The organism is Burkholderia sp. 22088 (assembly GCF_052045915.1).
In the GTDB taxonomy this organism is placed as follows: domain Bacteria; phylum Pseudomonadota; class Gammaproteobacteria; order Burkholderiales; family Burkholderiaceae; genus Burkholderia; species Burkholderia cepacia.
In genome coordinates this window covers 56,378-113,439 of the sequence record NZ_JBQEPY010000012.1, presented here as the reverse complement: position 1 = coordinate 113,439, position 57,062 = coordinate 56,378, and the positions used below count along the sequence as shown (strand labels likewise).

General features: G+C 67.2%; 55 protein-coding genes and 1 riboswitch (2 of these 56 running past the window's edge). Of the genes, 35 read left to right on the top strand and 20 right to left on the bottom strand.

Annotation, left to right across the window (positions count from 1 at the left end):
• Positions 1-11 carry the 5' portion of a hypothetical protein gene (locus ACTJLD_RS23265; protein ID WP_059667700.1) on the bottom strand. It extends 397 nt beyond the left edge of the window, so only the first 11 of its 408 coding nucleotides appear in the window; its start codon is at positions 9-11; the stop codon falls past the left edge of the window.
• Positions 12-668: 657 nt separating this feature from the next.
• Here ACTJLD_RS23265 and ACTJLD_RS23260 point away from each other — a divergent pair.
• Entirely contained in the window at positions 669-1,451 is a 783-nt protein-coding gene (locus ACTJLD_RS23260) for an FkbM family methyltransferase (RefSeq protein ID WP_301827153.1), read from the top strand.
• Positions 1,452-1,482: 31 nt separating this feature from the next.
• On the opposite strand, the gene ACTJLD_RS23255 is transcribed toward ACTJLD_RS23260, so the two are convergent.
• The 10 genes from ACTJLD_RS23255 to ACTJLD_RS23210 form a co-directional block, all read right to left on the bottom strand.
• Positions 1,483-2,187, bottom strand: a complete 705-nt coding sequence (locus ACTJLD_RS23255) for a phytanoyl-CoA dioxygenase family protein (protein WP_440659754.1) — start codon at positions 2,185-2,187, stop codon at positions 1,483-1,485.
• Positions 2,184-3,155 (bottom strand): hypothetical protein, encoded by a 972-nt coding sequence (locus tag ACTJLD_RS23250; protein WP_440659753.1) that lies wholly within the window; start codon positions 3,153-3,155, stop codon positions 2,184-2,186. The genes ACTJLD_RS23255 and ACTJLD_RS23250 overlap by 4 nt, the downstream gene beginning before the upstream one ends.
• An 8-nt stretch (positions 3,156-3,163) precedes the next feature.
• Complete coding sequence (locus ACTJLD_RS23245; RefSeq protein WP_060084467.1) at positions 3,164-3,823, bottom strand: acetyltransferase; 660 nt, start codon at positions 3,821-3,823, stop codon at positions 3,164-3,166.
• Positions 3,823-4,458, bottom strand: coding sequence for a class I SAM-dependent methyltransferase (locus ACTJLD_RS23240; RefSeq protein WP_059667694.1), 636 nt, complete (start codon positions 4,456-4,458; stop codon positions 3,823-3,825). Before ACTJLD_RS23240 ends, ACTJLD_RS23245 begins: the two co-directional genes overlap by 1 nt.
• Entirely contained in the window at positions 4,455-5,165 is a 711-nt protein-coding gene (locus ACTJLD_RS23235; RefSeq protein WP_060084468.1) for a WbqC family protein, read from the bottom strand. Before ACTJLD_RS23235 ends, ACTJLD_RS23240 begins: the two co-directional genes overlap by 4 nt.
• Positions 5,155-6,321, bottom strand: coding sequence for a DegT/DnrJ/EryC1/StrS family aminotransferase (locus ACTJLD_RS23230; protein ID WP_408580772.1), 1,167 nt, complete (start codon positions 6,319-6,321; stop codon positions 5,155-5,157). The genes ACTJLD_RS23235 and ACTJLD_RS23230 overlap by 11 nt, the downstream gene beginning before the upstream one ends.
• Positions 6,322-6,467: 146 nt before the next feature.
• Positions 6,468-8,855, bottom strand: coding sequence for an O-linked N-acetylglucosamine transferase family protein (locus ACTJLD_RS23225; RefSeq protein WP_200059723.1), 2,388 nt, complete (start codon positions 8,853-8,855; stop codon positions 6,468-6,470).
• Positions 8,856-9,107: 252 nt separating this feature from the next.
• Positions 9,108-9,407, bottom strand: a complete 300-nt coding sequence (locus tag ACTJLD_RS23220) for a flagellar protein FliT (RefSeq protein WP_027788658.1) — start codon at positions 9,405-9,407, stop codon at positions 9,108-9,110.
• A 25-nt stretch (positions 9,408-9,432) separates the two neighbouring features.
• A complete protein-coding gene (fliD, locus tag ACTJLD_RS23215; protein WP_176099653.1) occupies positions 9,433-10,941 on the bottom strand; it encodes a flagellar filament capping protein FliD in 1,509 nt (502 codons plus the stop codon).
• A gap of 132 nt (positions 10,942-11,073) precedes the next feature.
• Positions 11,074-12,228: a flagellin gene (locus ACTJLD_RS23210; RefSeq protein WP_176099688.1), complete on the bottom strand. Its 1,155-nt coding sequence runs from the start codon at positions 12,226-12,228 to the stop codon at positions 11,074-11,076.
• 520 nt (positions 12,229-12,748) lie between these two features.
• Between ACTJLD_RS23210 and rpsU the strand changes: the two genes are divergently transcribed.
• Complete coding sequence (gene rpsU, locus ACTJLD_RS23205; protein WP_006401410.1) at positions 12,749-12,961, top strand: 30S ribosomal protein S21; 213 nt, start codon at positions 12,749-12,751, stop codon at positions 12,959-12,961.
• 137 nt (positions 12,962-13,098) lie between these two features.
• On the opposite strand, the gene ACTJLD_RS23200 is transcribed toward rpsU, so the two are convergent.
• Entirely contained in the window at positions 13,099-15,222 is a 2,124-nt protein-coding gene (locus ACTJLD_RS23200) for a TonB-dependent siderophore receptor (protein WP_440659781.1), read from the bottom strand.
• 227 nt (positions 15,223-15,449) lie between these two features.
• Between ACTJLD_RS23200 and ACTJLD_RS23195 the strand changes: the two genes are divergently transcribed.
• Positions 15,450-16,685, top strand: a complete 1,236-nt coding sequence (locus ACTJLD_RS23195) for a PepSY-associated TM helix domain-containing protein (RefSeq protein ID WP_440659752.1) — start codon at positions 15,450-15,452, stop codon at positions 16,683-16,685.
• A 127-nt stretch (positions 16,686-16,812) separates the two neighbouring features.
• Here ACTJLD_RS23195 and ACTJLD_RS23190 read toward each other — a convergent pair whose 3' ends face one another.
• Positions 16,813-17,415 (bottom strand): DNA-3-methyladenine glycosylase I, encoded by a 603-nt coding sequence (locus ACTJLD_RS23190; RefSeq protein ID WP_440659751.1) that lies wholly within the window; start codon positions 17,413-17,415, stop codon positions 16,813-16,815.
• 142 nt (positions 17,416-17,557) lie between these two features.
• On the opposite strand from ACTJLD_RS23190, the gene ACTJLD_RS23185 reads away from it, so the two are divergent.
• Positions 17,558-18,439: a BadF/BadG/BcrA/BcrD ATPase family protein gene (locus ACTJLD_RS23185; protein WP_048025306.1), complete on the top strand. Its 882-nt coding sequence runs from the start codon at positions 17,558-17,560 to the stop codon at positions 18,437-18,439.
• Between the two features lie 143 nt (positions 18,440-18,582).
• Entirely contained in the window at positions 18,583-19,407 is an 825-nt protein-coding gene (locus ACTJLD_RS23180) for a Cof-type HAD-IIB family hydrolase (RefSeq protein ID WP_048025307.1), read from the top strand.
• A 118-nt stretch (positions 19,408-19,525) separates the two neighbouring features.
• Here ACTJLD_RS23180 and aqpZ read toward each other — a convergent pair whose 3' ends face one another.
• A complete protein-coding gene (gene aqpZ, locus ACTJLD_RS23175; protein WP_021162848.1) occupies positions 19,526-20,266 on the bottom strand; it encodes an aquaporin Z in 741 nt (246 codons plus the stop codon).
• Positions 20,267-20,570: 304 nt separating this feature from the next.
• Between aqpZ and ACTJLD_RS23170 the strand changes: the two genes are divergently transcribed.
• Entirely contained in the window at positions 20,571-20,867 is a 297-nt protein-coding gene (locus ACTJLD_RS23170) for an H-NS histone family protein (protein ID WP_021162849.1), read from the top strand.
• Positions 20,868-20,980: 113 nt separating this feature from the next.
• Here ACTJLD_RS23170 and ACTJLD_RS23165 read toward each other — a convergent pair whose 3' ends face one another.
• Entirely contained in the window at positions 20,981-22,045 is a 1,065-nt protein-coding gene (locus ACTJLD_RS23165) for a glycosyltransferase family 4 protein (RefSeq protein WP_059528163.1), read from the bottom strand.
• Between the two features lie 315 nt (positions 22,046-22,360).
• Entirely contained in the window at positions 22,361-22,684 is a 324-nt protein-coding gene (locus ACTJLD_RS23160; protein WP_196488317.1) for a hypothetical protein, read from the bottom strand.
• A 24-nt stretch (positions 22,685-22,708) separates the two neighbouring features.
• Here ACTJLD_RS23160 and flhD point away from each other — a divergent pair, with 24 nt between their 5' ends.
• From flhD to ACTJLD_RS23080, 16 genes are all read left to right on the top strand, one after another.
• The gene (gene flhD, locus ACTJLD_RS23155; protein WP_027788649.1) at positions 22,709-23,029 is read left to right on the top strand and encodes a flagellar transcriptional regulator FlhD; all 321 of its coding nucleotides are present in this window, start codon (positions 22,709-22,711) and stop codon (positions 23,027-23,029) included.
• A 96-nt stretch (positions 23,030-23,125) separates the two neighbouring features.
• Positions 23,126-23,680 carry a flagellar transcriptional regulator FlhC gene (gene flhC, locus ACTJLD_RS23150; protein WP_011350591.1) on the top strand — a complete coding sequence of 185 codons (555 nt, stop codon included), beginning with the start codon at positions 23,126-23,128 and terminating at the stop codon, positions 23,678-23,680.
• 212 nt (positions 23,681-23,892) lie between these two features.
• Positions 23,893-24,753 (top strand): flagellar motor stator protein MotA, encoded by an 861-nt coding sequence (gene motA, locus ACTJLD_RS23145; protein ID WP_011350592.1) that lies wholly within the window; start codon positions 23,893-23,895, stop codon positions 24,751-24,753.
• Positions 24,754-24,766: 13 nt separating this feature from the next.
• Positions 24,767-25,786, top strand: coding sequence for a flagellar motor protein MotB (gene motB / locus ACTJLD_RS23140; RefSeq protein ID WP_027788648.1), 1,020 nt, complete (start codon positions 24,767-24,769; stop codon positions 25,784-25,786).
• Between the two features lie 24 nt (positions 25,787-25,810).
• Complete coding sequence (locus ACTJLD_RS23135) at positions 25,811-26,188, top strand: response regulator (RefSeq protein ID WP_021164383.1); 378 nt, start codon at positions 25,811-25,813, stop codon at positions 26,186-26,188.
• A 33-nt stretch (positions 26,189-26,221) separates the two neighbouring features.
• Positions 26,222-28,495: a chemotaxis protein CheA gene (gene cheA / locus ACTJLD_RS23130; protein ID WP_440659750.1), complete on the top strand. Its 2,274-nt coding sequence runs from the start codon at positions 26,222-26,224 to the stop codon at positions 28,493-28,495.
• A gap of 51 nt (positions 28,496-28,546) precedes the next feature.
• The gene (gene cheW, locus ACTJLD_RS23125; protein ID WP_021164320.1) at positions 28,547-29,062 is read left to right on the top strand and encodes a chemotaxis protein CheW; all 516 of its coding nucleotides are present in this window, start codon (positions 28,547-28,549) and stop codon (positions 29,060-29,062) included.
• A gap of 37 nt (positions 29,063-29,099) precedes the next feature.
• The gene (locus ACTJLD_RS23120; RefSeq protein ID WP_440659749.1) at positions 29,100-31,067 is read left to right on the top strand and encodes a methyl-accepting chemotaxis protein; all 1,968 of its coding nucleotides are present in this window, start codon (positions 29,100-29,102) and stop codon (positions 31,065-31,067) included.
• A gap of 3 nt (positions 31,068-31,070) precedes the next feature.
• Entirely contained in the window at positions 31,071-32,063 is a 993-nt protein-coding gene (locus ACTJLD_RS23115) for a CheR family methyltransferase (RefSeq protein ID WP_060174986.1), read from the top strand.
• Positions 32,060-32,830: a chemoreceptor glutamine deamidase CheD gene (gene cheD, locus ACTJLD_RS23110; protein ID WP_060174987.1), complete on the top strand. Its 771-nt coding sequence runs from the start codon at positions 32,060-32,062 to the stop codon at positions 32,828-32,830. Before ACTJLD_RS23115 ends, cheD begins: the two co-directional genes overlap by 4 nt.
• Positions 32,827-33,918 carry a protein-glutamate methylesterase/protein-glutamine glutaminase gene (locus tag ACTJLD_RS23105; RefSeq protein WP_027788644.1) on the top strand — a complete coding sequence of 364 codons (1,092 nt, stop codon included), beginning with the start codon at positions 32,827-32,829 and terminating at the stop codon, positions 33,916-33,918. Before cheD ends, ACTJLD_RS23105 begins: the two co-directional genes overlap by 4 nt.
• 67 nt (positions 33,919-33,985) lie before the next feature.
• Positions 33,986-34,381 (top strand): chemotaxis response regulator CheY, encoded by a 396-nt coding sequence (gene cheY / locus ACTJLD_RS23100; RefSeq protein ID WP_006485893.1) that lies wholly within the window; start codon positions 33,986-33,988, stop codon positions 34,379-34,381.
• A gap of 1 nt (position 34,382) precedes the next feature.
• On the top strand, positions 34,383-35,114 hold the full coding sequence (gene cheZ / locus ACTJLD_RS23095; protein WP_027788643.1) for a protein phosphatase CheZ: 732 nt from the start codon (positions 34,383-34,385) through the stop codon (positions 35,112-35,114).
• A gap of 268 nt (positions 35,115-35,382) precedes the next feature.
• Positions 35,383-35,886 (top strand): DUF2844 domain-containing protein, encoded by a 504-nt coding sequence (locus tag ACTJLD_RS23090; protein ID WP_119338833.1) that lies wholly within the window; start codon positions 35,383-35,385, stop codon positions 35,884-35,886.
• Between the two features lie 16 nt (positions 35,887-35,902).
• Positions 35,903-37,141, top strand: coding sequence for a DUF3443 family protein (locus ACTJLD_RS23085; RefSeq protein WP_060084479.1), 1,239 nt, complete (start codon positions 35,903-35,905; stop codon positions 37,139-37,141).
• A gap of 176 nt (positions 37,142-37,317) precedes the next feature.
• Positions 37,318-37,815 carry a VOC family protein gene (locus ACTJLD_RS23080; protein ID WP_440659748.1) on the top strand — a complete coding sequence of 166 codons (498 nt, stop codon included), beginning with the start codon at positions 37,318-37,320 and terminating at the stop codon, positions 37,813-37,815.
• A gap of 95 nt (positions 37,816-37,910) precedes the next feature.
• Here the strand turns inward: ACTJLD_RS23080 and ACTJLD_RS23075 are convergent, their stop codons facing one another.
• A complete protein-coding gene (locus ACTJLD_RS23075) occupies positions 37,911-38,318 on the bottom strand; it encodes a hypothetical protein (RefSeq protein WP_440659747.1) in 408 nt (135 codons plus the stop codon).
• Positions 38,319-38,694: 376 nt separating this feature from the next.
• On the opposite strand from ACTJLD_RS23075, the gene ACTJLD_RS23070 reads away from it, so the two are divergent.
• From ACTJLD_RS23070 to metF, 9 genes are all read left to right on the top strand, one after another.
• A complete protein-coding gene (locus ACTJLD_RS23070; protein ID WP_060174989.1) occupies positions 38,695-39,075 on the top strand; it encodes a DUF805 domain-containing protein in 381 nt (126 codons plus the stop codon).
• A gap of 349 nt (positions 39,076-39,424) precedes the next feature.
• Positions 39,425-40,621 carry a flagellar biosynthesis protein FlhB gene (gene flhB, locus ACTJLD_RS23065; protein WP_027788637.1) on the top strand — a complete coding sequence of 399 codons (1,197 nt, stop codon included), beginning with the start codon at positions 39,425-39,427 and terminating at the stop codon, positions 40,619-40,621.
• Entirely contained in the window at positions 40,618-42,717 is a 2,100-nt protein-coding gene (gene flhA, locus ACTJLD_RS23060; protein ID WP_440659746.1) for a flagellar biosynthesis protein FlhA, read from the top strand. The genes flhB and flhA overlap by 4 nt, the downstream gene beginning before the upstream one ends.
• Positions 42,714-44,459: a flagellar biosynthesis protein FlhF gene (gene flhF, locus ACTJLD_RS23055; RefSeq protein ID WP_440659745.1), complete on the top strand. Its 1,746-nt coding sequence runs from the start codon at positions 42,714-42,716 to the stop codon at positions 44,457-44,459. The genes flhA and flhF overlap by 4 nt, the downstream gene beginning before the upstream one ends.
• A complete protein-coding gene (locus tag ACTJLD_RS23050; RefSeq protein WP_059694417.1) occupies positions 44,452-45,270 on the top strand; it encodes a nucleotide-binding protein in 819 nt (272 codons plus the stop codon). Before flhF ends, ACTJLD_RS23050 begins: the two co-directional genes overlap by 8 nt.
• A gap of 22 nt (positions 45,271-45,292) precedes the next feature.
• Positions 45,293-46,027, top strand: coding sequence for an RNA polymerase sigma factor FliA (locus tag ACTJLD_RS23045; protein WP_006484033.1), 735 nt, complete (start codon positions 45,293-45,295; stop codon positions 46,025-46,027).
• Positions 46,028-46,126: 99 nt separating this feature from the next.
• Positions 46,127-46,252, top strand: a riboswitch (S-adenosyl-L-homocysteine riboswitch).
• Between the two features lie 32 nt (positions 46,253-46,284).
• Positions 46,285-47,703: an adenosylhomocysteinase gene (ahcY, locus tag ACTJLD_RS23040; RefSeq protein ID WP_027788633.1), complete on the top strand. Its 1,419-nt coding sequence runs from the start codon at positions 46,285-46,287 to the stop codon at positions 47,701-47,703.
• Positions 47,704-47,865: 162 nt separating this feature from the next.
• Entirely contained in the window at positions 47,866-48,219 is a 354-nt protein-coding gene (locus tag ACTJLD_RS23035) for a phage holin family protein (protein WP_006477367.1), read from the top strand.
• Between the two features lie 25 nt (positions 48,220-48,244).
• Entirely contained in the window at positions 48,245-49,075 is an 831-nt protein-coding gene (gene metF / locus ACTJLD_RS23030) for a methylenetetrahydrofolate reductase [NAD(P)H] (RefSeq protein ID WP_021164275.1), read from the top strand.
• Between the two features lie 98 nt (positions 49,076-49,173).
• Here the strand turns inward: metF and ACTJLD_RS23025 are convergent, their stop codons facing one another.
• Both ACTJLD_RS23025 and ACTJLD_RS23020 read right to left on the bottom strand, forming a co-directional pair.
• Positions 49,174-50,652: an amidase gene (locus ACTJLD_RS23025; RefSeq protein ID WP_060174992.1), complete on the bottom strand. Its 1,479-nt coding sequence runs from the start codon at positions 50,650-50,652 to the stop codon at positions 49,174-49,176.
• An 81-nt stretch (positions 50,653-50,733) separates the two neighbouring features.
• Positions 50,734-51,426 (bottom strand): dienelactone hydrolase family protein, encoded by a 693-nt coding sequence (locus ACTJLD_RS23020; protein ID WP_027788631.1) that lies wholly within the window; start codon positions 51,424-51,426, stop codon positions 50,734-50,736.
• 283 nt (positions 51,427-51,709) lie between these two features.
• Here ACTJLD_RS23020 and ACTJLD_RS23015 point away from each other — a divergent pair, with 283 nt between their 5' ends.
• Positions 51,710-52,789: an NAD(P)H-dependent flavin oxidoreductase gene (locus ACTJLD_RS23015; RefSeq protein WP_440659744.1), complete on the top strand. Its 1,080-nt coding sequence runs from the start codon at positions 51,710-51,712 to the stop codon at positions 52,787-52,789.
• 415 nt (positions 52,790-53,204) lie between these two features.
• Positions 53,205-54,347, top strand: a complete 1,143-nt coding sequence (locus tag ACTJLD_RS23010) for a branched-chain amino acid ABC transporter substrate-binding protein (protein WP_027788629.1) — start codon at positions 53,205-53,207, stop codon at positions 54,345-54,347.
• A 104-nt stretch (positions 54,348-54,451) separates the two neighbouring features.
• Here ACTJLD_RS23010 and ACTJLD_RS23005 read toward each other — a convergent pair whose 3' ends face one another.
• Positions 54,452-55,669 (bottom strand): MFS transporter, encoded by a 1,218-nt coding sequence (locus tag ACTJLD_RS23005; protein ID WP_440659743.1) that lies wholly within the window; start codon positions 55,667-55,669, stop codon positions 54,452-54,454.
• Between the two features lie 237 nt (positions 55,670-55,906).
• Between ACTJLD_RS23005 and ACTJLD_RS23000 the strand changes: the two genes are divergently transcribed.
• Positions 55,907-56,566 (top strand): HugZ family protein, encoded by a 660-nt coding sequence (locus ACTJLD_RS23000; RefSeq protein ID WP_440659742.1) that lies wholly within the window; start codon positions 55,907-55,909, stop codon positions 56,564-56,566.
• Positions 56,567-56,931: 365 nt separating this feature from the next.
• Positions 56,932-57,062: the beginning of an H-NS histone family protein gene (locus ACTJLD_RS22995; protein ID WP_006491875.1), read on the top strand. The gene runs 163 nt beyond the window's last position; the window shows 131 of its 294 coding nt (coding positions 1-131); its start codon is at positions 56,932-56,934; its stop codon lies beyond the right edge, outside the window.

The following is a 57,062-nucleotide window of genomic DNA, read 5'->3' as shown; positions in this document are numbered from 1 at the left end:
TTATTGCGCATCAGTTGAGTTCTCTCAGTGTTTGTTGATTGATATGTGCCCGGTGCTGCCGCAAACGCGTTGGGGTACCCCTGCGTGCATCGTGCATTGAGACGAAGACACGACGGGCAGGGTGAACCGGAGGCATATGTTCCGGGCGAGGACGGGCGGAAGCGGACGTGGAGCCGCTTCGTTCCTCGCAGCGCGCCGCGTTCCATTACGCAAGACCCGGCGTAATACGCAGGCCGTCGTGATTTACGAATGCCCGCTTTTTGCGTGACGCCTTCCTTGCGCTCACTTTAACGGCAGGTCTGATGCCGAATTTAGGCTGTGTTCGCATCTTGATCTACGACCTGAACACGCGGGTAACGGATCCGCCCGATCGGCCCCGGTTCGCGAGCTCCGGGCCGATCGATTCGATCCATCGCATTCCGGACGTGTCGGTCGAGTCGACGGCATGTCATGTGGCGATCGGGGGCTGTCGCGCGCAGCGGGGCGCGTTGACCCGAGCTCACTGGCCGCCCACTCGCGCGAACAGCACGAATTGCCCGGGTTTGCCGAATCTGTTCAACGTTTTGAATCGACAGCGCGTCGCTAGAATCAACGCGTTTTCGGGGCGAGGTCCGATCGGCAGCGGCGGGCACGCGTTCCCGTCAAGCATGAAATCGACCAAGGCCGCCATGAATAACTGGAAGTTCGTCCCCGTTGAAAGTCTCGTGAGCGAGGAAGCGTTGACCCGCGCGCAAGCGTTCGATCTCGATCGGCACGTCGTCGAGACGACGGTGCGCGGGCTCACGTTCCGCTGGCTCGCGCCGAGCAAGCGACTACTCTGGATGGCGGCTGGGCTCGAGTACATCGAACCGGAACTGCTGGACTGGATCGACCGGCTGCCGCCCGGATCCGTCTACTACGATTTCGGCGCGAGCAACGGAATCTTCGCGTTGTATGCGGCAAAGCGCGGCCTGAAGGTGATCGCGATCGAGCCCGATCCGTCGAACTACTTCCTGCTGTCGTGGAACGCGTACCTCAACGCACAGGACGGCCTAGACCTCCAGGCGTTCAACGTCGCGGCGTCCGACCGGTTCGCGGTCGACCGGCTGTTCATCCGCAAGATGGAGCTTGGTGCGCACGAGAAGATCGTCGGCCAGCCGTCGCTCGTCTCGGGCGAAACGTTCGCACCGAACCACGTGCATGCGATCCAGATCGTCCATTTCGATCGCTGGCGCGAGCAGTTCGGCCTGCCGCAGGCCGAGTACGTCAAGATCGACGTCGACGGGCACGAGGTTCCGCTCATCGACGGTGCGGCACAGGGCCTGGGCGCGTGCAGGCAACTGCTGATCGAGATCGAGGACGCGAAGATGGACCTGCTCACCCACCGTCTCGGCGAGTTCGGTCTGACGATCGCAAGCAAGCACCCGGTGCAGAACTACGCGGGATTGTGGAACTGCATCTTCGTACGCTGATCGCCGAGGCCCGCGGCAACGCGGGCCTCGCTCAGAATCCCGACAGGTAAACCTGCCGGTCGACGGCGGTTCGGTACGCGCTGACGAACCCGCGGCGGCTCCATTGATCGCACGAGAAATCGTCGAAGCGGCATGACAGCGACAGCTTCCAGTCGGTGACTTCGCTGGTGAGCGTCCGATGCACGAGATAGGGCGACATGAAGAGTACATGCCCTGCGTCGATCTCCAGGTCGCAGGCCCCGTCGATTGCCTGGTCATCGAGCACGTAGCCGCGGTCGGTCTGCTTGCCCGGCCACAGGCCACGCAGATGGCTGCCCGGGACGATGCTGAGCCCGGGTGCCCCTTTGCGAACGTCGGCGATCGACGTCCATGCGATCACCGCGCGAGAGGACGTCCCCATGCTCGGCCAGTCTTGGTGATACGGTAGCCCGTAGTTGTTTCCGATGCGATCGTTTGCCGTGTAGTGGGTGACGATCGGGCCCGTCTGCACCGGCATTGCGATGCCGAGGTGGCGGTCGAGCGCGGCCGTCAGGTCGGGTGAGCAGAAGAAGCGCTTCACGTCGAGGTCTTCGGCGAGCAGCTTGATGATGTTGCGGTTGCGCGTCGTGTCGTCTCCGAAGCGGGGAATGAAATGCCGCTCGAACTTCGCGCGCACATCCTTGATCAGCGATTGCAACGCATCGTTTGCGACGATCGCGTAACCGAGTTCCCGAAAATCTCCTGCGATCACGTTCATGTCGCGTCACCCTGAATTCCATTGGTGGCCCGTGCCTGGGCGTAGCCGAACCCGCTCGCGCCGAAGCCGTCGCCGTTGTAGAACATGTAAAGGCGATCGCCGACCTGTACGACTTCCGGGTACGCAACCATGAACGCATCCCAGCCGCCGGGCGACACATCGAGTCCGGCATCGTCGTCACGCCGACGCCAGACGATGCCATCGGTCGATTCGGCATAGCCGAGCCGGTAGCTGACCGACGAGCGCTCGCGGTAGCCGTCGTGGCTGCGCTTGCAGAACCACATCCGGTAAAGGCTGCCGTCGAAATGCACCGACGCGCGCGCCAGCCCGCCTTCGTGGTCATCGAGGTAGTCGATCGCGACGCGGCCGCCGCGCGCCCAGTGAATGCCATCGCGCGATTCCGCGTACTTCAGGTGGTAGCGTGCCTCGGGCTTGCCGCCGACCAGGGTCCAGCCGGTGCACGACAGATACCAGTTGCGCCAGATTCCGTTCTCGATACGCACGCAGGTCGTGCCGCAAAAATACGGCTCGTCGGCCGTACGGTCCATCACTGGCCCGTCGAACAGGCGCCGGTAATGGCGGCCGCCGTCCTCGCTGATCGCGAGGCCCACTGCGTTGTGATACGGAATCGTGTTGCGCACGTTCCAGCCGATGTAATACAGGTAGCGAACGCCGCCGTGCTCGACGACCGACGACGGCATCGTGCCGCAATCGTCGAATGTGCCGAGCACGCCCGGGGGCAGGACCGGATCCGGATCGATGGCGATGATGTCGTCCGGTGCGCTCGCGCGGACGGCCATGCTTGCGATCGCGCTGCGGTTGCCTGCGTCGCGGCTGCTGAACAGCAGTTGCAGCGTATCGCCGTTGACGCCGGCGACCGTCGGAATCTGCGCGTGCGATCTTGCCCATGGCAGTCGTGCGTCGGGCGCATAGATCAGCCCCTGCTTGTCCCACTGTATGCCTGCCACGGGTGCCCCTAGATCTTCAGGTCGGTGCTGGCCATCGCGAGCTTGACCGCCGGGTTGCCCTTGTACACCGACCATGGCTCGGTCGATTTCGTGATCGCGGCGGCCATCGTGACGAACGTACCTTCGCCGATCGTCACGCCGTCACGCAGCGTGGCGTTTACGCCCACGAAGCTGTACGCGCCGATATCACAATGGCCGGACATGACGACATGTGACGTCATCGTCACGTGGTCGCCGACCCGCCCGTGATGCCCGATGTGGTTGCCGCTCCACAGGACGACGTTGTTGCCGATGGTCGTGAACGGTTGCAGCGTGTTGTCTTCGAGGATGAAGCAGTTCTCGCCGATCGTGTTGTGGCACACGGTCGCGCGTGAACTGACATAGCTGATCAGCGGATAGCCGCACGCCTTGAGCTCGTTGAAGATCTTCTCGCGCTCGCGGTTCATCCGCTTCGGCGACATCGGCGCGAAGAAGCTGAAGTCGCCGGGCGGATGGGATTCGACGACGTCTTCGAACGCAACCACGGGCAGGCCCTTGAACGTGCCGCTTTCCGGCAGATACTGGCGGTTGACGCAGAACGCGGCGACCGTGTGTGGCGAATCGTGTTCGAGGTAGTAGTGCGCAAGTTCCGCGTAGTCCTGCAGACCGAACAGAATGACGTTTGCCATCAGTTGTGCTCCCTGTACACGTACGTCGTGTACTCGTAAAGCCCGTAGTCGTGCCGCAACACGTAGTGGCGCGACAGCTCGCGTGACAGGAAGTGCGTCAGCTGCGTGACCGGCACGTGGAACAGGTCGTCGCGCTCCCAGTCGACTTCCTTCGACATCACGTTGAACGCGATGCCCTTGCGCGCCTTCGGAAACACGACGCGCAACACGCGCGAGAAATAGTCGAACATCTCGTCGTAGCCGAGTTCGCGCTTTTCGGTGAAGACGCCATTCATCACGATGTAGTCGTATTCGCCGAGCCGGTCGGGCTCCGCGAGCACGTCGACACACTGGTAGTCGTTGCCCGGGAACTTGCGTCGGGACAGGTCGCAGAACGCCTGGGATGCGTCGAGCCCGGCATAGCTCAGCCCGTCGATGCCGCGATCCAGCATGTACTGGTACAGATGCGACGCCCCGCAGCCGAAATCGAGCAGCGTGGCGGGCGCCGGGCCGGGCCTCACGAGGTCGAGCATCACACGATATCGCGTGGCGGCGTCTTCGGCGTTGGGCCAGTCGACGCCGCGATGCGTATCGCCGTGACGCTCGAGGCACGCCTCGTAGTGACGGATGAGCGTGGCGTGGAGATCGTCTTTCATGACAGGGTGGCGCCGGCAAGCAGATGGTCAATCGATGTGTCGTCGTTGCACATCAGCACGTCGATGATCGACAACGCGGGAACGAATGCGCCGCGAACGGGCGTATAGGGCTCGAGGCCCGGTGTCAGGAACTTCAGCTGCAGGCCGGCGGCGGCGAATGCGTGCGGGTCATACAGCTCTTGCCCGCCGGCCGGGTTCACGTAGATGTTCGCGTGCTCTTGTCGGCCGATGTCGATGATGCGTGCCTGGGCCTTCAGATCCGCATTTTCGTAGCGTCGCGACGTCGCGACGATCTTCGTGTCGAGACGCAGGTAGTCGCGCAGTGCGATCAGCCCGTGCAGCAGGTAGTCGGCGAGGTTGGACGCATCGTGCATCACGATACGTTCGACGAGCGGGAATACGCGCGCGAACTGCGGCGAGCGCGCGTAGCTCTGATGGATCGTGCGCAGGATCCGGGGTCGCCATGTCGCGTCGTCCGCGACGTCGATGTCGCAGATCCGCCGGTTCTGGCTCGCCTGCCTGAGCGGCATGGTGATCATGTGCGGCGCGCCGTTGACGTTGATGCGGTTGCGATTGATCCAGCCGCGGTTGATGAAGTTCACGTCGTCGAACACGACGAACGTGTCGACGCTGGCCATCAACTGGAAATAGCCGACGTACGGAAAGAAGTACGGCTGCATGACGGCCAGGCGGCATTCAGCTTGCATGCTGCCTCAGGCCGGCCTCGGTCAGCACGATGTCGATGATGCGGTCCTGGTCGCGTGCGGTGAGCGCCGGGTAGATCGGCAGGCACAGCACCTGATGCGAGATGTCGCTGGCGACGGGCAGGTTCGAGCGCGCTGCGGACGGCAGGCCGCGATAGGTCGGAAACTCGCTGATCAGCGGGTAGAAATACCGGCGCGCCGCAACGTTTTGCGCGCGCAGCGCATCGTAGACCGCGTCGCGCGTCACCGGGAAGTCGCGGGTGATGCGCACCGGGAAATACGAGTGGTTGCGGGTGCTGTGCTCAGGAACCGGGGGGAGCAGCAGGCCCGGCACGTTCTGCAAGGCTACCCGATAGCGCTCGTCCACGCGTGCGCGGCCGGCCGCGATCCGGTCCATGTGTTCGAGCTGCAGCAGGCCGAACGCCGCCTGTACTTCGTTCATCTTGCCATTGATGCCGGGGCCGATCACCGTCACTTCGTCGACGAAGCCGAAGTTCTTCAGATGGTCGATGCGGCGCTTCGTCTTCGCGTCGCGGCAGATGAGCGCGCCGCCCTCGAACGTGTTGAAGATCTTGGTGCCGTGAAAACTGAGCACGGACATATCGCCGAATTCGAGTACCGAGCGGCCGTGGTGGCGCACGCCGAACGCGTGTGCGGCGTCGTAGAGCACACGCAGGCCGTAGGTGTCGGCGATCCGCTCGATCGCACCGACGTCGCACGGGTAGCCGTAGACATGTACGGGCAGGATCGCGGTCGTCTGCGGCGTGATCGCCGCTTCGATGCGTGCGGGATCGAGGTTCATCGTCACCGGATCGATATCGACGAACACGGGCCGAATGCCGTTCCAGTGCAGCGCATGCGTGGTGGCGACGAAGCTGAACGGCGTCGTGATGACTTCGCCGGTGATCTTCATCGCCTGCAACGCGGTGATCAGCGCGAGCGTCGCGTTGGAAAACAGCGAAATGTGCTCGACGCCCAGGAATTCGCAGAGTGATCGTTCGAGCTCCGCATGGAAGCGGCCGCCGTTGGTGACGACCTTGCTCTCCCAGATCTGGTTCAGATACGGGAGAAACTCGTCCAGCGGAGGCATGTAGGGCTGTGTGACGGGTATGAGCTTGTCCATGATCCTGTCCCGAGGTCGTACGTTTCGAGCGCCAATGCGCACACTGGTGATCGTGAGAGCACTCTAGCGGGCGCGATGCCCGCACGATCGATCGAGCAGGGGGCGGTTTGCGAGTCAATTCGTGGAAATGCCGCGATTTGCTCGCCGGGCCGGCTGTGACGCACGAAGCTGGCCCCTGCCGGTTAGCCGGCCGTCTGTTCCGCCAGCGCCGAGGTCGACTGGTCCGGCGGGACCGCATCGAACGAGACCGGAGCCTCGCCTGCGCACCAGCGGCGCCACATCATCCGCAACGCGACCGACAGCCCCTGCGCGACGACGTCCGGATGGAACGGCGCCGACGCGAGGCAGCGCTCGCGCAGGCCGCTGCGCACCGTTTGCAGCGTGTCGAGATCGTCGGCGAGCGCGATGGCCTTGCGGACGAATTCATCCTTGTCGTGCGCGATGAAGGCCTCGAGATCGACCCGCTTGAGCCAGCTGGCGGAACCGCGTGTCGGGATCGACATCCCGGCCAGCGTTACGGTCGGCACGCCCATCCATAGTGCGTTGAGCGTCGTCGTTGAGCCGGCGTACGGGAACGTGTCGAGGCAGATGTCGACGCGGTGATGCTGCTGCAGGTAGACGGGGATGGTCGCGCGCGGCTGGAACGTCAGGCGCGCGGGATCGATGCCTTCGGCCGCGAACCAGCCGGCGATCGTGTCGCGGTCGCGATCCTGCTCGATCGCGCCGATCACCATCTTCGAGTCGGGCTTCGCGCGCAGCACCGCGGCCCACAGCGCGATCACATCCTCGCGCAGCTTGTTGAGCCGGTTGAAGCTGCCATACGTAACGTAGCCATTGTGCAACGCAGGCAAGCCGTTGACGGGCGGGCAATTCACCGGCGGCGCGTACGGTGCGAGCGCGGGCATGCGCACGATCTTCTCGACGAACTGGTCGTCCAACTCGCCGGCCGGCGTGACGATGCTGTCGCTCAGGTAGTAGTCGATCGTGCTCATGCCGGTCGTGCCCGGGTAGCCGATCCATGATGCCTGTAGCGGCGCGGGTTTGCGTGCGAGCGTGACCAGGCGGTTGCGGCCCGTGTGGCCGGAGAGATCGATCAGGATGTCGATGCGATCGTTACGGATCTGCTCGGCAAGCGCGGCGTCGCCCAGCATCGTTACGGTTTGCCACGTGGCGGCATGCGCGCGCAGCTTGGCGGTGATGTGATCTTCGATCACGTAGTTGTAGTAGAAGTGCAGCGACAGATTCGGATCGCGGCTCAGGTATTCGACGACGGGAAGCAGATAATGGGCGACCGCGTGGTTCAATAGGTCGCCGGACACGAAGCCGATCCGCAGTGGGCGTTCGGGATCGCGCGAATTCGCATATTTTTTCGGGAGTGCGTGTCGTTCGTGCCATTTGCCGAACGCGCGATGTTCCTTGAGCAGCATCTCCGGCGAGTTGGTGTCGTCGTGAATCAGGCTGAACAGCAGTGAGCTGTGCGACACGCAGTCGTTCGGATCGATTTCGATAGCGCGACGCAGCCACGGAGCGGCTTCCTGCGCGGCGCCCTGGTCCAGCAGTACGAACCCGAGTGCTCCATTGGCTGATGCCGCATGCGGTGCCAGTTCCACGGCGCGTCGGCAGGCCGCGACGGCTTCCTGCTGGCGCCGCAGCCCGTGCAGCGCGATGCCGAGCACGCGGTGCGCCTCCATATTCGTCGGTTGGGTGGCAATGATCGCACGGCACTGGATTTCTGCTTCCTGGAGCCGGGTCATGAGCCGCAGTGTATCCGCGAGCAATGTCCGTAGCAGGAGGTCGCCGGGCAGGCTTTCGAGTGCGCGATAGGCGATATCGATCATCTCGGCGTATTGTCGGTCCCGGTACAACGAGACCGCGAGGGCGCGCAGGCTCGCACCGTCGCCAGGATAGTCGGCGACGAGCTGGCGAGCGAGCGAGAGTGCTTCCGCCGAACGCTTCTTGTCGAAGAGGCCAGCGTGCTTCTGCAGCTTGTTGAGCGGCGCCTTGCGCACCGGCTTGGCGGGTGCGTCCCCGTTTGTGCCTTTATCGACTTGGGGCTGAGGTTGAGGCTGGGGCTGGGGCTGGGACGAAATATTCAGGCTGATGCTGCCAGTGATATCTGGGCCGTCCTGGCTCGCGGCGGGCGCCGTCGGGAACGTCACGGTGGGCGTGGCCATTTGCGAGATCAGGCCGTCCAGTGCGGGGCCGTGTACGCCGCGTTGCTGAGCCATTTCGACGGCAACCCATGCAGCGGGCATCTGGTTCGCGCGGTACAGCGCGTTGATGTAGCCGACCCAGCATTGGCCGTTGCCCGGATTGGCGCCGAGCGCAGTCTCGAAGTAAGGAATCGATTCGGTCGCGCGGCCGGCGTCGACCAGCAGCACCGCGAGGTTGTAGTTCGCTTCCGCGTGTGCGGGTATGGCATCGAGTATGGCTTCGTACAGTGCTTTCGCATCGTCGAAGGCGCCGTCGTGATGGCGCGCGATGGCATTTTGCATGACGAGCGCGATATCTTGCTCGAACTGCTGCTCCGGGCTGAGCGTGGCGCGATCGGACGAGTCGAGTGGAAGCATGGCGGGAGGCGCGGTTATTCGATGTGCGCCATTATCGGCAACGGGCGATCACGCTGAACGCGCGAGGTGGTGCCAAAAGCGCGGTCAATTCCGCCGATTGGGCAAGCGCGGCGCGGTTGGGCGACGGCGCGCCGGATGGGCAAAAAAACGCCCGCACGAGGCGGGCGGAGGCGAACGAGCACGCCCTCACATCAGCGCGTAGTTCTTGTTGTCAGGTTGGTGTGCCGCCAGTGATGCGGCGCCAGGCGCGCGTCAGCGGCTCGCGATGCTCTGGTACTGGCCGACGGCCTGCACGCGGCCCATCGCCGCCTGGTATTCGTTGGTCAGCTCCTGCTGCGCGCGTTGCGCGTCGGCGAAGATGCGCGCGTTGCTGGCCTGAATCCGGCGGATCGCGGCGATGCCGGCCGGCGGCTGATCGGCCGCGAGCGACGCAACGAGCGGCTCGCGCAGGTCGACGAGGCGCGCCGCCTCGATCCAGTCGGCCATCGCGGCCGCATGTTCGATCGCGTCGGTGAGCGCGTCGAGCTGGGCGATCAGTTCGGTCTGTTCCATCGTGGCTCTCCTGTCCGGCCGGCGGTCAGCTCTTGTTGCTCGACAGCGCGCCGGCACTGTTCGTGCCGCCGAACAGCTGCGTCAGGTACTGCGAGTTGCTGTTCATCGTCGCCATCAGCGTGTTGAGCGCGGTGAATTGCGCCTGGTACTGGCTGGTCAGCTGCGCGACGTAGTTCGACAGGTTGGTCTGCTGCGTGGCGACGCTTTTCAGGTCGTTGTTGAGCGCGGTCGTGCGTGCGGCGATCAGCCCGCCCGTCTGCGTGTAGTTCGTGATGTCCTTCGTCAGCTGCTGGCCGATCCCGTTCGTCGAGTTGAACAGCGACGCGACGCCGGTCGGGTTGTTCTGCAGTGCGGAGTTGAGCGCGGTGCTGTCGACCTGCAGCGTGCCGTCGGCCTGCAGCGTGACGCCGATCGACGCGAGGTTGACCGTCGAGCCGTTGCTGCTCACGCCGCCCGCGACGACCGACGCGAGTGCGTTGCGGATCGTGTTCAGCGTCGAGTCGCCGAGCAGCGGGCCTTGCGACGACGCGCCGGCCGTGAAGCTCGACAGCGAGCCCATCGTCGTGACGAGCGTGTTGTAGAGCGTCACGAAGTTGTTGATCGCCGACGCTTGCGTCTTCGTGTCGGTGGCGACCGTCAGCGTCTGCGGCTGCGTGCCGCTGACGGCGGCCGAGGTCAGGTTCAGCGTGACGCCGGTGATCGCGCCCGTCACGGTGTTGCTCGCGCTCGTCGCGGCGATGCCGTTGATCGTGAAGGCGGCGTCCTGCGCGGCGGTGCTTTGCTTCCAGGCGGCGCTGCTGTTGGCGGACGCAATGGACGACTGGCCGCCCGTCGTGCTGGCCGTCGACGTGACGCCGAGGCTGGAGAGGCCGTTGTCGCCGGTCACGTTGCTGACCGTGACGCTGATCGCATTCGCCGCACCGGTCGGCGTCGAGCTGAGCACGAGGTGCGCGCCATCGCTGCCGTTGACGACGGACGCGACGATGCCCGGGTTGCCGGTCGTGGTGTTGATCGCGGCGGCGATGCCGGACAGCGTGTTGTTGCTGCTGCCCACGTTGACCGTGAACGACTGGCTGCCGAGCGACAGCGTCATCGTGCCGGTGCCGAGCGCCGTCGACGCACCGAACGCGGCGGACGACAGCGACTGCGACGTCGCGATCTGCGTGACGCCGATCGAATAGCTGCCGGCGACGGCGCCGGCGCCCGCGGTCGCGGTCAGGCCGGTGCCGCTCGCGGTGGCGGTGAAGGTGTTTTGCAGCGAGCCGTTCGACAGTGTCGTGACGCCGGCCTGGAGTGCGCTCAGCGCGGCCGAAAGGGCGCCGTACGCGGAAATCTGGGTGTTGTCGCTGGCCTGCTGCGCGCTGAGCGCGGCGGTCTGGCCGGCGGTCTTCGCATTGACGAGTGCCGTCACGAGCGAGTTGACGTCCATCGACGAGTTGCCGGTCGATCCGCTGATGATCGATTGGGCGGCCTGTTGCAGCGCGCTGTTGGCCGAGCTGTTGGCGGCGGTGACGGCGGGATTGATCGTCGACATCGTAGTGCTCCGTGCGGCGGGTAGTCCGTGAAATTCTGGATAAGGACCTGGCGGCGGGGCAACGCCCCGCGCGCCAAGTGACGACGGCCGGGCCGCGCGTTACGCGGGGCCCGGCCGTGGGTTGCTACGCGATTACTGCAGGAGCTTCAGGACCTGCTGCGGCAGCGAGTTTGCCTGTGCGAGCACCGAGATGCCAGCTTGTTGCAGCACCTGGTTCTTCGACATGTTCGCGGTTTCCTGCGCGAAGTTCGCGTCGGTGATCTGCGACTGTGCCGACGACAGGTCGGTCGATTCTGCCTGCTGCGCCGTGGCGATTGCCGTGAAGCGGTTTTGTGCCGCACCGAGCTGTGCCTGAACGTTGTTCACCGTTTGCAGCGCGTTGTCGATCGACACCATCGCAACGTTCGCACCGCTGACGGTGCTGATGTCGAGGTTCGACACAGTCTTCGGCGTGTTGACGGCGTTGATCTGTGCGATCGCGTTGTTGATCGCCGTCAGCTGTGCAGCGGTGGTGCCCGCGCCGGTTGCGCCCGTTTGCAGCGACAGTGCGCCGACTGCCGTACCCGTGCCGGCCGTCGCGTTCGAGCCGAACACTGCCGTTGCCGCGGCCGACGTGATGCCCTGGCCGTTTTGGTCCGTGAACGTGTAGCCGCCCTGACCGTCGGAAATCACGTTGATCGCGGTGATCGCTGCACCCGAGCCGGTGTACGCGCCGGCGTTCGTGAGCGACAGACCCGTCACCGTACCGACCGTCTGACCCTTCTGCACCAGGCCGCCGCCGATCTTGGCAGCCGACATGCTTTGGCTCAGGTCCAGCGAAATCGTCTGGCCGACGTTCGCGCCGACCTGGAACGACACGATGCCTGCCGAGCCGTCAAGGATGTTCGTGCCGTTGTACGTCGTTTGCGACGCGATACGGTTCACTTCCTGGATCTGTTGCGCAACTTCCTGTTGCAGTGCCGCCTGGTCGGTCGAGGACATCGTGCCCGTCGATGCCTGGACGGCCAGCTGGCGGATACGTTGCAGGCTGTTCGTCAGCGACGACAGTGCGCTCGATGCCGTTTGAATCATCGACACGCCGTCGTTCGCGTTCGACACGCCCTGGTTCAGACCGTTGATCTGGGTCTGCATCCGGGTCGAGATCGCGAGGCCTGCTGCATCGTCTGCCGCGCTGTTGATGCGCTTGCCCGACGACAGGCGCGTGATGGCCTGGGACAGGGCGTTTTGCGAGCCGTTGAGGTTCTGCTGTGCAACCAGCGAGTTGATGTTGCTGTTAATTCCGAGCATGGAAAAATCTCCTGTGTAAGCCGAAAGCCCTGGAAAGCCGTTTTGGCGTCGGCGGAAGCACTCGTTCATTGCTGGCCGCCTCAGAGCAGGATTTCGGCGCACCAAAACAAAACTTGAGGGGCGCGTTGAGATTCGGCCCGATTTTTTATCCTTCTTTGTCATTTCGGACCGATCCGGCGCGATGCCGGATGGACGGGGCTTGAGAGCGGTCTCGCCACGCAGTCGTTCGCCTGTGCACACGCAATCGACAAAAGGGTGGTTTTGTCTGTGATTCCCTGCTATGATGGCGGGCTGAATTGAGATTTCTGTCAAGCCTCTGCCGTTTTCGGCGTGTCTGCTGGCAGTCAAACGCGGCGCTGCACGCGGCTTGTGAAGCGTACTCGCGGTGCTTTCCGCCTCTCTTTTCCGGCCTCCGAGGCCGTATTTCCGCTCGTTTCGCCAGTTTGTGGGGACGCTCGGATGGCCGGTGCGTGGCGCTTGGCCGCTACGTTTTTGACCGTTTAAGCAATTTAGGAACGACATGACGACGATTCTTCTGAAAGAAAACGAGCCGTTCGAAGTGGCGATTCGCCGCTTTCGCCGTGCTATCGAAAAAAATGGCCTGATCGCTGAACTGCGCGAGCGCCAGTCCTACGAAAAGCCGACCGCAGTCCGCAAGCGCAAGAAGGCAGCAGCCGTCAAGCGCCTGCACAAGCGCCTGCGCAGCCAGATGCTGCCGAAGAAGCTCCACTAAGAGCGTCTGACGGTTCGCCGCGAAACGGCGGAGCGAGCTTCGAAAGAAGCCGCTCCGCCGTTTTGCTTTTGCGGTTCGGGAAAATCCCGAGGCCGCCGCGGTGCGGCCATGCCGGCCTGCGGCCGCCGGCGCGGGGTTCAGAAGTCGATCTTCGCGCTCAGGCTCACCGTGCGCGGGTCGCCCGGCTTCACGTAGTCCGCGTACTGGTATTCCCAGTAACGGCGGTTCAGCACGTTGTCGATCGACGCGCGCAGCGTCACGTCGTGGCGGCCGATCCGCGTCAGGTAACGCGCCCCCGCATTGACGACGAGAAAGCCCGGGGCGTCGAGGCCGCCGGCCGCGCGCAGCGGCGTCGCGCCGGTGAATTTCGCATCGACGCCGAGCGTCAGCCCCGGCACGCCGGGTACCGCATAGCCGACGTCGCCGGCGAGCACGAAACGCGGTGCGCCCGCGACGCGGTTGCCGTTGTTGCCGATCCCGTTCGCGTACCACGCGTCGAGCAGCATCGCGTCGACGCCCGCGTTCCAGCGCGCGCCGAATTTCGCGCGCGCACCGAACTCGATCCCCTGAATGACCGATTCGCCGTCCTGCACGTAGACGTTCGCCGCGTTCGCATATTCGGCGCTGCGCTCGATGCGGAACAACGCGGCCGTCGCGCTCCAGCGCGCGTGCTCGCTCTTGATCCCCAGTTCGTACTGTTTGCTGCGCAGCGGCTTGAGCACCTGGCCGGCGTTCGCGTAGACGTCGTTCACGCGGCTGCCGGGCTCGAGCGATTCGGCGTAGCTCGCGTACGCGGTGGTCGTCGGCGCGAGCTTGAACATCACCGCGAACGTCGGCGTCGCCACGCCGTTCTGGCGATAGGCGGGATCCTCGGCGCCGCTCGCCTGGAACGAGCGCTGCTCGTAGTTCATGTAGCGCACGCCGGCGAGCACCGACCAGCGCTCCGTGAGCTGCACGGTGTCGCTCGCGAACAGCGATTTCTGCACGATCTCGCTCGTGCGGTACTGGACGAAGCCGTGCGGGCTGTCGTAGCGGTAAGGATTCGGCGCATACAGGTTGCCGGCGCCGAGCGGCACGAACACGCTGTTCGCCGAATAGTCGTTCGCCTGCTTCTGCCACGACGCGCCGATCACGATCTGGTGGCTGAACGCTCCCGTGCGTACCTTGCCCTCGACCATCGCGCGCCACTGGCTGAAGCGGTGATCCTCCATCCCGACGTAGCGGCTGTCGGTGTAGTTGCCGGCCGCATCCTGCAGGTACAGCGTGCTTTCGTTGCGACGGCGCGTCGCCTTGCTGTAGCTGTACGCGACGTCGAGCTGCCAGTCGGGCGCGAGCTGGTACTGCAGCCCGGCCGTATAGAGCTGCAGGTTCGTGTTCAGGTACTGGTCCCTGCCGCCGAGGTTCGTCGTGCCGCCGCTGATCGTCGCGGGCAGCACGCCGCCTGGATAGCTGCCGGTGAAGATCGACGGCGTCTGGCCCGTCGTGCGGCGATCCTGGTACAGCGCGCCGACATTCACCGACAGGTCGCGCGTCAGGTTCGCCTGCAGCGCGAGCGATACGCTGTCGCGGCGGATGTTGCCGTCGTTGTATGTCCTGCCTTCCTCGTGCGTCGCGTTCAGCCGCGCGCCGAACCTGCCGTCCGGCCCGAAGCGCTGGCCAAGATCGACGTGCTCGGTCCACACATTGGTGCTCCGGTAGCCGACGTCGACGCTGCGCACGGGTTCGGCGCCAGGCTGCTTCGTCACGTAGTTGACGACGCCGCCGGGCGTCACGAAGCCGTACAGGAAACCGCCGAGCCCCTTCAGCAGCTCGACGCGATCGAGCTGCTCGTACGGCATCGTGATCCCGTACGTGACGAACGGCAGCCCGTCGATCTTGTAGCCGTTCTGCCAGTCGAGCTGCATGCCGCGTACGGTCATGTAGCTGGCCCACGCGCTGTACGCGCCGCTGTTGTCGGACACCGACGCGTCGTTCGCGAACACGTCGCCGAGCTTGTACGGCTGGCGTGCCTCGAGTTCCTCCGACGTGACGATCGTCGTCGAGAACGGCGTGTCGAGCTGGCTGCGCGTGCCGAGCGCGCCGGTGGAGACCGTGTCGGTCAGGTGCTGCGGCGAGTCGTGCGCGGCCGTGACGTTGACGGCAGGCAGCACCGTGGCGCCGCTGGGAGAATCGTCCGCGTGCGCGAGCGACGCGGCAACGCAGGCAAGGGCGGCGGCCATGCGACGTGGACGGACGGGAGGGCGGGCGAGGCTGACGGTCATCGTGGATAAGTAAAAATGCAAGTAAGAATCATTCGCATTGCTATAAAATGCCGCGCATCGTACCAAAACCCGTCGAACGCGCAACAATTCCATGCCGCGTGCAAGGGCATCCGGCCTCGCCAGCGACGGCCGGCATCGCTCGTGCGCGGCGCGTGACCTCAAATGACCTGCATTCCGTTGATCCGGGGCCGTTCGTGCCGGCCCGCTTTCCCTTTGCCGGGGGCGCGATGAATGCGTTCCTGCGACCGTTTCTCGTCCGCCTGCATCGCTGGTTCGGCCTCGCGATCGCGCTGTTCCTGTTCGCCGCGGGGCTGACCGGCGCACTGATCGCGTGGGACCACGAGCTCGACGCGCTACTGAACCCGGACTTCTACACCGCACGCAGCGATGCGGCGCCGCTTGATCCGCTCGCGCTCGCGGCGCGCATCGAGGCCGCCGACCCGCGCGTGCAGGTGACCTATCTGCCGCTCGCGATCGAACCGGGCCATACGCTGCAGGCCGGCGTGATGCCGCGCACCGATCCGGCGACCGGCCAGCCGTACGCGCTCGACTTCAGCCAGATCGCCGTCGATCCCGCGACCGGCGCGGTGCAGGGGCGCCGCGAATGGGGCGCGCTGTCGCTCGCGCGGCTCGACCTGATGCCGTTCATCTACCGGCTGCACTACTCGCTGTTCCTGCCGGTGTACGGCGGGATCAACTTCGGGTTCTGGGTGATGGGCATCGTCGGCATCGTGTGGGCGATCGACAGCCTGATCGCGCTCGTGCTCGCGTTTCCGAACCTGAAAAGCTGGCGCAAGTCGTTCGCGTTCCGCGTGCGGCGCGGCGGCTATCCGCTGGTGTTCGACCTGCACCGCTCGGGCGGCGTGTGGGTGTGGGGGCTGCTGCTGGTCGTCGCGGTCACGTCGATCTCGATGAATCTCGCCGTGCCCGTCGTGCGGCCGCTGGTATCGCTGGTGTCGCCGCTCGCCGAGACGCCGTACACGAACCCCGAACACTTCCCGCCCGCGCCGCCGGGCAGCACGATGCTGCGGCGCGAGCGGATCGTCGAGATCGCGCGCGCGGCCGGGCGCGACGCCGGGATCGCCGCGCCGCCCGGCGCGCTGCTGTTCGCGCCGGCGATGAATGCCTACGCGGTCGGGTTCTTCACGCCCGGCAACGATCACGGCGACGTCGGGCTCGGCAACGCGTGGCTCTACTGGGACGCCGTGACCGGCAAGCCCGTCGCCGCCCAGGTGCCGGGCCGCGGCTCGGCCGGCGACCTGTTCATGCAGGCGCAGTTTCCGCTGCACTCGGGGCGGATCGCCGGCGTCGCGGGCCGCGCCGCGGTGAGCGTGCTCGGGATCGTCATCGCGATGCTGAGCGTGACGGGCATCTGCATCTGGGTGAAGAAGCGCAGCGCGCGCGTGCGGGCCGCACGCAGTGCGCGGGCGGTTGCGCCGGTGCCGTCGCGCGCCGCGAGGTGAGCGGTTGCGCGTTGCGCATCGTTTCGTGAGGGGGCGGCTGGCGGCCTGGCCGGAATTGCCGGCACAACCGGCATAACCGCCGCAGGGGCCGCGGCGAACGACGGGCGGCCGGCGGATGCCCGCGCCGTCAGCCCGCCTTGCGCCGGCGTGCCGGCTGCTTGCCGCCGAGCGCCGCGCATTGCGCGTGGCACGGGCAGCCGACCTCGTGATCGTTGACCATGCCGGTGGCCTGCATCAGCGCATAGCAGATCGTCGAACCGACGAACTTGCAGCCGTACGCCTTCAGCGCCTTGCTGAGCGCGTCGGACTGCTCGGTCGACGCGGGCGCGTCGCGGTACGACTGCCACGCGTTCTGGACCGGCGTGCCGTCGACGAACGACCACAGGAACGCGGCGAGCGACCCGTGCTCTTCCCGGATGCGCTGCACGGCACGCGCATTGGTGACCGCCGATTCGACCTTGGCGCGATTGCGCACGATGCCGGGATTCTCGAGCAGCTTTTCGATGCGCTTCGGCGTGAAGCGCGCGACGGCATCGACGTCGAAATCCGCAAAGGCGTCGCGATAGCCCGCGCGCTTGTTCAGGATCGTCGACCACGACAGCCCGGCCTGCGCCCCTTCCAGGATCAGCATTTCGAACAGGTGGCGATCGTCGTGCGACGGCACGCCCCACTCGGTATCGTGATAGTGAGCATCCGCTTCAGTCTTCACCCAGTTGCACCGCTGCGACATCGTCTGCCTCGTTTTCAGTGTCGATTCGATCGCGCCAGCATAGCGGAAGCCCTTTTCACGGAACAGCCGGCCGAACGGCAGATGGGCGCGCGGCGCCGATCCGGTTAAGCTTGGCGCCTGTTCGAATCAGCGGGATGAAGGCATGGCGGCATTACTTTTTGCGATCGGGATCGACGGTGGCGGCACGGGCACGCGCGCGGTGCTGGCCGACCGGCACGGGCGCGAGCTCGCGCAGGGGCGCGGCGGCCCGTCGGGGCTCGGGCTCGGCATCGAGCGCGCGTGGGCGTCGATCGGCGCGGCCTGCGCGGACGCGTTCACGCGGGCCGGCCTCGCATTCGACTGGCCGCAGTGCGCGCTCGGCTGCGGGCTCGCGGGCGTCAACAATGCCGCGTGGCTCGCCGCGTTCCGCGCGCAGGCCCCGCTCGGCGCGCTCGCGGTCGAGAGCGACGCATATACGACCGTCGTCGGCGCACACGGCGGCGCGCCGGGGCTCATCGTCGCGCTCGGCACCGGCAGCATCGCGGCGGCGCTCGATGCGGCCGGCGCCTGCCGGATCGCGGGCGGCTTCGGCTTTCCGTCCGGCGACGAGGCGAGCGGTGCGTGGCTCGGCGTGCGCGCGCTCGCGTATGCGCAGCAGGCGCTCGACGGCCGCGTACCGCGCGATGCGTTCGCGAACGCGTTGCTCGCGGAAACGGGCGCGCAGGATCGCGACGCGCTCGTCCAGTGGTCGTGCGATGCGAACCAGACGATCTACGCGCGGCTTGCGCCGATCGTGTTCGCGCACCGTTCGCATCCGGTCGCGGGCGCGCTGATCGCGCAGGCGGGCGACGAGATCGGCAAGATGATCGACGCGCTCGATCCGCAGCAGGCGCTGCCGGTCGCGCTGTGCGGCGGCCTGGCGGACGCACTGGCTCCGGCCGTGCCGGCGCGCCACGCCGCGCGGCTGCGCGCGCCGCTCGACGATTCGGCGCACGGCGCGCTGCGGCTCGCGCTGCAGGCGCTGCGCGAGGCGGAAGGCAACTGAGCAACTGAAGGCATTTGAGGACAGCTGAACGCGTACCGAAACCGGGCCGACGGCGGCGATCGGCCGGGAACCGTCCGGCGGGCAACCGGGCACGACGTTAGAATGGCCGTTCCGCAGAGCCCTGAGCGCCATTCTTCCGTCCCATGTACAAAGTCATCGCCACCGATCTCGACGGTACCTTGCTGAACAGCGACCACCAGCTCGATCCGTACACGATCGACACCGTCCGCCGGCTCGACCGCGACGGCCTGCAGTTCGTGATCGCCACCGGGCGCCACTACGCGGACGTCGCCGGCATTCGCGACGTGCTCGGCATCCGGCCGTACCTGATCACGTCGAACGGCGCGCGCGTGCATGCGCCGGACGACACGACGATCCACGCGCAGGACATCGATCCGGCAATCGTCCGCGGCCTCGTGCAGCCGGATATCGTCGGTGCGCACGGCCGCGTGATCGTCAACCTGTTCACCGACCAGGGCTGGCTGATCGACCGCGACGCGCCGCACCTGCTCGAATTCCACCAGGATTCGGGCTTCCGCTACGACGTGATCGACATGGCCGCGCACGACGGCACGGATATCGCGAAGGTGCTGTACATCGGCGATCCGGCCGATCTGGCGGTCGTCGCCGAGCAGATGCGCGTGCGCTTCGGCGATGCGCTGTATGTCACGTACTCGCTGCCCGACTGCCTGGAAGTGATGACCGCGAACGTGTCGAAGGGCCGCGCGCTGCGCTCGGTGCTCGCGCGGCTCGGTGTCGACACCGGCCACTGCATCGCATTCGGCGACAACATGAACGACATCGACCTGCTCGAAACCGCCGGCCACGCGTTCATGATGAACAACGCGAACCCCGACCTGGTCGCGCGGTTGCCGCACATCCCGCGGATCGGCAACAACTTCGACGCGGGCGTCGCCCGTCACCTGCGCACGCTGTTCTCGCTCGAAGGCAACGCCGCCGCGTCCTGAGCGTCCGCCCCGGGCGGAAATGAAAAACGGGCGCCAGCGGCGCCCGTCGAAATTACCTGCCTCTATCTTCTTGGACAGCGTGAGGCTCGCTGCTCTGCTCGCTTGACCCCGTAGTGATTTATTCGCTTGTGCGAGCGGATGCCGGCAGCAGGTCGACGGCGTTGTCACGCCCGGCGACCAGCGGGTAGATGATCCCGGCGAGTGCCGCGCCGATGATCGGCGCCACCCAGAACAGCCAGAGCTGGCCGATCGCTTCGCCGCCCACGAACAGCGCGGGGCCGGTCGAGCGGGCCGGGTTCACCGACGTGTTGGTGACCGGAATCGAGATCAGGTGAATCAGCGTCAGGCAAAGGCCGATCGCGATCGGCGCGAAGCCGGCCGGTGCGCGCTTGTCGGTGGCGCCCAGGATCACGAACAGGAAGAAGCCCGTCATCACGACTTCGCAAATGAACGCCGCGCCGAGTGCGTAGTGGCCGGGCGAGCGCTCGCCGAAGCCGTTCGTCGCGAAGCCGCTGCCGACGACGTCGAAGCCCGGCTTGCCGGTCGCGATCAGGTACAGCACGAATGCGCCGAGCGTCGCGCCGACAACCTGCGCGACGATGTACGGCACGAGATCGCGTGCGGGGAAGCGGCCGGCGACCGTCAGGCCGACGCTTACCGCAGGATTCAGGTGGCAGCCCGAAATATGGCCAATTGCGAATGCCATCGTCAGCACGGTCAGGCCGAAGGCAAGTGCGACGCCGGCAAAGCCGATGCCGAGGCCCGGAAAGGCGGCGGCCAGCACGGCGCTTCCGCACCCGCCGAGCACCAGCCAGAACGTGCCGAATGCCTCTGCAGCGAGACGCTGAGAAAGATTCATGTAAGGACCTCGTTCAAGTTCAAGTGGATTGAAGGCGACCGGACGATGCGACGGATTTAAACCGTCATCCGGAATTGGTCTGGATTATAGGAAATGAATCGGGTGGGGGAGGGTCAACGATTGTTAAATTTTAATGGCTGACGAATGCCCTTATTAGAATAAGTCCGCATTCTCGATATAGTCGAATCGGTTAAAGATGGCAGCATTAATTTCGAAGGGCAGGGCGGCAGTGCGGATGGCGTAACGGATGTTGGTGTCCCGGCCGGATTCGCCGGGGCCGCATCATCAAAAGGGGAGTCGAAAAATGTCTCAATACGCGAAACTCAAGGCGCAGATCGCGGATCTGCAGGCCCAGGCGGATGATGTGCGCCGCCAGGAAGTGGCGGCAGTGATTGCCGAAGTCCAGCAAAAGATTGCCGAATATGGACTGACTGCCCAGGATCTGGGCTTCGCGGAGCGAGCGAAGCGCGGGCGCCCGCCGAAGAAGGCGCCGCTGCCGCCGAAATACCGCGATCCGAAGTCGGGCGCGACCTGGAGCGGGCGCGGCAAGCCGCCGAATTGGATCGTCGGTAAAAACCGCGATCGTTTCCTGATCGAATGACCGAATGACCGAAAACCCAAACAAAAGAGCCGCATCTCGATGCGGCTCTTTTGTTTGGCGCGCCGATTGCGGCGCGGATTGGATTACGAAATATTTCTTCGCGGATTTCCGTATCAGGCGCCGGCGACGCGGCGCAATGCCGGTTGACGCGCTCCCGTGCAAAGCGATTCGTAAGTTTCGACATAACGCTGCGCCATTGCCTTCGAACTGAAGCGCGTATCGAATCGTTCGCGGATCGCGGTGCGCGACAGGCTGTCGATCCGGTGCAGCGCGCCGACCGCACCCTGTACGTCCTCGACGATGAAGCCCGTGACGCCGTCCTCGATCACTTCCGGCACCGAGCCGCGGTTGAATGCGACGACCGGCGTGCCGCAGGCCATCGCCTCGATCATCACGAGGCCGAACGGCTCCGGCCAGTCGATCGGGAACAGCAGCGCCTTCGCGCCGGACAGGAACGCGGGCTTCTGCGCCTCGTTGATCTCGCCGATGAATTCGACGTGCGCCTCGCCGAGCAGCGGCTCGATCACTTCCTTGAAATAGTCGGCGTCCGCCTTGTCGACCTTCGCGGCGATCTTCAGCGGCAGGCCGCTTTGCGCGGCGATCCGGATCGCGGTGTCGACGCGCTTTTCGGGGCAGATCCGGCCGAGGAACGCGAGGTATTCGGGCTTCACGCCCGGCTGCGGCGTGAGCAGCGTGTCGGGCAGCCCGTGATACACGGTGCCGGCCCACGCGGCCTGCGGCAGCGGCTTGCGCTGGTTGTTCGAGATCGACACGACCGGCGCGTCGGGGAACGCGTCGAACACCGGCTGCAGTTCCGGCAGGTCGAGGCGGCCGTGCAGCGTCGTCACGTACGGCGTGTCGAGGCGCGACATCAGCGGGAACGGCAGGTAGTCGAGGTGGAAGTGCAGCACGTCGAATTCGTGCGCGACCCGGGCGACCTGCTCGAGGAGGCGCATATGGGGCGCCATCGAATCGCGGATCGACGGATCGAGCCGCAGCGCGCGCGGCCAGGCCGCCTCGAGGCGCGCCGACGTGACGGAGTCGCCGCTGGCGAACAGCGTCACGTCGTGGCCGAGTTCGACGAGCGCCTCGGTGAGGTAGGACACGACACGCTCGGTGCCGCCGTAGAGTTTCGGCGGAACGGCTTCGTAAAGCGGCGCGATCTGGGCAATTCGCATGGGTGTTCTCCTGTTTGATCCGGGGGCACGAGGGTGCCGATGCGGATCCCGTGCAAGGTTGCGGAACTCGCCGACGCACGCGGTTGGCGGTACGTGGCCGTGCCCTGGGCGGGGTGCGCGGGGCGCCGGACGGCAAGCTGCGGGGCGGGCCGGCACGGCTCGCGCCGCCGCCCATTGGAGTCCATTATCGATATCGCCCTGAGGGGTTCGAGTGTTTTTTCAAACACTTAAGGCTTGTTACACGATGAAATACGCAAAAACCCCGAGAAAAAGGGCGCGGAATCAGGAATGGAGACAGATGCAACTATTGTTGCGTCATCGTGAAAAAGCACTATAATTTTTACCGATTCGATTGCCGGCAGCCTTGCCCGGAAAGCCTTTCGTTATTGCACCGAGGCCATTGGATCCATCACAGCCGAACCCGCGCCGGCGCTTGCTTTCCCGACTGAAGCTTTCAATTCGCCTTGTCGGAAAAATTCCTACACGGTTTACAGACAAATCCTGCATGGCATACGCCACTTCGCTGATACCGGCATAAATGCCGTTTGGCCAAAATTCGCCCTGTAAGACTATAAACGAGCCGACTGCGCGCCCAGAGCGCCCTGATCGAGCAAACGTTTTCATAACACGAATGGCCAAAGAAAGCTCTTTAACGGGGGAATCATGAGCGCTACCAGCGAAATGCTCAGTGAGATCAAAGAGGTCAACCTGTCGTACCTCCTCCTCGCGCAACGCCTGCTGCGGGAAGACAAGGCGATGGGCATGTTCCGCATGGGAATTTCCCAGGAACTGGCCGACGTGCTCGGGAACCTCACGCTCGCACAGACCGTGAAACTCGCCGCGTCCAACCAGATGCTGTGCCGCTTCCGCTTCGATGATCACGCGCTGCTGTCGTCGCTCGCCGACAAGGGCCGCAGCGATGTCGTCGCGCACGCCCACTCGGCCATCCTGATGGCCGGGCAGCAGGTCGAAGGCGTCCGCTGATCCATCACCCCGCCTTGCGTTGAGTCCCGGCGTGTCGCGCCGGCGGACAGCGTATTGGCCACCCATCCGAATCACGTCAAGCGGACGGTTATCACCATGGCAAGCAAAAGCGTCGTGATCGAGGTGAAGGAAATCACCCTCGCCATCGAACTGATCGAACTGGGCGCCCGGCTGCAGTTGCTGGAAGCGGAGACGAGCCTGTCGCGGGATCGTCTGATCAAGCTGTACAAGGAACTGAAGGGCGTGTCGCCGCCGAAGGGGATGCTGCCGTTCTCGACCGACTGGTTCATGACGTGGCAGCCGAACATCCACTCGTCGCTGTTCTACAACATCTACCGGTTCATGCAGGACCACGGCCGCTGCGAGCCGATCCAGTCGATCGTGAAGGCGTACCGGCTCTACCAGGAGCACGTGAACCTGTCCGGCGACGAGGCCGCGCTGAGCCTCACGCGCGCGTGGACGCTCGTGCGTTTCTTCGATTCGGGGATGCTGCAGATGACCCCCTGCACGCGCTGCGGCGGCCACTTCGTCGCGCATGCGCATGATCCACATCAAGGTTTCGTCTGCGGCCTTTGCCAGCCGCCGTCGCGCGCGGGCAAGACCCGCAAGGCCGCCGCCGCGCGCGCCGAACTGGCCGCCGCCGCGGCCTGAGCGCCGGGCCGGGCAAGGCCGGGCGGGCGCGAGCGGCCGCGCCGGGCGGCGCGAATCGCCCGCAAATCGCCCGTGAATCGTCCGCGAATCGTCTGTGAATTGCTGGTAAACACCGTCGGGCCGCCGCCGGGCGGCCGCGAAAGTTTTCCTGCCGACTGCCGTAAACCTGTTTAACGGCGGTCTCCCCGCCGGTCATTCGTGAGGGACAGGCAGTGCTGATTATCGTGGGAACACTCGTGACGCTGTTGTCCGTCTTCGGCGGTTATGCGCTGGCAGGCGGGCATCTGGGCGCGTTGATCCAGCCCGTCGAGATCCTGATGATCGTGGGTGCCGGCGTCGGCGCATTCATCCTCGGCAACGGCGGCAAGACCATCAAGGCGACGCTGCGCGTGCTGCCGACGCTCTTCAAGGGCTCGAAATACACGAAGGATGTCTACATGGAGCTGATGGCGCTTCTTTACGTGCTGCTCGCGAAGGCACGCAAGGAAGGCACACTCACGCTCGAGGCCGACATCGACGATCCGGAAAAGAGCCCGATCTTCACGCAATACCCGAAGATCCTCGCCGATCACCACATCGTCGAATTCCTGACCGACTACCTGCGCCTGATGGTGGGCGGCAACATGAACGCGTTCGAGATCGAGAGCCTGATGGACGAGGAGATCGAGACGCACCACGCGGAAGGCGAAGGCCCCGCGCATGCGTTGATGCGCGTCGGCGACGCGATGCCGGCGTTCGGCATCGTCGCGGCCGTGATGGGCGTCGTGCACACGATGGCGTCCGCCGACAAGCCGCCCGCGGTGCTCGGCGCGATGATCGCGCAGGCGCTGGTCGGCACGTTCCTCGGGATCCTGCTGTCGTACGGGCTGATCGGGCCGCTCGCGAGCCTCGCGGAGCAGCGCGTCGCCGAGTCGACCAAGATGTTCCAGTGCATCAAGGTGACGATCCTCGCGACGCTGAACGGCTATGCGCCGGCGATCGCGGTCGAGTTCGGCCGCAAGGTGCTGTTCTCGACCGAGCGCCCGTCGTTTTCCGAGCTCGAAGAGCACGTGCGCCGCGTGAAGGCGAAGTGACGCGGAGCCCCCGATGAGCAAGAGCAAGGATCGCGCAATCGTCGTCAAGCGGGTGGCCCCGGCAAAGAAGGGCCACCACGGCGGCGCATGGAAGCTCGCGTACGCGGACTTCATGACCGCGATGATGGCGTTCTTCCTGCTGATGTGGCTGCTGAGCTCGGTCACGCCGGTGCAGCTGAAGGGGATCGCCGAATACTTCAACACGCCGCTGAAGGCCGCGCTGTTCGGCAGCGGGGACCGCAGCTCGCAGGATTCCAGCATCATCAACGGCGGCGGCCGCGACCTGTCGAGCGTCGACGCCGGCACGCTGCGCCGCACCGACGGCATGACGCAGCTCGCCGAGCGCCTCGCGAAAGCGGGCGACGAGAATTCCCGGTCGCAGGCGCAGGGTGCGCAGGACCGGCTCGAGCAGGCGCGCCTGCACGACCTGCAGATCAAGCTGATGGCCGCGATCGAGGCCAACCCGACGCTGCGCCAGTTCAAGCAGCAGATCCGCATCGATTCGACGCTGATGGGGCTGCGCATCGAGATCGTCGATTCGCAGAAGCGGCCGATGTTCGCGATGTCGAGCGACAACGTCGAGCCGTACATGCGCGACATCCTGCGCGAGATCGGCAAGACGCTGAACGACGTGCCGAACCGGATCATCGTCCAGGGCCATACCGACGCCGTGCCGTACGCGGGCGGCGAGGGCGGCTACAGCAACTGGGAACTGTCGGCCGACCGCGCGAATGCGTCGCGCCGCGAGCTGATCTCCGGCGGCATGGACGAGGCGAAGGTGCTGCGGGTGCTCGGCCTCGCGTCGACGCAGAACCTGAACAAGGCCGACCCGCTCGATCCGGAGAATCGCCGGATCAGCGTGATCGTGCTGAACCGCAAATCCGAAGAGGCGCTGATGCGCGACGATGCGACGACCACGACGCTGTCGGCCGATGCGGCCGGCTCGCAGCAGCTCGCGCAGCAGCTGGCCGGCCCGGCGCCGGCCGCGCGGCCGGCGCTCGCGGCGTCCGCCGTCGCCGTGCCGAAACCCTGACGCTTAAAAGATTCCGAGACAGACATGATCCGAACCATTCTCGCCATCGACGACTCCGCGACCATGCGTGCGCTGCTCCAGGCGACGCTGGCGCAGGCTGGCTACGACGTGACGGTGGCGCCGGACGGCGAGGCCGGCTTCGACCTGGCGGCCACCGTGCCGTACGACCTGGTGCTGACCGACCAGAACATGCCGCGCAAGAGCGGGCTCGAAGTGATCGCCGCGCTGCGCAAGCTGACCGCCTATACGGAAACGCCGATCCTCGTGCTGACGACCGAAGGCAGCGACGCATTCAAGGACGCCGCGCGCGACGCGGGCGCGACCGGCTGGATCGAGAAGCCGATCGACCCCGCCGTGCTGGTCGACCTGGTCGCGACGCTGTCCGAACCGGCCGCCTCCTGACATTCACGCGACGCATTCAACCCGGGACCGGGCATGACTCTCGACATCACTCAGTTCTACCAGACATTTTTCGACGAAGCGGACGAGCTGCTCGCGCAGATGGAGCAGTTGCTGCTGAACCTCGACGTCGGTTCGCCCGACCCCGAGGATCTGGCCGCGATCTTCCGTGCCGCGCATTCGATCAAGGGCGGCGCCGCGACGTTCGGCTTTTCCGCGCTGACCGATACGACGCACATCCTCGAATCGCTGCTCGACCGCGCACGCAACCATGAGCTGACGCTGACCAAGGAAATGGTCGACGCGTTCCTCGAGACCAAGGACGTGCTGTCCGACCAGCTCGTCGACTACCGTGCGAGCGCCGAACCGGACGCAGCCGCCGCCGCGACGATCTGCGCGAAGCTCGAGCGGCTGAAGGCCGAGAGCGGGGCGGATGCGCCGGCTGCCGCTGCCGCGCCGGTCGCCGCTGTCGCCGCACCGGTCGCGCCGGCCGCGCCGGCCGCAGAGACGGCCGCCGGCGATGATCGCGCGCCCGACCACGTGGTCGAGCAGGCCGTCGCGGCTGCGCATCCGGCGGCCGATGCCGGCGCGGACGAAGGCGGCCCGCACCTGAAGATCACGCTCGTGGGCGTCGACGCGAAGGACCAGGAGCTGCTGACCGAAGAACTCGGCAACCTCGGCCGGATCGTGGGCCGCGAGCAAGCGGGCGCCGACCTGACGCTGTGGGTCGAATCGGACGTGCCGTCCGACGACATCGTCGCCGTGTGCTGCTTCGTGATCGACGAAAGCCAGATCCGCGTCGCGCACGGCACGGCGCCGGCCGCGCCGGCCGCCGCTCATGAAGCCGCGGCACCCGCTGCGGCACCGGCTCCCGCTGCAGAACCGGCCGCCGCCGCGCAGCCGGTACGCGCCGAGGTCTTCACGCCGCAGGCCGCCGCGCAACCGGCCGCACCGGCATCGGCACCGCCGCCCGCGCCCGCCGCGCCGGCCGCCGCCGCGCCCGCGCCGCAGCCGGCCCAGCAAGCGCACGCCGACCACGCGCCGCAGGCCGCCGTGCATCACGACGACAAGCGCGCGCGCCCGGCCGCAGCGGCCGCATCGGGCGCCGAAGGCAGCTCGATCCGCGTCGGCGTCGAGAAGGTCGACCAGCTGATCAACCTCGTCGGCGAACTCGTGATCACGCAGGCGATGCTCGCGGAAACCGCGAGCGCGTTCGATCCGGCGCTGCACGACCGCCTGTTCAACGGGATGGCGCAGCTCGAGCGCAACGCGCGCGACCTGCAGGAAGCGGTGATGTCGATCCGGATGATGCCGATGGACTACGTGTTCAGCCGCTTCCCGCGGCTCGTGCGCGACCTCGCCGGCAAGCTCGGCAAGCAGGTCGAGCTCGTCACGTTCGGCCAGGCGACCGAGCTCGACAAGAGCCTGATCGAACGGATCATCGATCCGCTCACCCACCTCGTGCGCAACAGCCTCGACCACGGGATCGAGACGGTCGACAAGCGCGTCGCCGCCGGCAAGGACGCGGTCGGCCAGCTCGTGCTGTCGGCCGCGCATCACGGCGGCAACATCGTGATCGAGGTGAGCGACGACGGCGCGGGCCTGAACCGCGAACGCATTCTCGCGAAGGCGGCGAAACAGGGCATGCAGGTGTCCGACAACATCAGCGACGACGAAGTCTGGCAATTGATCTTCGCGCCGGGCTTCTCGACCGCCGAGACGGTGACCGACGTGTCGGGCCGCGGCGTCGGGATGGACGTCGTGAAGCGCAACATCCAGTCGATGGGCGGCCACGTCGAGATCACGTCGCAGGCCGGCCGCGGCACGACCACGCGGATCGTGCTGCCGCTCACGCTCGCGATCCTCGACGGGATGTCGGTGAAGGTCGGCAACGAGATCTTCATCCTGCCGCTGAACTTCGTGATGGAGTCGCTGCAGCCGTCGAACGACGACATCTACACGGTCGGCAACGGCGAGCGCGTGGTGCGCGTGCGCGGCGAATACCTGCCGCTCGTCGCGCTGCACGAGGTGTTCTCGGTCGATGACGCGCGCACCGACCCGACGCAGGGGATCGTCACGATCATGGAAACCGAGGGGCGCCGCTTCGCGATGCTGATCGACGAACTGGTCGGCCAGCAGCAGGTGGTCGTGAAGAACCTCGAAACCAACTACCGCAAGGTGCACGGCATCTCGGCGGCGACCATCCTCGGCGACGGCAGCGTCGCGCTGATCGTCGACGTCGCGGCGCTGAACCGCGAAACCCGTGCGACGCACGGCGCCCGTGCCGGCGCCGAGCTCGCGATGTTCTGATGTCTCTCGCCATTCAACCGATTGGGGGCAAACGTGTCTGCTGAAGTCCAAATGATCAATCCGGCCGCGGCGAACGCGGCAACGAGCCGCCGCGACGCGGAACAAGGCGACGCGACGGGCCAGGAATTCCTGGTGTTCACGCTCGGCGACGAGGAATACGGGATCGACATCCTGAAGGTGCAGGAAATCCGCGGCTACGACAGCGTCACGCGCATCGCGAACGCGCCGGATTTCATCAAGGGCGTGATCAACCTGCGCGGGATCATCGTGCCGATCGTCGACATGCGGATCAAGTTCCATCTCGGCCGCGTCGAGTACGACCACCAGACGGTCGTGATCATCCTGAACGTCGCGCATCGCGTGGTCGGGATGGTGGTCGACGGCGTGTCGGACGTGCTGACGCTGCAGACCGACCAGATCATGCCGGCGCCGGAATTCGGCGCGACGCTGACGACCGAGTACCTGACGGGCCTCGGCACGGTCGACGGCCGGATGCTGATCCTGATGGACATCGAGAAGCTGATGTCGAGCCGTGAAATGGCGCTGATCGAGACGCTCGGCGGGTAAGCGCGCCGCGTGCGCTGGAATTTCGGGAGAATCTGCAATGTTGCATAACTGGTCGATCCGCACGACGCTCACGGCGGTCGGACTCATCCTCGTGGCGCTGGCCGCAGCCGTCGGCGGGCTCGGCCTGTACGCGCTGAATCAAGCGAGCCGCTCGCTCGACGAGATCGCGCACGTCGACCTGCCGGCGATCCATGCGCTCGACGACACGTCGGCGCAGTTGCTGCGCGCGCGCGTGGCGCTCGACCGCTTCCGCACCCTGACCGAAGCCGGCAACTCGGCCGACGCGGCCAAGGTGCTCGACCGCGCGCAGGAGCTGTACGCGAAGTCGAACCAGAACTGGCAGGCGTTCCAGGCCACGCCGAAGCTCGGCGTCGAGCAGGCGCTCGTCGACGAACTCGCCGCACGCTATGCGACGATCGTGAAGGAAGGCGTCGAGCCCGAATTCGCGGCCGCGCGCGCGGGCGACATGGCCGCGTACCACGCGGTCGCCGATACCAAGATCAGCCCGATGTTCGTCGCGTACGACCAGGCGGCAGCGGCCGTGGTCGCTTCGCTGCAGAAGCGCGCGGAAGATCGCCAGGCCGCGACGCAATCGCAGATCTCGCTGATGATCGGGCTGATCGCGGCCGGCATCGCGATCGCGTTCGTCGTCGTGATCGCGATCCGCTTCGCGCTGCGCGGGCTGATCGTGCAGCCGCTCGAGGACGCGATCGCGCACTTCGAGCGCATCGCCGGCGGCGACCTCACCGAGCCGGTGAACGTGTTCAGCACCAACGAGATCGGCCGCCTGTTCGGCGGCATCAAGCGGATGCAGGACGCCGTCACGACGATGGTGCAAGCCGTGCATCGCGGCACCGAGTCGATCGACGTCGGCGCGCGCGAGATCTCGACCGGCAACACCGACCTGTCGCAGCGTACCGAGGAGCAGGCCGCGTCGCTGCAGGAAACCGCGTCGAGCATGGAGCAGCTGACGGGCACCGTGCGCCAGAACGCGGAGAACGCGCGGCAGGCCAGCCAGCTCGCGGTGAACGCGTCCGACATCGCGACGCAGGGCGGCGACGTGGTCGGCCAGGTCGTGTCGACGATGCAGGACATCGCGGCGAGCTCGGGCAAGGTCGTCGACATCATCGGCACGATCGAAGGCATCGCGTTCCAGACCAACATCCTCGCGCTGAACGCGGCGGTCGAAGCCGCGCGCGCGGGCGAACAGGGCCGCGGCTTCGCGGTGGTCGCGGGCGAGGTGCGCTCGCTCGCGCAGCGCAGCGCGAGCGCCGCGAAGGAAATCAAGCAGCTGATCGGCGATTCGGCCGAGAAGGTCGAAAGCGGGTCGGCGCTCGTGTCGCGCGCCGGTTCGACGATGGACGAGATCGTGCAGGCCGTGCGCCGCGTGACCGACATCATGGGCGAGATCAGCGCCGCGTCGGACGAGCAGTCGACCGGCATCGAGCAGGTCAACCGCGCGGTCGGCCAGATGGATTCGGTCACGCAGCAGAACGCGGCGCTCGTCGAGCAGGCGGCCGCCGCGGCCGCGTCGCTCGAGGAGCAGACGCGCCAGATGAAGACGGTCGTCGCCGGCTGGCGCGTCGCGGGCGGCATCGTGCTCGCGCCGTCGCGCGGTGTCGCGCGGCCGGTCGCGCATGATCCGGCGCATGCGCCGGCGCTGACGTCGGAGCCGCGTTTCGACGCGGCGCCGGTCGCCGCGCTGCCGGCCCCGCAGGCCGCCGCCCAACCGGCACGGCGTGCCGCGCCGGCGCCGCGTGCCGCGGCCGCGTCGGGCGCCGGTCACGAACCGAAGCGCGCGGCCGATGCCGGCGCGCATGCGCAGAAGGACGCGCCGGCTTCCCGCGGCGCCGCCGCGGGCGGCTACGGGCCGCGTCTCGCGAAATCCGCCGCGCCGGCCGACAAGCCGGCCGCGAAGCCCGCGCTCGTGCGCCCGGCGCTGAACGGCGAGAAGCCGGCGCCGGCCACGTCCGGCACGTCCGATGACGATTGGGAGACCTTCTAAATCATGTCGCACGCGCGCGCGCCGTTTCGACCCGATGCACCGGATGCCTCGCCTCGCGCGGGCGAGCCGGGGCGCGACTTCGCGTTCACGGGCGCGGATTTCGCACGCATCCGCGCGCTGATCCATCAACGCGCGGGGATCTCGCTGTCCGAGCACAAGCGCGACATGGCGTACAGCCGTCTCGCGCGCCGCTTGCGGGCACGCGGCCTCGACACGTTCCGCGACTACCTCGACCTGCTCGAGCAGGAAGACGATCCGCTCGAGTGGGAGGCGTTCACCAATGCGCTGACGACGAACCTGACCGCGTTCTTCCGCGAGTCGCACCATTTCCCGATCCTGTCGGATTTCGTGAAGGGGCGGCCGGCGCCCGTATCGGTCTGGTGTTCGGCGGCATCGACCGGCGAGGAGCCTTACTCGATCGCGATCACGCTGATCGAGGCGCTCGGCGAATCGGCCGCGCGCGGCGCGTCGATCCTCGCGACCGACCTCGACACGCAGGTGCTCGCGAAGGCGGAGGCCGGCATCTACACGTATGACCAGGTCAAGCACCTGGCGCCGGAGCGGCTGAAGCGCTTCTTCCTGAAGGGCACGGGCGCGCAGGCCGGCCGCGTGAAGGTGCGCCCGGAGCTGCGCGCGATGATCCGCTTCGAGCAGCTGAACCTGACCGATGCGGACTACGGGATCGCGAAGCCGTTCGACGCGATCTTCTGCCGCAACGTGATGATCTATTTCGACAAGCCGACGCAGGGGCAGGTGCTGTCACGCTTCGAGCCGCTCGTGAAGCCGGGCGGGCTGCTGTTCGCCGGCCATTCGGAAAACTTCACGTACGTCACGCAGGCGTTCCGGCTGCGCGGGCAGACGGTGTACGAACTGACTCGCGATGCCGCACAGGGCGCGCGGCCGCGTGGCGCGCAGGCGCCCGCGGCGGCCGCGACGGCGTCGCCGGTGCGTGCGCGGGCCGCGGGCGCCGCGCCCGCCTTTGGAGAGCGCGGATGAGCGCACTGCCGATCGCGACCAATCGCTACTTCGACAGCCACTTCGGCCTGCCCGGCGTGAAGCTGCTGCCGAACGAGTTCTACACGACGTCCGAGGACATGGTGCTGATGACCGTGCTCGGCTCGTGCGTCGCCGCGTGCATTCACGATCCGTACGCGGGCATCGGCGGGATGAACCACTTCATGCTGCCCGACGACGGCGCCGATGCGGGCGCGGCCGCGTCCGACTCGATGCGCTACGGCGCGTACGCGATGGAAGTGCTGATCAACGAGCTGATCAAGGCCGGCGGGCGCCGCGAGCGCTTCGAGGCGAAGGTGTTCGGCGGCGCGGCCGTGCTGGCCGGCATGACGACGATCAACATCGGCGATCGCAACGCCGATTTCGTGCGCCGCTACCTGGCGCTCGAACGCATCCGCATCACCGCGGAGGACTTGCAGGACGTCCATCCGCGCAAGGTCGCATTCATGCCGCGCACGGGCCGCGCGATGGTGAAGAAGCTGCGGCTGCAGGTGCCGGGCGTGACCGAGCGCGAAGCCGCGCTCGCGCGCGAGGCCGACCGCCTGCGCGCCGCGCGGCCGCGCCCCCACGTCGAGCTGTTTGCGGCGAAACGGCCGGCCGCGCCGCAGCCGGCGCGCCCGCGTATCGAGCTGTTCGGCGCACGCGGCGCGGCGCCGGGCGGTGCCGGCGGCTCCAGCGGCTCACGGGCAGCGAACCCGCCAGCCGGCAGCCCGTATGCGGCGAACCTATCAAGAAAGCAGGAGGCATGACCGCAGTGCAGAAGATCAAAGTATTGTGCGTCGACGATTCGGCGCTGATCCGCAGCCTGATGACCGAGATCATCAACAGCCAGCCCGACATGACGGTGGTCGCGACCGCGCCCGATCCGCTCGTCGCGCGCGAGCTCATCAAGCAGCACAACCCCGACGTGCTCACGCTCGACGTCGAAATGCCGCGCATGGACGGGCTCGACTTCCTCGAGAAGCTGATGCGCCTGCGGCCGATGCCGGTCGTGATGGTGTCGTCGCTGACCGAGCGCGGCTCGGAAATCACGCTGCGCGCGCTCGAGCTCGGTGCGGTCGATTTCGTCACGAAGCCGCGCGTCGGGATTCGCGACGGGATGCTCGACTACGCGGAAAAGCTCGCCGACAAGATCCGCGCGGCGTCGCGTGCGCGCGTGCGCCAGGCGCCGCAGCCGCAGGCCGTCGCGCGCGCGGCGGACAGCCACGCGGCCGCGCCGATGATCAACAACCCGCTCGTCAGTACCGAGAAGCTGATCATCATCGGCGCATCGACGGGCGGCACCGAGGCGATCCGCGAAGTGCTGACGCCGCTGCCGCCGGACGCGCCGGCCGTGCTGATCGCGCAGCACATGCCGCCGGGCTTCACGAAATCGTTCGCACAGCGGCTGAACGGCCTGTGCCGGATCGCGGTGAAGGAAGCCGAGCACGGCGAGCGTGTGCTGCCGGGCCACGCGTATATCGCGCCGGGCCACGCGCACCTGTTGCTTGCGAGGAGCGGGGCGAACTATATTGCGCAACTGTCGGACGAGCCGCCGGTCAACCGGCACCGTCCGTCGGTCGACGTGCTGTTCCGCTCGGCGGCGACGCACGCGGGCAAGAACGCGATCGGGGTGATCCTGACCGGGATGGGCCGCGACGGCGCGGCCGGCCTGCTGGAAATGAAACGCGCGGGCGCCCACACGTTCGCGCAGGACGAAGCAAGCTGCATCGTGTTCGGGATGCCGCGCGAGGCGATCGCGCTCGGCGGCGCGGACGAGATCGCGCCGCTCGCCGACATGAGCCGCCGCGTGATGGCGCGCCTGGCGACGATGGGCGATCGCGTGCAGCGCGTTTGAATGGAATGTCACGGGGCGCGTGCCACGATACGCGTCCCGACGGAAACGAATCTGGAAAGGAACGACGATGGACAAGAGCATGAAAATCCTGGTGGTGGACGATTTCCCGACGATGCGCCGGATCGTCCGCAACCTGCTCAAGGAACTGGGCTACTCGAACGTCGACGAGGCCGAGGACGGCCTCGCCGGCCTCGCGCGGCTGCGCGGCGGCGGCTACGACTTCGTGATCTCGGACTGGAACATGCCGAACCTCGACGGCCTCGCGATGCTGAAGGAAATCCGCGCGGACGCGACGCTCACGCACCTGCCGGTGCTGATGGTCACGGCCGAGTCGAAGAAGGAGAACATCATCGCGGCGGCGCAGGCCGGCGCGAGCGGCTACGTCGTGAAACCGTTTACGGCCGCGACGCTCGACGAGAAGCTGAACAAGATCATCGACAAGATGGCGAAGGCCGGGAGCTGACGTGAACGAGCCGATCCATGCCGCGCTGACGGGCGCCGGGTTCAGCGCAGACGGCCAGGCCGAAGGTGCCGATTACGCGAGCGACCGCATCCTCGCGCGCATCGGCCATGTCACGCGCACGCTGCGCGATTCGATGCGCGAGCTCGGGCTCGACAAGCATGTCGAGCGGGCGGCCGAAGCCGTGCCCGATGCGCGCGACCGGCTGCGCTACGTCGCGACGATGACCGAGCAGGCCGCCGAGCGCGTGCTGAATGCGATCGAGGTGGCCAAGCCGATGCAGGCGCGCCTCCAGAACGAAGCCGAAGCGCTCGACGCGCGCTGGGCGCAGTGGTATGCGGCGCCGATCGAGCACGCGGAAGTGCGCGAGCTGATGGACGATACGCGCACGTTCCTGCGCACGCTGCCCGAATCGACGTCGGCGACCAGCGCGCAACTGCTCGAGATCATGCTCGCGCAGGATTTCCAGGATCTGACCGGCCAGGTGATCAAGAAGATCATGGACATGGTCTACCTGATCGAGCAGCAGCTCCTCACGGTGCTCGTCGAGAACATCGCGCCCGAGCGGCGCGAGCAGTTCGCGGCCACCGCGGCCGCGCTCGCCGCCGAGCAGATGAGCTCGACCGGCAGCCCCGAGTCGCTGCTGAACGGCCCGCAGATTGCGCCGGAAGGCAAATCCGACGTGGTCCAGGACCAGGGGCAGGTCGACGACCTGCTCGCCAGCCTGGGCTTCTGACCCTGCCGCGTGCATCGGCGCGCCTCCGTTTCGCGGGGCCGCTCGATGCATGCGTCGCGCCGTTTCCACAACGTCCACCACGTTTACCCGGGCTCGCCGCCTGCGCACGCGCCGGTCGGCCTGCGTCGAATTGACACTTCGACACACTCAGCAGGCATACTACGCGTCAGCAGCAACGAAGCGTCATTCATACGACTCATACGTCGGCAGGCGGCGCGGGCATGATCGCCGCGCACGCCGCCACGAAGCCAGTCCCGTGGGAGGGAATGTGAAGCTGAAACGCTTGGGCCGCGCCGTCGCGCACGCGACGGCTGCAACGGGTGTGCTGTGGGCCGTCCACGCGCACGCCGAACTGGGCGGCGCACCGATGTCGCCGCCGGCGGACGATCAGGCCGCAAGCGTGCGCGCGCTGCAGCGCGCGATGCGTTCGGCGGACGGCATGCAGACGAGTACCGCCGCCTATACCGTCCGCGAAATCACGCTCGGATCGGGCACCGTCATTCACGAGTACACGTCGGCCGCCGGCAGCGTGTTCGGCCTCGCATGGCAAGGGCCGACGATGCCGGATCTCGCGTCGCTGCTCGGCAGCTATTTCCCGCAGTACACCGCCGGCGTCCAGGCGGCGCACAAGGCGCGCGGCTGGCGCGCACCCGTGTCCGTCGACACGAGCGGCCTCGTGATCCGGACGGGCGGCCACATGGGCGCCTTCTCGGGCCAGGCCTGGCTGCCGGCGGCGCTGCCTGCCGGCCTGGCCGGCACCGACATCCAGTGACAGCGGGAGAGCGATCTTGAGCATTCCTCGTACATTCAAGCGCTGGCTCGGCGTGCTGGGCCTCGCGGCGGCAACGGCCATCCTCGTGACCGCATGCGGTGGCGGCGGCGACGGCGGCGGCAGCAGCAACTCGGGCAACAACGGCAACAACGGTTCGGGCGGCTCGGACGGCAACTCCGGGAACACGGCCGTCATCAACGTCAACGCCGGCGTGGCGAACGTGATCAACATCCCGACCATCAGCGTGAAGGTCTGCGCGCCGGGCACGTCGAACTGCCAGGTGGTCAGCAACGTGCTCGTCGATACCGCGTCCTACGGGCTGCGGCTCGTCGGCAGTGCGGTGTCGGGCGTGCTCGGCAGCCTCCCGCAGGTGACGAGCGGCGGCGCGCCGGTCGCGGAGTGCGGCAAGTTCGTGTCGAGCTATACGTGGGGTTCGGTGCGTACGGTCGACCTGTCGATCGGCGCCGAGCAGGCGCGCTCGCTGCCCGTGCAGATCATCGGCGACCTCGGCACGACGAACGTGCCGGCCTCGTGCACGAACGGCGGTGCGTCGGCCAACTCGGCGAGCGCGCTCGGTGCGAACGGGATTCTCGGCATCGGGCCGGCGCCGGTCGACTGCGGCACGACCTGCGCGACGTCGACGTCGTCGAGCAACAACTACTACGCGTGCCCGAACGGCGACAACGCGAACTGCGCGGTCGCGCTCGTGCCGGTGGCGCAGCAGGTGGCCAACCCGGTTCATCATTTCGCCGACAGCAGCGGGGTGAGCGTGACGATGCCGGGCATCTCGAACAGCGGGCAGGCCAGCTCCACCGGGACGCTGACGTTCGGCCTGCCCGACCTGACCGGGAAGACCGTGATGACGTCGACCACGACGGGCGACGTCAGCGCGACGTTCCTCGGGCGCAACGTGACCGCGTTCTTCGATACGGGCTCGAACGCGTATTTCTTCAACGATTCGGGGCAGACGGTTTGCTCGAAGAACACGCAGTTCTACTGCCCGTCATCGCCGCCGGCCAGCTACTCGGCGACGCTGAGCGGCCAGAACGGCGTGGCCGCGACCGTGTCGATGTCCATCGCGAACGCGGATTCGCTGTTCTCGAACCCGTCGACGTACGCGTTCAACGACATCGCGGGCCCGTTCGGTTCGTCCAGCTGGCTCGACATCGGCATGCCGCACTTCTACGGCAGGACGATCTACTTCGGGATGGACAAGACCTCGACCGGCGGCGCGGCGCCTTTCGTCGCGTTCTGACGCGGCAGGGCCGCACGCTGAAGGGAACGGGGGGCGAGAGATCGCCCCCTTTTTTTATCCGGCGGCCGCGCACGGCACGGCACGACCGGCCGGGCCGGAGCGCCGCCGCGTGCGGGCACAGCGCCTACGATGTAATACCGGCGGCCGTGCCGGCACGACATCGAGGAGGCAGCGTCATGAGCTCGCGCATACAACGCATCACCCCGTTCCTTTGGTTCGACCGCGACGCCGAGGCGGCCGCCGGTTTCTACGTGTCGGTGTTCGACAACGCGCGCATCGTGCACGTCGCGCGCTACGGCAAGGCCGGCGCGCACGCATCCGGCAGCGCGGAGGGCGCGGTGATGACCGTCGCGTTCGAGCTCGACGGGCAGGCGTTCACCGCGCTGAACGGCGGCCCCGTGTTCCAGATCACGCCGGCCGTGTCGTTCGTCGTCAACTGCCGGGACCAGGACGAAATCGACCGCTATTGGGCGCGCCTGTCCGAAGGCGGCGACGAGCGCGCGCAACAGTGCGGCTGGCTGCGCGACCGGTTCGGCGTGTCGTGGCAGGTCGTGCCGGTGCAGCTGCCGGAATTGATGGCGGGCGATCCCGCGCGCGCCGAGCGCGTGATGGCGCAGGTGATGACGATGAAGAAGCTCGATCTCGCCGCGCTGCAGCGGGCGGCGGCGGGCTAGGCGCGTGCGCCGGCCTGTTATCGGCGTGAACGGGGCCTCGCCGGCGCCCCGTGGCCGGCACGGGCCGGGAAGCCCGTGATCGCCGTATACGGGCACTAGACCGGCGGCCGGCCGGTACGCATCAGCTGCGTATGGTCGAGGAAGCGGTGGCCGGGCCCGTACGCGGTGCTTTCGATCCGGACGGCATCGGCAGGCGCGACCGGGCGCCCGGCGGCATCGACCGACACCGATTCGATCTCGACGACCGGCACGCACCAGGCCGCGCGGGCGCGTTCCGACGGTTCGCCGCGCGCGTCGGCGCAGCGGAAAGCGACGCTCGCGGGGACATCCTGCGCGCGCAGGGTTTGCGTCGACCCGTTCCACGCATGGTGCAGGGCGATCGTGCCGGGGTGCGGTGCGTCGGGCGCCTGCGCGCCGGGCGGCAGGGCTGGCGTCGTGCCCGCGCAGCCGGTTGCCAGCGCGCAGGCGAGCGACAGCGACGGAACGAACGGATGACGGAGCATGGTGCGGTTCGACCGGAATCGGAAATGACGAAGCGTAGCGCGCTTTGCGCGCCGGCGTAATACCGGCCGGTTAATCGAATGCGGTACTCGCAGCGATTATCGATCGCCCCCCGGTTTCATTTTGCGGTAGTCAAGTGCTGGATTATCCGGGGCTGTCGTTTATGTCAGGTGTTCAAGATTATTAAAATGACGCGGCATGCAAGCCTGCGGCGCCGTATTCCGCTTCGGAAGCCGTTCATACGCCGTGCCGGCGGGCGCTGCAGCCGGGCGTGCGCATTACCCGCCATGTGAAAATAGATTGGAGCCCGCCGAAATTCAAACATATAATGCCGGCGTTGTTTCCGGGGTCGTCAATATAAAACAGGAGGGTAATAAGATGAATTTTTCAGAAGCCGTTCGTTCCGTACTCAATAAATACGCGACATTCGAAGGCCGCGCGCGCCGTGCCGAATACTGGTATTTCGCGCTGCTCACCTGCGTGCTGTCGATCGTCGCGCAGGTCGTCGGCGCGGGGAGCCACGACGCGGGCCTGATCACGCTGCTGCTGCTCGTCGTGCTCGGCCTGATTTCGCTCGCGCTGATCATTCCGAGCATCGCGGTCAGCGTGCGCCGGCTGCACGATACGGGCCGCTCGGGCTGGTTCCTGCTGCTGGCGCTGATCCCGATCGTCGGCGGCATCCTGCTGCTCGTGTGGATGTGCTCGCGCGGCACCGAAGGCCCGAACCGCTTCGGCGCGGACCCGATCGCGGCGGCCTGACCGACGCCTGCCCCGGCGCGCGACGCTGTCGCGTCGGGGCCTGGTTTCGCGCCGTTCCCGCTTCACCGTTTCACCAACCGCTTCACCATTTCCCAGCTTCGCGCCGTCGTCGCTCGGCCCCAAGCCCCGCGCCCACCCCCGCCATCGCACCGGCCGCCCCGTTTCGCCGCCTCGCCTCACCCCGTTCCGGCCCCCTTCCGGCCCCGTCCGGCCGCGTTTGCACCGGCTCGCCCGATTCCCCGAAATACCCCCCTTTCCCGGCTTTGCTCGACCGATCGGTGTTTGACGCCTCCATGAATAATCGGTGTCACTGGAAAGCGGCATTCCGCCGTACCCGACTGGAGGCCCCGTGGCAGACGAGAGCGATCTCGACAAGACCGAAGCCGCCACTCCCAGGCGCCGCGAGAAGGCGCGCGAGGAGGGGCAGGTCGCGCGTTCGCGCGAACTGGCTTCGTTCGCGCTGCTCGCGGCCGGGTTCTACGGTGCCTGGCTGCTCGCGGGCCCGTCGGGCGGGCATCTGCAGGCGATGCTGCGCGGCGCGTTCATGTTCGATCGCGCCACCGCGTTCGATACGAACCGGATGCTGTCGGCGGCCGGCAGCGCGAGCCTCGAAGGCTTCGCCGCGCTGCTGCCGCTGCTCGCGCTCACCGGTGTCGCCGCGCTGCTCGCGCCGATGGCGCTCGGCGGCTGGCTGATCTCGCAGAAAACGTTCGAACTGAAGTTCGACCGCCTGAACCCGATCTCCGGCCTCGGCCGGATCTTCTCGATCCAGGGGCCGATCCAGCTCGGGATGTCGATCGCGAAGACGCTCGTCGTCGGCGGGATCGGCGGCATCGCGATCTGGCGCAGCAAGGACGAACTGCTCGGTCTCGCGACGCAGCCGCTCGGCGTGGCGCTGCCCGATGCGCTGCACCTGGTCGCCGTGTGCTGCGGCACGACGGTCGCCGGGATGCTGGTGGTCGCCGCGCTCGACGTGCCTTACCAAATCTGGCAGTACAACAAGAAGTTGCGCATGACGAAGGAAGAAGTGAAGCGCGAGCATCGCGAGAACGAAGGCGATCCGCACGTGAAGGGGCGGATCCGCCAGCAGCAGCGCGCGATCGCGCGGCGCCGGATGATGGCGGCCGTGCCGAAGGCCGACGTGGTCGTGACGAACCCGACGCACTTCGCCGTCGCGCTGCAATACACGGACGGCGAGATGCGCGCGCCGAAGGTCGTCGCGAAGGGCGTGAACCTCGTCGCCGCGCGCATCCGCGAACTCGCGGCCGAACACAACGTGCCGCTGCTCGAAGCGCCGCCGCTCGCGCGTGCGCTGTATCACAACGTCGAACTCGAACGCGAGATTCCCGGCTCGCTGTACTCGGCCGTCGCCGAAGTGCTCGCGTGGGTCTACCAGCTCAAGCGCTTCCGTTCGGAAGGCGGCGCGTTCCCGGCGGTGCCGGTCGACCTGGACGTGCCGGCCGACCTCGACAAGGGCGCGTCGGTCTCCGCCGACGACGAACGCGAGGAAGCCGAAGACACGCTCGGTAACGGAGGCGCGGCATGAGCACCCCGACCGGCCTGTTCGCGAAGCGCCAGAATCCGTTCGCGGGCACCAACCTGCGCGCGCTCGCGGGCCCGATCCTCATCTGCATGATTTTGGGGATGATGATCCTGCCGCTGCCGCCGATGCTGCTGGATCTGCTGTTCACGTTCAACATCGCGCTGTCCGTGATGGTGCTGCTCGTCAGCATGTACACGATGAAGCCGCTCGATTTCGCGGCGTTCCCGAGCGTGCTGCTGTTCTCGACGCTCCTGCGCCTGTCGCTGAACGTCGCGTCGACGCGCGTCGTGCTGCTCGAGGGCCACACCGGGCCGGACGCGGCCGGCCAGGTGATCGAGGCGTTCGGCCACTTCCTCGTCGGCGGCAACTTCGCGGTCGGCATCGTCGTGTTCGTGATCCTGATGATCATCAACTTCATGGTGATCACGAAGGGCGCGGGGCGGATCGCCGAAGTGTCCGCGCGCTTCACGCTCGACGCGATGCCCGGCAAGCAGATGGCGATCGACGCCGACCTGAACGCGGGCCTCATCAACGAAGAGCAGGCGCGCAAGCGCCGCCTGGCGGTCTCGCAGGAAGCCGAGTTCTACGGGTCGATGGACGGCGCGTCGAAGTTCGTGCGCGGCGACGCGATCGCCGGCCTGATCATCATGACGATCAACGTGATCGGCGGGCTGATCGTCGGGATGGTCCAGCACGACATGACGTTCGCCGCGGCCGGCACGAACTACACGCTGCTGACGATCGGCGACGGCCTCGTCGCGCAGATCCCGTCGCTCGTGATCTCGACCGCGGCCGGCGTGATCGTGTCGCGCGTCGCGACCGACGAGGACATCGGTACGCAGATCACCGGCCAGCTGTTCACGAACCCGCGCGTGCTGAACATCACCGGCGCGATCATCGTGCTGATGGGGCTGATCCCGGGCATGCCGCACTTCGCGTTCCTCGCGCTCGGCGGCGGCGCGATCTGGCTGGCCCGCACGCAGACGAAGCGCGCGGCGGCCCGCAAGGCGGCCGGCGACCTGACCGACATCGCGCCGCCCGCCGTACTGCCGTCCGACAGCCACGAGGCGACCTGGGACGACGTGCAGCTGATCGACCCGCTCGGCCTCGAAGTCGGCTACCGGCTGATCCCGCTCGTCGACAAGAACAGCGACGGCGAACTGCTCAAGCGCATCAAGAGCATCCGCAAGAAATTCGCGCAGGAAATCGGCTTCCTGCCGCCCGTGATCCATATCCGCGACAACCTCGAACTGCGGCCGAACGCGTACCGGATCGCGCTGAAGGGCGTCGAGATCGGCGTCGGCGAAGTGTTCCCGGGCCAGTGGCTCGCGATCAACCCCGGCCAGGTGACGGCCGCGCTGCCGGGCGCCGTCACGCAGGATCCCGCGTTCGGGCTGCCGGCCGTGTGGATCGACGTCGCGATGCGCGAACAGGCGCAGGTGTACGGCTACACGGTGGTCGACGCGAGCACGGTCGTCGCGACGCACCTGAACCATCTGGTCGTCCAGCACGCGGCCGAGCTGCTCGGCCGCCAGGAAGTGCAGGCGCTCGTCGAGCGCACCGGCAAGGACGCACCGTCGCTCGTCGAGGACCTCGTGCCGAAGACGATCTCGCTGACGACGCTGCAGAAGGTGCTGCAGAACCTGCTCGAGGAAGGCGTGCCGATCCGCGACATGCGCACGATCCTCGAGGCCGTGTCCGAACACGCGGGCCGCGGCGACGCATTCGAGATCACGGCCGCGGTGCGGCTCGCGCTCGGCCGTGCGATCACGCAGCAGTGGTATCCGGGCGCGGGCGAAATGCAGGTGATGGGCCTCGACGCGAATCTCGAACGCGTGCTGTCGCAGGCGCTCGCCACCGGCGCGAACCCGGGCCTCGAACCCGGCCTCGCGCACAACCTTCTGACCGGCACGCAGCAGGCGATGCTGCGTCAACAGAATCTCGGGCTGCCGCCCGTGCTGCTCGTGCAGCACGCGCTGCGCGCGATGCTCGCGCGTTTCCTGCGCCGCAGCCTGCCGCAATTGAAAGTGCTGTCGTACGCCGAAGTGCCGGACACACGCACGATCAAAGTCGTTAACGTCATCGGGGGTTCCGCTTGAACATTCGCAAATTCACCGGCGCAACGAGCCGCGACGCACTTCGTCTCGTGCGCGAGGCGCTCGGCGCCGACGCGGTCGTGCTGTCGAACCGCACGCTCGATGACGGCAGCGTGGAAATCGTCGCCCTCGCCGATTCGGACCTGGCCGCCGTGACGCCGCCGGCTGCGGCGCGCGCACGCATGGCCGCGCCGCGCGTGCCGGAATCGGTGCCCGCCGCCGCGGTGCCGGGCATCGTGTCGCGCCCGGGCGCGGCGCTTGCCCGCCCGGCCGTCAATCCGTATGCGGCAGGCGAAGGCGGGTTGCCGGACGTGTTCTCGTCGGTGTTCGGCGCAAGCGCCGATACGGACGCGGACTCGGGCTCGGATGACTCGGCCGCGCAAGCCCCGACGCTCGATGCGGACCCGCTGGCCGGCGCCGCCGCCGGTGCGCCGGCCGCGACTTCCGAACCCGCACCGTGGCTGGTCGAGCACGCGAAGCGCCTGACGCAGCAGCGCGATGCGCTGATGGCGCGCACGCAGGCGGCGCCCGCCGCGCCTCAGCCGAGCCCGCCGGCTCCGCAGGCCGCCGCGAGCGCGACGCCGCCCGGCTGGGCGCGCGACATCGTGCGCGACGCCGAACGCCGGATGCCGGCCGCCGCGACCCGCGCGCCGGACCCGGGCGCCGCGCAGGCCGCGAAGGCGGCCGAGCGCACGCGCCTGTCCGCCGATGCCGCCGCCGCGGTGGCCGATGCGGTGAAGTCGCGCATCGAGCGCATCGTCAACGACACGGTGATGCAGGAGCTGGGCGAGCTGCGCGGGATGATGGAAGAGCAGTTCGACAGTCTGATGTGGCACGACCGCCAGCGTCGCAGCGCCGTGCATGGCGCGCTGACGAAGCACCTGTTCTCGGCCGGTTTCTCCGCGCAGCTCGTGCGGATGCTGGTCGACAACATGCCGTCCGGCGACGGCGCGCAGAGCTTCGAGCAGGCGGCCGAATGGGCGCAGTCGGTGCTCGCGGCGAACCTGCCGGTGCTCGACAGCGAGGACGCGCTGATGGAGCGCGGCGGCGTGTTCGCGCTGATGGGGCCGACGGGCGTCGGCAAGACGACCACCACCGCGAAGCTGGCCGCGCGCTGCGTGATGCGCTTCGGCGCGAGCAAGGTCGCGCTGCTGACCACCGACAGCTACCGGATCGGCGGCCACGAACAGCTGCGCATCTTCGGCAAGATCCTCGGCGTGCCCGTGCACGCGGTGAAGGATGCGGGCGATCTCGCGCTCGCGCTGTCCGAGCTGCGCAACAAGCACATCGTGCTGATCGACACGATCGGCATGAGCCAGCGCGACCGTGCGGTATCCGACCAGATCGCGATGCTGCACGGCGCGAACGCGCCGGTGCAGCGCCTGCTGCTGCTCAACGCGACGAGCCATGGCGACACGCTCAACGAGGTCGTGCAGGCGTACCGCAGCGCGGGCGAGCATCCGGACCTGGCCGGCTGCATCCTCACGAAGCTCGACGAGGCGACCCACCTCGGCGGCGTGCTCGACACGGTGATCCGCTACAAGCTGCCGATCCACTACGTGTCGACCGGCCAGAAGGTGCCGGAGAACCTGTACGTCGCATCGACCCGATTCCTGCTGAAGAGCGCGTTCTGTGTGCCGCGCGACGGCTCGCCCTTCGTGCCGCAAGACGAGGACATGCCGACGCTGCTCTCCGCACTGACCGCACGTTCCACCGCCGAGCTGCACGAGGTGCGATTTGGATAAACGAATCATCGACCAGGCCGAAGGGCTGCGGCGCCTGCTGGCCGGGCGCGCGTCGCGCATCGTCGCGGTGACGGGCGGGCCGGCGGGTGTCGGCTGCACGTCCACCGTCGTGAATCTCGCGGCGGCACTCGCGTCGCTCGGCAAGGACGTGCTCGTCGTCGACGAGCGCGCCGACGTGCATTCGGCCAGCGCGACGCTCGCGGGCGCGTGGCTGCGTGACGGCGAACGCACGCGGGTCGCGGCCGGCTTCGGCCTGTGCGCCGCCGCGCGGCTCGCGCGCGCCGGCTACACCGACGCGCAGCTCAGCGATTTCATCGACGGGCCGGCCGACATCGTCCTCGTCGACGCGCAGCTTGGCGCCGACGGTTCGTTCTCGGCGCTCGCCCGCGAAGCGCACGACGTGCTGGTCGTGACGCGGGTCGCGGCGCAGGCGATCACCGAGGCATACGCGTGCATGAAGCGGCTGCATTTCGCGCATGCGTTCGCGCAGTTCCGCGTGCTGACCAATCACGTCGGCAGCCACGCGGATGCGAAGGTCGCGTTCGACAACCTCGCGGGCGTCGCGAGCCGCTACCTGACGGTGTCGATCGCCGACGCGGGCTGCGTGAGCGCCGATCCGCTCGTCGAGCATGCGCGCGAGCTGACGCGTGCCGCGGTCGACGCGTTCCCGTCGTCGGCCGCCGCGCGCGACTACCGGCAGATTGCCGCCGACCTGCTGTACTGGCCGATGCGCCCGCGTTCGGGTGCGGGCCGCGCCGTGCACGCGGGCGGCAAGCCGTCGTATGAGGCGGGCGCGGCACACGCCGCGTGAGTGCCACCGGAAGGAGAGAGCCATGATGTACAACGCTCAAGGAAAGATGTCCCAGGCCGACGTGCTCGCGCAATATGCGCCGCTCGTGCGTCGCCTCGGGCTGCAGCTCGTCGCGAAGATGCCGGCGAGCGTCGACCTCGACGACCTGATCCAGGCCGGCATGATCGGCCTGATGGACGCGGCCGGCCGCTACAAGGAAGACCAGGGCGCGCAGTTCGAGACCTACGCGACGCAGCGCATCCGCGGCGCGATGCTCGACGAGCTGCGCAGCAACGACTGGCTGCCGCGCAGCCTGCGCAAGACGTCGCGCGAGGTCGAGCACGCGGTGCACCAGGTCGAGCAGCATCTCGGCCGCTCGGCGAGCGAGACCGAGATCGCGCAGCACCTGAACATGCCGCTCGACGAATACCAGGGGATGCTGCAGGACCTGCACGGCAGCCAGCTGATCTACTACGAGGATTTCGACCGCGCGGCCGACGACGAGCCGTTCCTCGACCGCTACCGCGTCGACCACGCGGACCCGCTGTCGGCACTGCTCGACGAGCACCTGCGCGAAGCGCTCGTCGAGGCGATCGAGCGGCTGCCGGAGCGCGAGAAGCTGCTGATGTCGCTGTACTACGAACGGGGTCTGAATCTGCGCGAGATCGGCGCGGTGCTCGAAGTGAGCGAATCGCGCGTATGCCAGCTGCACAGCCAGGCCGTCGCGCGCCTGCGCGCGCGGCTGCGCGAACAGGCGTGGGTCGGCGCGGAATCCTGACCCTTTACCGTTCCTGACGGCCGCGCGCGTCGACGCCGCGCGTTCGGCATCTGCATCCGTGTGCGCATTCCGCGCGCCGATTTGCTACAATCCCCTCCGTTTTCCGAGGAGCGTTGCGACGGACCTCTGCGTCCGCCAGGCTCGGAAAGCTTCACCAAGCAGCCGTGCGGCGCGCGTATCGCGACCGTTGCACCGGCCCCGCTTCCTGAACGGCGCTCACGTCACCAATCTAGAAACTTTTTAGAAAGGAGGGCGTGATGAACGCCATTATCGATTCCAAGGCTTCCAACGATTTCGTCGTCGCCGACATGGCGCTGGCCGGCTGGGGCCGCAAGGAACTGAACATCGCCGAGACCGAAATGCCGGGCCTCGTGCAGATCCGCGACGAATACAAGGCGCAGCAGCCGCTGAAGGGCGCGCGCATCGCGGGTTCGCTGCACATGACGATCCAGACCGGCGTGCTGATCGAGACGCTGAAGGCGCTCGGCGCCGACGTCCGCTGGGCATCGTGCAACATCTTCTCGACGCAGGACCACGCGGCTGCCGCGATCGTCGAAGCCGGCACGCCGGTGTTCGCGTTCAAGGGCGAATCGCTCGACGAATACTGGGAGTTCTCGCACCGCATCTTCGAATGGCCGAACGGCGAATTCGCGAACATGATCCTGGACGACGGCGGCGACGCAACGCTGCTGCTGATCCTCGGCGCGAAGGCCGAGAAGGACCGTTCGGTGATCGCGAAGCCGACCAACGAGGAAGAAGTCGCGCTGTACAAGTCGATCGCGAAGCACCTCGACGCGGACCCGACCTGGTACTCGACGCGCCTCGCGCACATCAAGGGCGTGACCGAAGAAACCACGACCGGCGTGCACCGCCTGTACCAGATGGAAAAGGACGGCCGCCTGCCGTTCCCGGCGTTCAACGTGAACGACTCGGTCACGAAGTCGAAGTTCGACAACCTGTACGGCTGCCGTGAATCGCTGGTCGACGGCATCAAGCGCGCGACCGACGTGATGATCGCGGGCAAGGTCGCGGTCGTCGCGGGCTACGGCGACGTGGGCAAGGGCTGCGCGCAGTCGCTGCGCGGCCTGGGCGCGACCGTGTGGGTCACCGAAATCGATCCGATCTGCGCGCTGCAGGCGGCGATGGAAGGCTACCGCGTCGTGACGATGGAATACGCGGCCGACAAGGCCGACATCTTCGTGACGGCCACCGGCAACTACCACGTGATCAACCACGATCACATGAAGGCGATGCGCCACAACGCGATCGTCTGCAACATCGGCCACTTCGACTCGGAAATCGACGTCGCGTCGACCCGCCAGTACCAGTGGGAAAACATCAAGCCGCAGGTCGACCACATCATCTTCCCGGACGGCAAGCGCGTGATCCTGCTGGCGGAAGGCCGCCTCGTGAACCTCGGCTGCGCGACCGGCCACCCGTCGTTCGTGATGTCGAACTCGTTCGCGAACCAGACGCTCGCGCAGATCGAGCTGTTCGTGCGCGGCAACGAGTACGAGAACAAGGTGTACGTGCTGCCGAAGCATCTCGATGAAAAGGTCGCCCGCCTGCACCTCGCGCGCATCGGCGCGAACCTGTCCGTGCTGTCCGACGAGCAGGCTTCGTACATCGGCGTGCAGAAGGACGGCCCGTTCAAGCCGAACCACTACCGCTACTGATCCGATGCGCCGCCGCCGCGGTGCCGTGCGCGCGTCGCCGACGCGCACCCGGCACCGCGGCACGGCGCGGGATCGCCGGCTGCCGCGGCGCGCCTTCGGGCACCCGCGGCGGCCGGCGGCGGCCACTGATCGTACCGATCGACAACCGAACCGGAGCACTCCATGAGCGTCATCCTCACCTGGGTCATCAACGCGCTCGCGCTGCTGATCATCACGTACCTCGTGCCGTCGATCCACATCAAGAGCTTCGGCACGGCGCTGATCATCGCGGTCGTGCTCGGCCTGATCAACACGGTGATCCGCCCGGTGCTGATCCTGCTGACGCTGCCCGTCACGATCGTCACGCTCGGGGTGTTCATCCTCGTCGTGAACGCGTTGTGCTTCTGGTTCGCGTCGTCGCTGCTGAAGGGCTTCGAGGTGTCGGGGTTCTGGTCCGCGTTCTTCGGTTCGATCCTGTACAGCATCGTGTCGTGGCTGCTGTCCGCACTGATCTTCGGTCAGCGCGACATCGGCTGAGGCCTGAGCCTGTTCCCACCGAATCATGAAACCGATCGAACTCTCGTTTGAATTCTTCCCGCCGAAGACGGCGGAAGGCGTCGAGAAGCTGCGCGCCACGCGTGCGCAACTGATGCCGCTGAAGCCGAAATTCGTCTCCGTGACGTTCGGCGCCGGCGGCTCGACGCAGCAGGGCACGCTCGATACCGTGCTCGACATGCAGAAGGACGGCCTCGAGGCCGCGCCGCACCTGTCGTGCATCGGCTCGTCGCGCGACAGCCTGCGCGCGATCCTCGACCAGTACCGCTCGTACGGCATCCGCCACATCGTCGCGCTGCGCGGCGACCTGCCGTCCGGGATGGGCGCGGTCGGCGAACTGCGTTATGCGTCCGAGCTCGTCAGCTTCATCCGCGCCGAGCATGGCGACTGGTTCCACATCGAGGTCGCCGGCTACCCGGAGTACCACCCGCAATCGCGCTCGCCGAAGGCCGATCTCGAGAATTTCGCGCGCAAGGTGAAAGCCGGCGCGAATTCCGCGATCACGCAGTACTTCTTCAACGCCGACGCGTATTTCCGCTTCGTCGACGATGCGCGCAAGCTGGGCGTGGACGTGCCGATCGTGCCGGGCATCATGCCGATCACGAACTTCTCGCAGCTGATGCGCTTCTCCGAGATGTGCGGTGCCGAAGTGCCGCGCTGGGTGGCGCGCCGGCTCGAGAGCTTCGGCGACGATCGCGAGTCGATCCGCGCGTTCGGCGCGGACGTCGTCACGGGCCTGTGCCAGCGTCTGGTCGACGCGGGCGTGCCCGGGCTGCATTTCTACACGCTGAACACGGCGGCCGCGACGCGGACGATCTGTGAACGGCTCGACGTGTAGGCGCGGTCACGCGACTGCATGCGTGAAAGTGTGCGAAAGCCCCGCCGGTTCTGCCGGCGGGGCTTTTTTTCGAGGGCTGCGGAGCGGGGCCGCGCGCGTCAGCGCTGCGCCTGCATCAGCGGCGGGCGGCGGTCGAACCACGGCCGTGCCTGTTCGAGCTGCCGTGCCAGCCTGAGCAGCAGCGCGTCGTCGGTGTGGCGCGCGGCGAACTGCACGCCGATCGGCAGCCCGCGCGCGTTCCAGTAGAGCGGCACCGACATCGCCGGCTGGCCGGTCAGGTTGAACAGCTCGGTGCAGCCGGCCCACGTGAACGCCTTTTCCGACGACCTCGCGAGCATTTCCTTCAGCAGCGGCTTCACCGGCAGCGCGGCGAGCACCTTCATCTGCGCCGATTCGAACGGCGTCGGCTGCAACTCGCCGATCTTCACCGGCGGCCCGGCGAGCGACGCGCACAGGATCGCGTCGTAGCGCGACACGATGCCGGCGACCTGCACGGTGAGCTGGCGCTGCCATTCGAGCACGTCCGGCAGGCGGGTGCGCGCGAGGCGCCGGCCGACCACGGCCATCGCCCACGTCGCGGCTTCGAATTCGCCGCGCTTCGGCGTGCGGCCGGTCAGCGCGCGTGCGCCGAGCACCATCTCCTCGGCGATCGTCGCCCACAGCGTGAGGAAGGTTTCGGCCGTGCGTGCGTAGTTGACGTTCAGCGTCGCCGGCTCGACGTGGTGGCCGAGCGATTCGAGCAGCGCGGCCGCGTCGTCGAGCGCCGCGCGGGTGTCGTCGGCGAGCGCCGGCGCGAGCATCGGGTCGAGCACGAGGCCGATCCGCAGCGGGCCGGGCGGCGTGTCGAGCTCGCCGAGGAACGTGCCGGGCGCGCCGGCCGGCAAGGTCTGGCCGGTCGTCACGTCGAGCAGCAGCGCGCTGTCGCGCACGCTGCGCGTGACCGCATGCTGGACGACCAGCTCGCCGTTCGACGGCCGGTCGACGAGGACCGGGTTGCGGGTCGGCTTCAGGCCGAACAGCCCGCAGCACGACGCCGGAATGCGGATCGAGCCGCCGCCGTCGGACGCATGCGCGAGCGGCACGATGCCGGCCGCGACGGCCGCGGCCGCGCCGCCGCTCGAGCCGCCGGGCGTGTGGTCGAGATTCCACGGATTGCGGCACGCGCCGAACAGCTCGGGTTCCGTGTACGGCATCTGGCCGATTTCCGACGTGTTGGTCTTGCCGAACACGTTGAGCCCGGCCGCGCGGCTTCGCGCGATCACGGGCGAATCGTCGTCAGGCACGAAATACCGGTAGTGCCGGCTGCCCATCGACAGCGGCAGCCCGGCCACCGCCGCGCCGAGATCCTTGACCAGATACGGCACGCCGGCGAACGGCGCGTCGGCGCCGCCGTCCGGCGCGGCGACCGCACGCTGGCGTGCGGCTTCGTAGTCCTGCAGCACGATCGCGTTGATCGCGCTGTTGACCGCTTCGGCCTGGCCGATCGCGGCGTCGAGCAGTTCGCGCGGGCTCGCCTTGCGTTCGCGTACCAGTGCGGCGAGGCCGATCGCGTCGTGCGCGAGATAGTCCGAGTGCATCGCAGTCACCCCCGTTGTGACGCGTGGCGATGTCGGCAGCATAACGCGGGCCCGCTGCAAGGGGCCCGCTGCCGCCCTTTTTTAGAGGTGCTCGGCGAGGAAGGTCAGCGTGCGGCCGTGTGCGAGCGCCGATGCGCGCTGGTTGTACGACGCGCGATCCGTGCAGTTGAAGCCGTGCTCGGCGCCCGGATAGACGTGGAACGACGCATGGCCGTGGCCGGCGAACGCGGCCTTCACCTGGTCGACGGCCGTGAGCGGGATGCCGTGGTCGTTTTCGGCGTAGTGGAACAGGATCGGCTGCGTGACCTTGCCGGCGAGGTCGAGTGCGTTCTGGATGCCGCCGCCGTAGTAGGCCACGGCCGCGTCGATCTTGCCGGTCGCGGCCGCGCGGTATGCGAGCTGGCCGCCGAAGCAGTAGCCGATCGCGGCGATCTTGCCGGCCACTTCGGGGCGCGCGCGCAACGCATCGGCGGCCGCGCCGATGTCCGCGACCGCGAGGCCCACGTCGGTCTTTTTCATCAGCTCGATGCCCTTGTCGCGATCCGCGCCTTCGTAGGTCAGCTCGACGCGCGGCTGCGTGCGCCAGAACACGTCCGGCGCGAGCGCGACGAAGCCGTCGGACGCGTACTGGTCGGCGACCGCGCGGATGTGCGAGTTCACGCCGAAGATCTCCTGGATGATGATGACGGCAGGGCCTGTGCCGCGCTTGGGCAGCGCGAGATAGCCGCCGAAGCTGTCGTTACCGGTCGGGATGTCGATCCATTGGGCAGTCACGTTCTGAACTCCTGGCGAACGGGGTGCGCGATGCGCGCCCCGGGGGTGAGAGAGGCGGCCTAGTGTGCCACCGATCGTGTGACGGTGCAGGACACGCACCCCGGGGCGAGGGAGGCGGCTTCATGTGCCGCCGATCGTGTATCGGCGCAGGACACGTGCCTGCTTCTCGCGCAGCGATCGTTTCGATCTCGATTATTCATTTTTCGGCGCGGCGCCGCTTCGATAGAGTCGATGTGCCAGCCTTTACAAAGCGCTTTCGCGCATCGTCATCGAAGGATTCGCCATGTCTGCCCGCCTGTTTTCCACGCCCTTTTCCGAACGCTTCGGCCTGCGCGCGCCGCTCGTGCAGGCGCCGATGGTCGGCGCGACCACGGCCGCGATGGTCGCCGCCGCATCGAATGCCGGCGCGCTCGGCAGTCTCGGCGCCGCCGCGTTCGCGCCCGAGCGCATCGCGGCCGAAGTCGAAGCCATCCGCGCGGCGACCGCCCGCCCGTTCGCGATCAACCTGTTCGTGCTGCCGGACGCGACGCCCGACGCGGCGACCGTCGCGCGCGCGCTGGCCGCGATCGACCCGCTGAACGCGGCGCTCGGATTGCCGCCGGGCACCGCGCCCGCGCGCTACGCGCCGGATTTCCGTGCGCAACTCGATGCGCTGGTGGCGCTGCGCGTGCCCGTTGCAAGCTTCACGTTCGGCGTGCTCGACGCGGCCGACGTCGCACGCCTGAAGGCCGCCGGCACCTATGTGATCGGCACGGCGACGCACGTGGCCGAGGGGCTCGCATGGCAGGCGGCCGGCGCCGACGCGTTGTCCGCGCAGGGCGCCGAGGCGGGCGGCCATCGCGGCACGTTCATCGGTTCCGCCGATGACGCGCTGATCGGCACGTTCGCGCTTGTGCCGCAACTGGTCGACGCGACGGGCCTGCCCGTGCTCGCCGCGGGCGGCATCATGGACGGCCGCGGGATTGCGGCCGCGCTTGCGCTCGGCGCGCAGGGCGCGCAGCTCGGAACCGCGTTCCTCACCTGCACGGAAAGCGCGATCGCGGCGGACTGGAAGGCGCGCGTGCTCGCGAGCACCGATACGTCGACGCAGGTCACGCGCGCGATCACCGGCCGCCACGCGCGCGGGCTGCGCAATACGCTGATGGCGCGGCTCGGCGAACGCGTGGCCGACGTCGCGCCGTATCCGGTGCAGAACGCGCTGACGCAGCCGCTGCGCCAGGCCGCCGCGCGCGCGAACGACGGCGACTATCTGTCGCTGTGGGCCGGGCAGGGCGCGCCGCTCGCGCGGCGGCGCGGCGATGCGCTGACGACGTCGCAGCTCGTCGCCGCGCTCGATGCCGAATGGCGTGCGGCGGCTGCCTGAATCGTTCATGCCGGACGACGAAACGCGCGCTGTCACGCGCGTTTCATTCAATGATCCCGGGCACAAAATACCGAATCGAAATGCCCCGGGAATACTTTGAAGCGACCTTTCGGCGAAGCCTCGGGAATTAGCGGAAACCCTTATCCGGCGGGGCTTGCAGCGATATTCGAGTAGTCGTTCCAAAGTGCGCATATCGGTAGTGTTACCACTACCCCAAAAAAGTCCCACAAATTAATTTGATCACCTACACTTGCGCGCAAGTACGGACGGGCGGCCGCTAAAAGCGGCGGTTTTCACGTGCTTGAGGCCAAGTGCATGAACGATGCATCCGGCGAATCGTCCAGTGATTGCAAACACAGGGATGGCAGCGGGGCACCGGGCGATGGCGTTTTTTGGGACCGAACTGGAGACTTACATGAATATCAAGATGCAAAAGCTGTTGCCGATCACCGCCGCAGCGATGCTGTGCGCTGCAGCTGCAAGCAACGCGTCAGCCGATCAAGTCGTCAAGATCGGCCACGTCGCGCCGTTGACGGGCGGCATTGCACACCTGGGCAAGGACAACGAAAACGGCGCGCGTCTCGCCGTCGAGGAAATCAACGCGAAGGGTCTTACGGTCGGCGGCCAGAAGATCACGCTGCAACTCGACCCGCAGGATGACGCGGCCGACCCGCGGCAGGCCACGCAGGTTGCGCAGAAGCTCGTCGACGACAAGGTCGTCGCGGTGGTCGGCCACCTGAACTCGGGCACGTCGATCCCGGCCTCGAAGATCTACAGCGATGCGGGCATCGTGCAGATCTCGCCGTCGGCCACGAACCCGGCCTACACGCAGCAGGGCTTCAAGACCACGTACCGCGTGGTGGCCACCGATGCGCAGCAGGGCCCGGCACTCGCGAACTACGCGCACTCGAAGGGCATCAAGAGCGTGGCGGTGGTCGACGATTCGACCGCCTACGGCCAGGGTCTCGCGAACGAGTTCGAGAAGAAGGCGAAGGCGCTCGGCCTGAAGGTGATGTCGCATGACGCGACGAACGACAAGGCGGTCGACTTCCGCGCGATTCTGACCAAGATCAAGGGCGAGAACCCGGACGCGATCATGTACGGCGGCATGGACGCCACCGGCGGCCCGTTCGCGAAACAGGCGAAGCAGCTCGGCCTGCGCGCGAAGATCTTCGCGGGCGACGGCGTGTGCACGGAAAAGCTGGCCGACCTGGCCGGCGACGCGACCGACAACGTGGTGTGCTCGGAAGCCGGTGCCTCGCTCGAGAAGATGGCGGGCGGCGCGGCGTTCAAGGCGAAGTACGAGAAGCGTTTCGGCCAGCCGATCCAGATCTACGCACCGTTCACGTATGACGCCGTGTACATCATCGTCGACGCGATGAAGCGCGCGAACTCGACGGATCCGGCGAAGATCCTCGCGGCGATGCCGGCGACGAACTACTCGGGCGTGATCGGCACGACGACCTTCGACTCGAAGGGCGACCTGCAGCACGGCGTGATCTCGCTGTACAACTACAAGGGCGGCAAGAAGTCGCTGCTCGACGAAGTGAAGATGTAACGCAACAGGCGGTCAACAGAAGGGGTGAAAACGCGCATGCGGCAACGCATGCGCGTTTTCTTTTTGTTTTCCTTTGGCCGTTCGGCCCGGCGAGCGCCGCACCGTCAGATCTTCAGGTGTGCGAGCACCTTCGGCGCGACCAGCGCGACGAGCGCCGCGCACAGCGCGACGACCGACAGGCCGATCGTCAGGTTCGCGGCCTGCGCGACCGCACCGATCACGACCGGCCCGAACAACAGCCCGAAATACGCGAGCCCCGCCACGTGCGCGAGCCCTTCGGCCGCATGGATGCCCTTCACGCGCGCGGCGGCCGCGAACAGCACGGGCATCATGTTCGCGAGGCCGAGGCCCATCAGCGTGAAGCCGGTCAGCACCGCGACCGGGTTCGGCAGCAGCAGCGCGCCGATCATCCCCGCGCATGCGAGCGACGCGCTCGCGAATACGAGCTGCGGCGCGCCGAAGCGCGCGCGCACGGCGTCGCCCGCGAAGCGCGCGATGGCCATCCCGCCCGAGAATGCCGCATACGCGGCGCTCGCGAGCGCGGGGCTCGCCGCGACGACGTCGCGCATGTAGACCGTCGCCCAGTCGTACATCGCGCCTTCGGCGACCAGTGCGATCAGCGCGATGCCGCCGAGCATCCACAACGCGGGCGAGCGCCAGCGGTTGCCGCCGCCATCCGCGTGTTCGTGGTGCGGCACGTGCGGCAACACGGCCGGGCTGGCGGCCACGAGCACCGCGGCGCTCACGGCTGCCGCGAGCGCGAGATGCGCGACCGGCGCCATGCCGGCCGACAGCAGCGCGCCGCCGGCGGCCGCGCCTGCCATGCCGCCGATGCTGAACATCCCGTGCAGCGACGACATGATCGGCTTGCCGAGCGCGATCTCGACGGCGCTGGCCTCGGCGTTCATCGCGACGTCGAGCGTGGCCATCGAGAAACCGAACAGCGCGAGCACCGCGAGCAGCATCCAGTAGTCGGGCACGACGAGGATCAGCGCCGCGCACGCGGACATCACGAGCCCGCCGGCGAGGCACGCGGTGCGCGAGCCGACGCGGGTGATCCAGCGCGCGATGGTCAGCATCGCGGCGATCGAGCCGCCGGCGACCGCGAACAGCGCGATCGACAGCAGGCCGGGGCTCAGCGCGAACTTGTCGCGCACGGTCGGCACGTGCACGCCCCAGGACGCGTACATCATGCCGGCGACGAAGAACAGCGCCATCGACGCCGTGCGCGCGCGCTGGCGGGCCGGCAGCGGCAGCACGCGATGCGCGTCGGGCGGCGCGGCGAACGGGGACGACGATTCGGGGGAGGAGGATTCGGACACGGAAAGGCTCGTCAAAGGAAATGCGCGGACGCACGCGGCGCCCGTCGGACCCGTCCGATTCTATCGAACCGCTTACGATCCTGCCGGGCGATGGCCGCTTGGCCGATGATCGGGCGGTCGTGGTGCCTGGTATAAGCCGCATTGGCCGTTCGGCCGATGCGCGGCGTAGCGCGCCCGCGGGTAACATCGAAGCGCATGGCGTGCCCGGCGCGCCGCCCTTCGACCGCAGGAGTCCTCTTGAACATCGATCCCGCTCTCGCCCTGCATCTGCTGCACCGCTGCGCGCTCGGCACGCTCGCCACCCATGCGCGCGATCCGCAGGGCTTCCCGTATCCGACGGTCGTTCCGTTTGCACCCGATGCAAGCCATCGTCCGGTGATCCTCGTGAGCGGCCTCGCGGAGCACACGCGCAACCTGGCCGCCGATCCGCGCGCGGGCTTCCTCGTCGTCGACGCGTCCGGCGGCGACGTGCTGAACGCCGAGCGCGCGACGCTGCTCGGCCGGTTCGTGCCGCTCGGCGACGATCCGCACGTCACCGCGCGCTACCTGCGCTACGAGCCGGACGCCGCGCGCTATCTGGCGCTCGGCGATTTCACGTTCTGGGCGCTCGACGTCGAGCGGCTGCGCTATATCGGCGGTTTCGGGCGCATGGGCTGGGTCGACGGCACGCATCTCGATGCGCTGCCGCCGCTCGCCTTCGACGAGGAACAGGCGTTATGGGACGCGTACGACGGCGGCGCGGCGCGCCGCGACGGGCTCGAATTGCTCGGCGTCGATCGTCACGGCGCCGACTGGCGACACGACGGCCGCCGTGTGCGCACGCCGTTCGATACGCCATCGGCCGACGCGGGCGTGTTGCGCGAGCGGCTGATTGCGCGCGCGCGGGATGTGACGTGACGCCGCGGTGCCGGCTTGTCCGCGGTTTGTCCGTTTAGCGTGCGGCGCCGTCCGATTTTCGTAAAACTGTCGTCCGATGAAAGCTTCTATTTTTCCGAATGCAGGGTAATTGCGTATGTTGATAGACCTAATAGCCAATGGCTAATGTCCTAATCTCTGTGTAGGAACGTAAAAATTTGAGAAAAGGCCGCGGCCGGTCAAAATGACACGAGTGAATTTCAATTGATCTCGGTATTTTCATGAATCTCGCTTCTATCAAATCTTTTTTGTGCTAATCTCTGCCTTCGAAAATCCGAGGCACATATATTTCATGAATGGTGAGCTGGCTGCAGACCGGCGCCATTAGTCAGATAGAAAGGGAAACTATGTCTTCTTACAAGGACCTGCTGGCCCAGCGGGAGAAGCTGGAGAAGCAAATCGAAGAAGCGAAGTCGCGTGAATACGCTGAAGTGCTGAATGACGTGAAGCAGAAAATTGCCGACTACGGCTTTTCGCT

Excerpts from the sequence above, each read along its gene's own strand:
- ACTJLD_RS23260 (WP_301827153.1), top strand. The coding sequence starts at position 669 with ATGAATAACTGGAAGTTCGTCCCCGTTGAAAGTCTCGTGAGCGAGGAA.
- ACTJLD_RS23225 (WP_200059723.1), bottom strand. The coding sequence starts at position 8,855 with ATGCTTCCACTCGACTCGTCCGATCGCGCCACGCTCAGCCCGGAGCAG.
- ACTJLD_RS23045 (WP_006484033.1), top strand. The coding sequence starts at position 45,293 with ATGATGTACAACGCTCAAGGAAAGATGTCCCAGGCCGACGTGCTCGCG.
- flhC (WP_011350591.1), top strand. The coding sequence starts at position 23,126 with ATGGCAAGCAAAAGCGTCGTGATCGAGGTGAAGGAAATCACCCTCGCC.
- flhD (WP_027788649.1), top strand. The coding sequence starts at position 22,709 with ATGAGCGCTACCAGCGAAATGCTCAGTGAGATCAAAGAGGTCAACCTG.
- ACTJLD_RS23235 (WP_060084468.1), bottom strand. The coding sequence starts at position 5,165 with ATGCAAGCTGAATGCCGCCTGGCCGTCATGCAGCCGTACTTCTTTCCG.
- ACTJLD_RS23075 (WP_440659747.1), bottom strand. The coding sequence starts at position 38,318 with ATGCTCCGTCATCCGTTCGTTCCGTCGCTGTCGCTCGCCTGCGCGCTG.
- ACTJLD_RS23245 (WP_060084467.1), bottom strand. The coding sequence starts at position 3,823 with ATGGCAAACGTCATTCTGTTCGGTCTGCAGGACTACGCGGAACTTGCG.
- ACTJLD_RS23120 (WP_440659749.1), top strand. The coding sequence starts at position 29,100 with ATGTTGCATAACTGGTCGATCCGCACGACGCTCACGGCGGTCGGACTC.
- cheA (WP_440659750.1), top strand. The coding sequence starts at position 26,222 with ATGACTCTCGACATCACTCAGTTCTACCAGACATTTTTCGACGAAGCG.
- ACTJLD_RS23165 (WP_059528163.1), bottom strand. The coding sequence starts at position 22,045 with ATGCGAATTGCCCAGATCGCGCCGCTTTACGAAGCCGTTCCGCCGAAA.
- ahcY (WP_027788633.1), top strand. The coding sequence starts at position 46,285 with ATGAACGCCATTATCGATTCCAAGGCTTCCAACGATTTCGTCGTCGCC.
- fliD (WP_176099653.1), bottom strand. The coding sequence starts at position 10,941 with ATGTCGACGATCAATCCCGCCGTCACCGCCGCCAACAGCTCGGCCAAC.
- ACTJLD_RS23170 (WP_021162849.1), top strand. The coding sequence starts at position 20,571 with ATGTCTCAATACGCGAAACTCAAGGCGCAGATCGCGGATCTGCAGGCC.
- ACTJLD_RS23185 (WP_048025306.1), top strand. The coding sequence starts at position 17,558 with ATGGCGGCATTACTTTTTGCGATCGGGATCGACGGTGGCGGCACGGGC.
- aqpZ (WP_021162848.1), bottom strand. The coding sequence starts at position 20,266 with ATGAATCTTTCTCAGCGTCTCGCTGCAGAGGCATTCGGCACGTTCTGG.
- ACTJLD_RS23010 (WP_027788629.1), top strand. The coding sequence starts at position 53,205 with ATGAATATCAAGATGCAAAAGCTGTTGCCGATCACCGCCGCAGCGATG.
- cheW (WP_021164320.1), top strand. The coding sequence starts at position 28,547 with ATGATCAATCCGGCCGCGGCGAACGCGGCAACGAGCCGCCGCGACGCG.
- ACTJLD_RS23015 (WP_440659744.1), top strand. The coding sequence starts at position 51,710 with ATGTCTGCCCGCCTGTTTTCCACGCCCTTTTCCGAACGCTTCGGCCTG.
- ACTJLD_RS23195 (WP_440659752.1), top strand. The coding sequence starts at position 15,450 with ATGAATGCGTTCCTGCGACCGTTTCTCGTCCGCCTGCATCGCTGGTTC.
- motB (WP_027788648.1), top strand. The coding sequence starts at position 24,767 with ATGAGCAAGAGCAAGGATCGCGCAATCGTCGTCAAGCGGGTGGCCCCG.
- ACTJLD_RS23190 (WP_440659751.1), bottom strand. The coding sequence starts at position 17,415 with ATGTCGCAGCGGTGCAACTGGGTGAAGACTGAAGCGGATGCTCACTAT.
- metF (WP_021164275.1), top strand. The coding sequence starts at position 48,245 with ATGAAACCGATCGAACTCTCGTTTGAATTCTTCCCGCCGAAGACGGCG.
- ACTJLD_RS23025 (WP_060174992.1), bottom strand. The coding sequence starts at position 50,652 with ATGCACTCGGACTATCTCGCGCACGACGCGATCGGCCTCGCCGCACTG.
- ACTJLD_RS23240 (WP_059667694.1), bottom strand. The coding sequence starts at position 4,458 with ATGAAAGACGATCTCCACGCCACGCTCATCCGTCACTACGAGGCGTGC.
- rpsU (WP_006401410.1), top strand. The coding sequence starts at position 12,749 with ATGACGACGATTCTTCTGAAAGAAAACGAGCCGTTCGAAGTGGCGATT.
- ACTJLD_RS23180 (WP_048025307.1), top strand. The coding sequence starts at position 18,583 with ATGTACAAAGTCATCGCCACCGATCTCGACGGTACCTTGCTGAACAGC.
- ACTJLD_RS23080 (WP_440659748.1), top strand. The coding sequence starts at position 37,318 with ATGAGCTCGCGCATACAACGCATCACCCCGTTCCTTTGGTTCGACCGC.
- flhA (WP_440659746.1), top strand. The coding sequence starts at position 40,618 with ATGAGCACCCCGACCGGCCTGTTCGCGAAGCGCCAGAATCCGTTCGCG.
- ACTJLD_RS23210 (WP_176099688.1), bottom strand. The coding sequence starts at position 12,228 with ATGCTCGGAATTAACAGCAACATCAACTCGCTGGTTGCACAGCAGAAC.
- ACTJLD_RS23070 (WP_060174989.1), top strand. The coding sequence starts at position 38,695 with ATGAATTTTTCAGAAGCCGTTCGTTCCGTACTCAATAAATACGCGACA.
- ACTJLD_RS23115 (WP_060174986.1), top strand. The coding sequence starts at position 31,071 with ATGTCGCACGCGCGCGCGCCGTTTCGACCCGATGCACCGGATGCCTCG.
- cheD (WP_060174987.1), top strand. The coding sequence starts at position 32,060 with ATGAGCGCACTGCCGATCGCGACCAATCGCTACTTCGACAGCCACTTC.
- ACTJLD_RS23255 (WP_440659754.1), bottom strand. The coding sequence starts at position 2,187 with ATGAACGTGATCGCAGGAGATTTTCGGGAACTCGGTTACGCGATCGTC.
- ACTJLD_RS23135 (WP_021164383.1), top strand. The coding sequence starts at position 25,811 with ATGATCCGAACCATTCTCGCCATCGACGACTCCGCGACCATGCGTGCG.
- ACTJLD_RS23200 (WP_440659781.1), bottom strand. The coding sequence starts at position 15,222 with ATGACCGTCAGCCTCGCCCGCCCTCCCGTCCGTCCACGTCGCATGGCC.
- cheY (WP_006485893.1), top strand. The coding sequence starts at position 33,986 with ATGGACAAGAGCATGAAAATCCTGGTGGTGGACGATTTCCCGACGATG.
- ACTJLD_RS23035 (WP_006477367.1), top strand. The coding sequence starts at position 47,866 with ATGAGCGTCATCCTCACCTGGGTCATCAACGCGCTCGCGCTGCTGATC.
- ACTJLD_RS23220 (WP_027788658.1), bottom strand. The coding sequence starts at position 9,407 with ATGGAACAGACCGAACTGATCGCCCAGCTCGACGCGCTCACCGACGCG.
- ACTJLD_RS23105 (WP_027788644.1), top strand. The coding sequence starts at position 32,827 with ATGACCGCAGTGCAGAAGATCAAAGTATTGTGCGTCGACGATTCGGCG.